The organism is Methylobacterium sp. JK268 (assembly GCF_054052225.1).
This window is the reverse complement of the sequence record NZ_JBSVZN010000006.1, coordinates 1-55,145: the sequence shown is the minus strand read 5'-3', so window position 1 is coordinate 55,145 and position 55,145 is coordinate 1. Positions and strand designations below refer to the sequence as shown.

54 protein-coding genes (1 of these 54 running past the window's edge) are annotated in these 55,145 nt (G+C 72.3%); 20 read left to right on the top strand and 34 right to left on the bottom strand.

The annotated features are described in order from the left end of the window. The 5 genes from ACW9J6_RS07970 to ACW9J6_RS07950 form a co-directional block, all read right to left on the bottom strand. Positions 1-1,568 carry the 5' portion of an ABC transporter ATP-binding protein gene (locus tag ACW9J6_RS07970; protein ID WP_457115919.1) on the bottom strand. It extends 19 nt beyond the left edge of the window, so only the first 1,568 of its 1,587 coding nucleotides appear in the window; the start codon lies at positions 1,566-1,568; the stop codon falls past the left edge of the window. Positions 1,569-1,585: 17 nt separating this feature from the next. Further along, positions 1,586-2,575, bottom strand: a complete 990-nt coding sequence (locus ACW9J6_RS07965; protein ID WP_457115918.1) for a hypothetical protein — start codon at positions 2,573-2,575, stop codon at positions 1,586-1,588. A 118-nt stretch (positions 2,576-2,693) separates the two neighbouring features. Then, complete coding sequence (gene hpxZ / locus ACW9J6_RS07960; RefSeq protein WP_457115917.1) at positions 2,694-3,116, bottom strand: oxalurate catabolism protein HpxZ; 423 nt, start codon at positions 3,114-3,116, stop codon at positions 2,694-2,696. 15 nt (positions 3,117-3,131) lie between these two features. Further along, positions 3,132-4,517, bottom strand: coding sequence for an AtzE family amidohydrolase (locus ACW9J6_RS07955; protein WP_457115916.1), 1,386 nt, complete (start codon positions 4,515-4,517; stop codon positions 3,132-3,134). Then, positions 4,514-4,756 (bottom strand): DUF4089 domain-containing protein, encoded by a 243-nt coding sequence (locus ACW9J6_RS07950; RefSeq protein ID WP_457115915.1) that lies wholly within the window; start codon positions 4,754-4,756, stop codon positions 4,514-4,516. The genes ACW9J6_RS07955 and ACW9J6_RS07950 overlap by 4 nt, the downstream gene beginning before the upstream one ends. Positions 4,757-4,925: 169 nt before the next feature. Between ACW9J6_RS07950 and ACW9J6_RS07945 the strand changes: the two genes are divergently transcribed. The 3 genes from ACW9J6_RS07945 (at position 4,926) to ACW9J6_RS07935 (ending at position 7,932) form a co-directional block, all read left to right on the top strand. Then, a complete protein-coding gene (locus ACW9J6_RS07945; protein WP_457115914.1) occupies positions 4,926-5,603 on the top strand; it encodes a LuxR C-terminal-related transcriptional regulator in 678 nt (225 codons plus the stop codon). Positions 5,604-5,757: 154 nt separating this feature from the next. Further along, on the top strand, positions 5,758-6,882 hold the full coding sequence (locus tag ACW9J6_RS07940) for a PAS domain-containing protein (protein ID WP_457115913.1): 1,125 nt from the start codon (positions 5,758-5,760) through the stop codon (positions 6,880-6,882). A gap of 111 nt (positions 6,883-6,993) precedes the next feature. Next, the gene (locus ACW9J6_RS07935; protein WP_457115912.1) at positions 6,994-7,932 is read left to right on the top strand and encodes an alginate O-acetyltransferase AlgX-related protein; all 939 of its coding nucleotides are present in this window, start codon (positions 6,994-6,996) and stop codon (positions 7,930-7,932) included. A 194-nt stretch (positions 7,933-8,126) separates the two neighbouring features. Here ACW9J6_RS07935 and ACW9J6_RS07930 read toward each other — a convergent pair whose 3' ends face one another. After that, on the bottom strand, positions 8,127-8,663 hold the full coding sequence (locus ACW9J6_RS07930; protein ID WP_457115911.1) for a DoxX family protein: 537 nt from the start codon (positions 8,661-8,663) through the stop codon (positions 8,127-8,129). 186 nt (positions 8,664-8,849) lie between these two features. Between ACW9J6_RS07930 and ACW9J6_RS07925 the strand changes: the two genes are divergently transcribed. Continuing rightward, positions 8,850-9,083: a PilZ domain-containing protein gene (locus tag ACW9J6_RS07925; RefSeq protein ID WP_457115910.1), complete on the top strand. Its 234-nt coding sequence runs from the start codon at positions 8,850-8,852 to the stop codon at positions 9,081-9,083. Positions 9,084-9,138: 55 nt separating this feature from the next. On the opposite strand, the gene ACW9J6_RS07920 is transcribed toward ACW9J6_RS07925, so the two are convergent. The 13 genes from ACW9J6_RS07920 to ACW9J6_RS07860 all read right to left on the bottom strand — a co-directional run bounded on the left by ACW9J6_RS07920 (position 9,139) and on the right by ACW9J6_RS07860 (position 21,154). Then, positions 9,139-10,434, bottom strand: a complete 1,296-nt coding sequence (locus tag ACW9J6_RS07920) for a multidrug effflux MFS transporter (RefSeq protein ID WP_457115909.1) — start codon at positions 10,432-10,434, stop codon at positions 9,139-9,141. Positions 10,435-10,527: 93 nt separating this feature from the next. Continuing rightward, positions 10,528-11,550 (bottom strand): 5-oxoprolinase subunit C family protein, encoded by a 1,023-nt coding sequence (locus ACW9J6_RS07915; protein WP_457115908.1) that lies wholly within the window; start codon positions 11,548-11,550, stop codon positions 10,528-10,530. Then, a complete protein-coding gene (locus ACW9J6_RS07910; protein WP_457115907.1) occupies positions 11,547-12,266 on the bottom strand; it encodes a 5-oxoprolinase subunit B family protein in 720 nt (239 codons plus the stop codon). Before ACW9J6_RS07910 ends, ACW9J6_RS07915 begins: the two co-directional genes overlap by 4 nt. Beyond that, entirely contained in the window at positions 12,266-13,030 is a 765-nt protein-coding gene (locus ACW9J6_RS07905; protein ID WP_457115906.1) for a LamB/YcsF family protein, read from the bottom strand. Before ACW9J6_RS07905 ends, ACW9J6_RS07910 begins: the two co-directional genes overlap by 1 nt. Before the next feature lie 214 nt (positions 13,031-13,244). Next, positions 13,245-13,589, bottom strand: a complete 345-nt coding sequence (locus ACW9J6_RS07900) for an endonuclease domain-containing protein (protein WP_457115905.1) — start codon at positions 13,587-13,589, stop codon at positions 13,245-13,247. 13 nt (positions 13,590-13,602) lie between these two features. Next, a complete protein-coding gene (locus ACW9J6_RS07895) occupies positions 13,603-14,307 on the bottom strand; it encodes an ABC transporter ATP-binding protein (RefSeq protein ID WP_457116053.1) in 705 nt (234 codons plus the stop codon). Then, positions 14,300-15,034 carry an ABC transporter ATP-binding protein gene (locus tag ACW9J6_RS07890; protein WP_457115904.1) on the bottom strand — a complete coding sequence of 245 codons (735 nt, stop codon included), beginning with the start codon at positions 15,032-15,034 and terminating at the stop codon, positions 14,300-14,302. Before ACW9J6_RS07890 ends, ACW9J6_RS07895 begins: the two co-directional genes overlap by 8 nt. Continuing rightward, complete coding sequence (locus tag ACW9J6_RS07885; RefSeq protein WP_457115903.1) at positions 15,031-16,065, bottom strand: branched-chain amino acid ABC transporter permease; 1,035 nt, start codon at positions 16,063-16,065, stop codon at positions 15,031-15,033. Before ACW9J6_RS07885 ends, ACW9J6_RS07890 begins: the two co-directional genes overlap by 4 nt. Beyond that, the gene (locus ACW9J6_RS07880) at positions 16,065-16,943 is read right to left on the bottom strand and encodes a branched-chain amino acid ABC transporter permease (protein WP_457115902.1); all 879 of its coding nucleotides are present in this window, start codon (positions 16,941-16,943) and stop codon (positions 16,065-16,067) included. Before ACW9J6_RS07880 ends, ACW9J6_RS07885 begins: the two co-directional genes overlap by 1 nt. 322 nt (positions 16,944-17,265) lie before the next feature. Beyond that, on the bottom strand, positions 17,266-18,516 hold the full coding sequence (locus ACW9J6_RS07875) for an ABC transporter substrate-binding protein (RefSeq protein WP_457115901.1): 1,251 nt from the start codon (positions 18,514-18,516) through the stop codon (positions 17,266-17,268). Positions 18,517-18,551: 35 nt separating this feature from the next. Further along, a complete protein-coding gene (locus ACW9J6_RS07870; RefSeq protein ID WP_457115900.1) occupies positions 18,552-19,358 on the bottom strand; it encodes a putative hydro-lyase in 807 nt (268 codons plus the stop codon). A 94-nt stretch (positions 19,359-19,452) separates the two neighbouring features. Further along, a complete protein-coding gene (locus tag ACW9J6_RS07865) occupies positions 19,453-20,349 on the bottom strand; it encodes a LysR family transcriptional regulator (protein WP_457115899.1) in 897 nt (298 codons plus the stop codon). A gap of 355 nt (positions 20,350-20,704) precedes the next feature. Further along, positions 20,705-21,154 carry an Lrp/AsnC family transcriptional regulator gene (locus ACW9J6_RS07860; protein ID WP_457115898.1) on the bottom strand — a complete coding sequence of 150 codons (450 nt, stop codon included), beginning with the start codon at positions 21,152-21,154 and terminating at the stop codon, positions 20,705-20,707. 142 nt (positions 21,155-21,296) lie between these two features. Here ACW9J6_RS07860 and ACW9J6_RS07855 point away from each other — a divergent pair, with 142 nt between their 5' ends. From ACW9J6_RS07855 to ureG, 6 genes are all read left to right on the top strand, one after another. Further along, positions 21,297-22,562 carry a D-amino acid dehydrogenase gene (locus tag ACW9J6_RS07855; protein WP_457115897.1) on the top strand — a complete coding sequence of 422 codons (1,266 nt, stop codon included), beginning with the start codon at positions 21,297-21,299 and terminating at the stop codon, positions 22,560-22,562. 353 nt (positions 22,563-22,915) lie between these two features. Continuing rightward, entirely contained in the window at positions 22,916-23,410 is a 495-nt protein-coding gene (locus ACW9J6_RS07850; protein WP_457115896.1) for an urease accessory protein UreE, read from the top strand. Continuing rightward, a complete protein-coding gene (locus ACW9J6_RS07845) occupies positions 23,358-24,089 on the top strand; it encodes an urease accessory protein UreF (RefSeq protein WP_457115895.1) in 732 nt (243 codons plus the stop codon). The genes ACW9J6_RS07850 and ACW9J6_RS07845 overlap by 53 nt, the downstream gene beginning before the upstream one ends. Positions 24,090-24,165: 76 nt before the next feature. Continuing rightward, positions 24,166-25,377, top strand: coding sequence for a zinc metallochaperone GTPase ZigA (zigA, locus tag ACW9J6_RS07840; RefSeq protein WP_457116052.1), 1,212 nt, complete (start codon positions 24,166-24,168; stop codon positions 25,375-25,377). A gap of 1 nt (position 25,378) precedes the next feature. Further along, positions 25,379-25,681 carry a hypothetical protein gene (locus ACW9J6_RS07835; RefSeq protein WP_457115894.1) on the top strand — a complete coding sequence of 101 codons (303 nt, stop codon included), beginning with the start codon at positions 25,379-25,381 and terminating at the stop codon, positions 25,679-25,681. Positions 25,682-25,799: 118 nt separating this feature from the next. Next, the gene (ureG, locus tag ACW9J6_RS07830) at positions 25,800-26,414 is read left to right on the top strand and encodes an urease accessory protein UreG (protein WP_457115893.1); all 615 of its coding nucleotides are present in this window, start codon (positions 25,800-25,802) and stop codon (positions 26,412-26,414) included. 398 nt (positions 26,415-26,812) lie between these two features. On the opposite strand, the gene ACW9J6_RS07825 is transcribed toward ureG, so the two are convergent. The 3 genes from ACW9J6_RS07825 to meaB all read right to left on the bottom strand — a co-directional run bounded on the left by ACW9J6_RS07825 (position 26,813) and on the right by meaB (position 29,247). Next, the gene (locus tag ACW9J6_RS07825; protein ID WP_457115892.1) at positions 26,813-27,568 is read right to left on the bottom strand and encodes a TIGR04290 family methyltransferase; all 756 of its coding nucleotides are present in this window, start codon (positions 27,566-27,568) and stop codon (positions 26,813-26,815) included. Further along, entirely contained in the window at positions 27,565-28,164 is a 600-nt protein-coding gene (locus ACW9J6_RS07820; RefSeq protein ID WP_457115891.1) for a histidine phosphatase family protein, read from the bottom strand. Before ACW9J6_RS07820 ends, ACW9J6_RS07825 begins: the two co-directional genes overlap by 4 nt. A gap of 102 nt (positions 28,165-28,266) precedes the next feature. After that, the gene (gene meaB / locus ACW9J6_RS07815) at positions 28,267-29,247 is read right to left on the bottom strand and encodes a methylmalonyl Co-A mutase-associated GTPase MeaB (RefSeq protein WP_457115890.1); all 981 of its coding nucleotides are present in this window, start codon (positions 29,245-29,247) and stop codon (positions 28,267-28,269) included. A 166-nt stretch (positions 29,248-29,413) separates the two neighbouring features. Between meaB and ACW9J6_RS07810 the strand changes: the two genes are divergently transcribed. After that, on the top strand, positions 29,414-30,442 hold the full coding sequence (locus ACW9J6_RS07810; protein ID WP_457116051.1) for an alpha/beta hydrolase: 1,029 nt from the start codon (positions 29,414-29,416) through the stop codon (positions 30,440-30,442). A 41-nt stretch (positions 30,443-30,483) separates the two neighbouring features. Here the strand turns inward: ACW9J6_RS07810 and ACW9J6_RS07805 are convergent, their stop codons facing one another. The 3 genes from ACW9J6_RS07805 to ACW9J6_RS07795 form a co-directional block, all read right to left on the bottom strand. Beyond that, entirely contained in the window at positions 30,484-34,512 is a 4,029-nt protein-coding gene (locus ACW9J6_RS07805) for a S8 family serine peptidase (protein ID WP_457115889.1), read from the bottom strand. Positions 34,513-35,202: 690 nt separating this feature from the next. Further along, positions 35,203-35,601, bottom strand: a complete 399-nt coding sequence (locus ACW9J6_RS07800; RefSeq protein WP_457115888.1) for an MAPEG family protein — start codon at positions 35,599-35,601, stop codon at positions 35,203-35,205. Further along, positions 35,598-36,734, bottom strand: a complete 1,137-nt coding sequence (locus ACW9J6_RS07795; RefSeq protein ID WP_457115887.1) for a catalase family protein — start codon at positions 36,732-36,734, stop codon at positions 35,598-35,600. The genes ACW9J6_RS07800 and ACW9J6_RS07795 overlap by 4 nt, the downstream gene beginning before the upstream one ends. A 380-nt stretch (positions 36,735-37,114) precedes the next feature. Between ACW9J6_RS07795 and ACW9J6_RS07790 the strand changes: the two genes are divergently transcribed. Then, positions 37,115-37,585 carry a serine O-acetyltransferase gene (locus ACW9J6_RS07790; RefSeq protein ID WP_457115886.1) on the top strand — a complete coding sequence of 157 codons (471 nt, stop codon included), beginning with the start codon at positions 37,115-37,117 and terminating at the stop codon, positions 37,583-37,585. Positions 37,586-37,724: 139 nt separating this feature from the next. On the opposite strand, the gene ACW9J6_RS07785 is transcribed toward ACW9J6_RS07790, so the two are convergent. Beyond that, positions 37,725-38,282, bottom strand: coding sequence for a 3'-5' exonuclease (locus ACW9J6_RS07785; protein WP_457115885.1), 558 nt, complete (start codon positions 38,280-38,282; stop codon positions 37,725-37,727). Positions 38,283-38,314: 32 nt separating this feature from the next. Then, complete coding sequence (gene ligA, locus ACW9J6_RS07780) at positions 38,315-40,801, bottom strand: NAD-dependent DNA ligase LigA (RefSeq protein ID WP_457115884.1); 2,487 nt, start codon at positions 40,799-40,801, stop codon at positions 38,315-38,317. Between the two features lie 173 nt (positions 40,802-40,974). Between ligA and ACW9J6_RS07775 the strand changes: the two genes are divergently transcribed. The 3 genes from ACW9J6_RS07775 (at position 40,975) to nudC (ending at position 43,057) form a co-directional block, all read left to right on the top strand. Then, complete coding sequence (locus ACW9J6_RS07775) at positions 40,975-41,601, top strand: cyclic nucleotide-binding domain-containing protein (protein ID WP_457115883.1); 627 nt, start codon at positions 40,975-40,977, stop codon at positions 41,599-41,601. 40 nt (positions 41,602-41,641) lie between these two features. Continuing rightward, positions 41,642-42,055 carry an HIT domain-containing protein gene (locus ACW9J6_RS07770; protein WP_457115882.1) on the top strand — a complete coding sequence of 138 codons (414 nt, stop codon included), beginning with the start codon at positions 41,642-41,644 and terminating at the stop codon, positions 42,053-42,055. A 90-nt stretch (positions 42,056-42,145) separates the two neighbouring features. Continuing rightward, positions 42,146-43,057 (top strand): NAD(+) diphosphatase, encoded by a 912-nt coding sequence (gene nudC / locus ACW9J6_RS07765; RefSeq protein WP_457115881.1) that lies wholly within the window; start codon positions 42,146-42,148, stop codon positions 43,055-43,057. Between the two features lie 13 nt (positions 43,058-43,070). On the opposite strand, the gene ACW9J6_RS07760 is transcribed toward nudC, so the two are convergent. The 5 genes from ACW9J6_RS07760 to ACW9J6_RS07740 form a co-directional block, all read right to left on the bottom strand. Further along, positions 43,071-43,910: a universal stress protein gene (locus tag ACW9J6_RS07760; RefSeq protein WP_457115880.1), complete on the bottom strand. Its 840-nt coding sequence runs from the start codon at positions 43,908-43,910 to the stop codon at positions 43,071-43,073. Between the two features lie 491 nt (positions 43,911-44,401). Continuing rightward, positions 44,402-45,247, bottom strand: coding sequence for a 2,3,4,5-tetrahydropyridine-2,6-dicarboxylate N-succinyltransferase (dapD, locus tag ACW9J6_RS07755; RefSeq protein WP_457115879.1), 846 nt, complete (start codon positions 45,245-45,247; stop codon positions 44,402-44,404). Between the two features lie 57 nt (positions 45,248-45,304). Next, positions 45,305-45,763 (bottom strand): cyclic nucleotide-binding domain-containing protein, encoded by a 459-nt coding sequence (locus tag ACW9J6_RS07750; RefSeq protein WP_457115878.1) that lies wholly within the window; start codon positions 45,761-45,763, stop codon positions 45,305-45,307. A 79-nt stretch (positions 45,764-45,842) separates the two neighbouring features. Continuing rightward, positions 45,843-46,529, bottom strand: a complete 687-nt coding sequence (locus ACW9J6_RS07745) for a response regulator transcription factor (RefSeq protein WP_457115877.1) — start codon at positions 46,527-46,529, stop codon at positions 45,843-45,845. A gap of 188 nt (positions 46,530-46,717) precedes the next feature. Continuing rightward, positions 46,718-47,389, bottom strand: coding sequence for a 3'-5' exonuclease (locus tag ACW9J6_RS07740; protein WP_457115876.1), 672 nt, complete (start codon positions 47,387-47,389; stop codon positions 46,718-46,720). A gap of 55 nt (positions 47,390-47,444) precedes the next feature. On the opposite strand from ACW9J6_RS07740, the gene ACW9J6_RS07735 reads away from it, so the two are divergent. Then, entirely contained in the window at positions 47,445-47,978 is a 534-nt protein-coding gene (locus ACW9J6_RS07735; protein ID WP_457115875.1) for a L,D-transpeptidase family protein, read from the top strand. On the opposite strand, the gene ACW9J6_RS07730 is transcribed toward ACW9J6_RS07735, so the two are convergent. Both ACW9J6_RS07730 and ACW9J6_RS07725 read right to left on the bottom strand, forming a co-directional pair. Further along, positions 47,968-49,269 carry an MFS transporter gene (locus tag ACW9J6_RS07730; protein WP_457115874.1) on the bottom strand — a complete coding sequence of 434 codons (1,302 nt, stop codon included), beginning with the start codon at positions 49,267-49,269 and terminating at the stop codon, positions 47,968-47,970. The two genes, ACW9J6_RS07735 and ACW9J6_RS07730, sit on opposite strands and share 11 nt — an antisense overlap. A 74-nt stretch (positions 49,270-49,343) precedes the next feature. After that, positions 49,344-50,171, bottom strand: a complete 828-nt coding sequence (locus tag ACW9J6_RS07725; RefSeq protein WP_457115873.1) for an FkbM family methyltransferase — start codon at positions 50,169-50,171, stop codon at positions 49,344-49,346. 461 nt (positions 50,172-50,632) lie between these two features. On the opposite strand from ACW9J6_RS07725, the gene ACW9J6_RS07720 reads away from it, so the two are divergent. From ACW9J6_RS07720 to ACW9J6_RS07705, 4 genes are all read left to right on the top strand, one after another. Next, positions 50,633-52,015 (top strand): MFS transporter, encoded by a 1,383-nt coding sequence (locus ACW9J6_RS07720; RefSeq protein ID WP_457115872.1) that lies wholly within the window; start codon positions 50,633-50,635, stop codon positions 52,013-52,015. A 101-nt stretch (positions 52,016-52,116) separates the two neighbouring features. Then, positions 52,117-52,647, top strand: coding sequence for a MarR family winged helix-turn-helix transcriptional regulator (locus ACW9J6_RS07715; RefSeq protein ID WP_457115871.1), 531 nt, complete (start codon positions 52,117-52,119; stop codon positions 52,645-52,647). A 116-nt stretch (positions 52,648-52,763) separates the two neighbouring features. Next, positions 52,764-54,479, top strand: coding sequence for a thiamine pyrophosphate-requiring protein (locus ACW9J6_RS07710; RefSeq protein WP_457115870.1), 1,716 nt, complete (start codon positions 52,764-52,766; stop codon positions 54,477-54,479). A gap of 355 nt (positions 54,480-54,834) precedes the next feature. Continuing rightward, positions 54,835-55,062 carry a hypothetical protein gene (locus tag ACW9J6_RS07705; protein WP_457115869.1) on the top strand — a complete coding sequence of 76 codons (228 nt, stop codon included), beginning with the start codon at positions 54,835-54,837 and terminating at the stop codon, positions 55,060-55,062. The last annotated feature ends 83 nt before the right edge of the window (positions 55,063-55,145 follow it).

The following is a 55,145-nucleotide window of genomic DNA, read 5'->3' as shown; positions in this document are numbered from 1 at the left end:
TCCTGCAGAGCCGGTGCCTCCTCCTGCGGGGCCGGGGATGCCTCCTGCGGAGCCGGTGCCGCCTCACTCGCGCCGCCCATCATCAGGCCGACCGCCTCGCGGGTGAGATCGCGGGCCGGCCGGGCGGGCGAGAGGCGGCCCGCATGCAGCACGGCGATGCGGCCGGCGACCTCGAACAGCTCGTCGAGGTCCTGGCTGATCACGACGACGGCCGCCCCCCGCCCGGCGAGGTCGAGGAGGGCCTGCCGGATGCGGGCGGCCGCGGCCGCGTCGACGCCCCAGGTCGGCTGGTTGATCACCAGCACCCCCGGCTCGGCCAGGATCTCGCGCCCGACCAGGAATTTCTGCAGGTTGCCGCCCGACAGGGTGCGGGCGGCGGGATCGGGTCCGGCCTTGCGCACGTCGAAGGCCGCCACGATGGCCCGCATCAGCGCGCGGACGGCGCGCCGGTCGATGATCCCGTGCCGGACGAGCCCCGTCCCCGCGTGACGCGACAGGAGGGCGTTGTCGGTGAGGCTGAGATCCGGGGCGGCGCCGTGCCCGTTGCGCTCCTCGGGCACGAAGGCCGCGCCCCGGCGGCGGCGCGCGGTGATGCCGAGGCGACCCACCGGCGTCCCATCGATGCGCACGGCCTCGGCGGAGGTCTGCACCTCGCCCGAGAGAGCGGCGAAGAATTCCGCCTGGCCGTTCCCGGCGATTCCCGCGATGCCGACCACCTCGCCCTCGTGCACGCTGAGCGCCACGTCCCGCAGGGGCGTGCCGTGGAGGCCCGGCGCCGGCAGCGACAGGTGTTCGACCCGCAACCGCTCCCGGCGCCCGGCCTCGCGGGCCGGCGGACGGACCTCGGCGACCTGCTCGCCGACCATCAGGGCGGCGAGCGAGCGGGCGCTCTCCCGGCGGGGATCGCAGGCGCCCACGACCTTGCCCGCCCGCAGGATCGTGGCGCGGGTGCAGAGCCGGCGCACCTCCTCGAGCTTGTGCGAGATGTAGAGGATGGCCCGGCCCTCGTCGCGCAGGCGCTCCAGCACGCCGAACAGCCCCTCGGCCTCCCCGGGCGTGAGCACCGAAGTGGGCTCGTCGAGGATCACCAGCGCCGGATCCTGCAGCAGGCAGCGGACGATCTCGATGCGCTGGCGCTCCCCCGCCGAGAGCGACCAGACCGGCCGGTCGGGATCGAGCGGCAGGCCGTAGGCCTGCGTCACGGCCGCGAGCCGCGCACGCAGGGCCGCCATCCCGGTGGTGCGGGGCATCACCAGGGCGACGTTCTCGATCACGGTCAGGTTCTCGCAGAGCGAGAAGTGCTGGAACACCATGCCGATGCCGAGCGCCCGCGCGGCCTCCGGGCTCGGGATGCGCACCCGGTCACCCCGGTGCGTCAGCGCCCCGGAGGTCGGCTCCAGCAGGCCGTAGAGCATCTTCATCAGGGTCGACTTGCCGGCCCCATTCTCGCCCAGCAGCGCGTGGATCTCGCCCGCGCGGATCTCCAGGTCGACGCCGTCATTGGCCGCGAAATCGCCGAAGCGCTTGACGATGCCGTAGGCGCCGAAGAGGGGAGTGGGGTCGGCCATGGCGGTGGGCGGCCTCCTCAGAACAGGTGCACGGCGATGCCGGCCAGGAACGCCTTCTCCTCGGTTCCCTTGAAGGTCGGCGTCTCCACGTTCCCGAACTTGTTCAGCCAGTACTGGAACCCGATGAACGCGTCGAGGCGGTTCGGGTTGTCCCAGACCAGCTTGCCCACATCCAGAACGAGGTTCGTCCGCGACAGGAACTCGAGGCCCGTCTTCGGGTTCGTCGCCGCCAGCGCGGCCGGAACGCCGCGCCCCTTCGGCAGCACGATGTTGTTGAAGCCCGCGAGGCTCAGCGGAAGGTTCGTGAAGGCCAGCGGGAAAGCGTAGACGATCTCGAATTCCGGCACCACGTCGAAGCTCACGTCCCGCCCCGGCTGCGGGTTGAAGCCGTTGCGGTTCCACTCCTTGTAGGCGTGGACCGTCGCGTTCAGGAACCCGGCCGGCACGTCCACCGAGAAGCTCAAGCCCCCCACCACGTCGCGCTTCTTGGGCCCAAAGGGGGTGTCCTTGCTGTTGGCGTCGAAGCCGAAGGCGAGCGAGACGTCCTTGATCAGGCCGGGAATCGCGAAGGCCTTGGTGCCGGTGAGCGCGTTCAGGCTCAGCGTGCCGCGGTAGAGGCCATAGGCCTCCGTGGCGCCGTAGCCGTATAGGGCGAAGCCGCCCGGCGCGTTGGTGGTGCCGGCGGGATCCTGGGACCCGGACTTGAGAATATCCAGCGAGAAGAAGTTGGTGCCGTACTCCCAGGCATCGGCGTGGGAGAAGTTGAGGATGTGCTTGGGAATGTCCTGGTTGCGCACGGAGCCGTCGGGGCGCACCACCTGCACGCCGGGCTCGGCCGCGGGGAACTGGTAGCGGTAGCTGACCTGCGTATCCGCGAACAGGAAGAACGACACCGGCGCGGCGGGCGCCGCGGGGACCGGTTGATCCTTGGCGGGCACGTCCGCCGCCTCGGCCTGCCCCAGTAAGGCAAGACCGAATACCATTCCAACAAGCCCCCGCTTGAGCATTTTTCTCTCCTCGACCCCCGAGATGACTTGGGCACTGCTTGGCAACGGCTGTGCCACGCGGGCCAGATGCGGCGGGCACCGGCTCACGCCGGGCCGAGGTGTGACGTTGGCGTCACAATCACGAGGGCGAGACGGGCTCGGAAATCACGCTGACATGGGCCGCGACGACCCTCCAGCCGTCCGGGAAGCGCCGCCAGGTCTGGCTCTGCCGACCGACCATGCCCGGATTCCCGGCACGCTGGAACAAAGTCATAGCAGTCGCGAGGTCGCGCCCGTGGGTAGTGATCACGGTGCGCGACAGGGTGCGGGCGAGGCCGGCCGGCGAGCGGGCGCGCCGGAAGGCGCGGATCTCCTCCATGCCGTAGAGGTTCTCGCCCGCGCCGTACCGGATCGTGCGGGGATCGTCCCAGAACAGCGCCTCGAGCGTGGCGACGTCGTTGGAGACGAGGGCGGCCTCGTAGGCCGCGAAGGCCGCCTCGACCTCGGCCCTGACCTCGGGGTCGTCGACCGCGAGGGCGCTCGGGTCGTCCTGGCCGGTCATGATGGAGTCTCCGCGTCAGAGGGGGGCGACGGGCGCGCGCGCCGCGCCCGCCGCTTCGAGGGCGTGGGCGACGCGGAGCGCGTGGTCCTCGCGCCAGGGCGCCGCGATCACCTGAACGCCGAGGGGCAGCCCGCCATCGAGCCAGACCGGGACCGCGGCGACCGGCAGCCCGACGAAGGAGATCGGCTGCGTGAAGACGCCGATATTCGGCCGCAGTGGCATCGCCACGCCGTCCAGGACCAGGGTGGTCTCGCCGCCGCGGGGCGCCCGGCACGGCGTGGCGGGGGCGAGAATCACGTCGACGGAGTCGAACAAGGCCGCGACGGCGCCCGCGTACCAGCGCCGGAAGCGCTGCGCCCGCTCGATCAGGGGGGCCGGGATCAGGGCGCCGGCGATCAGGCGGTCGCGCACGGCCGGGTCGAACTCCGCGGCGCGGCTGCGCAGGCGGTCGAGGTGGAGGGCGGCGCCCTCCGCGGCGGTGATCACGTAGGCCGCCGCCCGCGCCCGCGCGGCCTCCGGGATCTCTACGCTGGCGGTCGCGCCGAGTGTGTCCGCGACCCGCGCCACCGCCGCGAAGCAGTCGGGATCGCCGCCGCGCGCGAAGTAGCCGCCCGCCACCGCGACGCGCAGGCCCGCGGTCCCGCGGTCGAGGATGGGCCCCACGGGCTCGGGCGCGCGCGTCGTCGCGACCGGGTCCTCGGGGTCGGGACCCTGCATCGCGTCGTAGGCGAGGGCGAGGTCGGCGGCGCTGCGCGCCATCGGCCCGAGATGGTCGAGGCTGCCCACGAAGGGGAAGCTTCCGGCCCGGCTCAGCCGGCCGTAGGTGGGCTTGAGGCCGAACACGCCGCAGAAGGCGCTCGGCACCCGGATCGACCCGTTGGTGTCCGAGCCGAGGGCGAGGGGCACCAGCCCGGCCGCCACCGCCGCGCCCGACCCGCCCGAGGAGCCGCCGCTCATATGGGCGAGATCGTGCGGGTTGCGGCTCGGCCCGTCGTGGACGTTCTCGCCCGTGAAGTCGTAGGCGTACTCGCCCATGTTGAGGGCACCGACCAGGATGGCGCCGGCCGCCTCCAGCCGCCGCACCAGCGCGCCGTCGCGGGTCGCGGGCGGCCGCTCGCGGTTGATCCGCGAGCCGGCCCGGGTCGGCAGGCCCGCAACGTCGATGAGGTTCTTCACCGCGAAGGGAACGCCTGCGAGAGGTCCGGCAGGCTCGCCCCGGGCCAGGCGGGCGTCGAGGGCCTCGGCGGCGGCGAGGGCCCGTTCGCCGGTCACGTCCGTGAAGGCGCCGACGCGGGGGTCCCGCGCGGCGATTCCGTCGAGGGTGGCGGCGATCACCGCGCGGGCGCCGACCTCCCGCCGCGCCACCCGGGCCGCGAGGGCGGCGGCGGTCCCGGCGATCACCGGCCGGCCCCGGCGGCCGGCACGGGAACGAAGACCGGGGCGGCCTCCAGTTCGTCCGGGAGCGGGTGCCCCGCCACGCGCTCGGCGGCGGCCAGCAGCGTCGCGAGGTGGAAGGCGACGCCCTCCCGCCATTCGGGGCGGACCGGGAGTCCGAGGAGCGGGGCCGCGGCCTCAAGGTAGGGCGCCAGGTCGGGCGCCAAGTCGGGCGCGAGAGCATCGTGGGGCGGACGCGCGGTCAAGGCCATCTCCCTGCAGCAGATCCGCCGCGCCGAGCAAGGTCCGGACCATGCCGACCGCGACGGCGCGCGCGATCCCGCACCGCCCAAGCGCCGGTGGACGGCCGGTCCCGACTATGGACGATCTCCCCGTCCTGCCCATACAAGGGCGGGGGAGATGGAATATTCGAGCATGGTTCAACAGACGGCGCCTGTCGCCCTGATCGCGGACGACGACGAATTCTTCCGCCTTGCGATGGTGGCGATCCTGAACCGCAGCCTCGGGTTCGGCGACGTCGTCGAGACGGGTTCGCTGGACGCGGCCCTCGATCAGCTGGCCCAGCGGGCGAACGGCATCACGCTCGCCCTGTTCGATCTCGCCATGCCGGGGATGGAGGGTCCGGGAAGCCTCAGCGCCGTCCGCGAGTGCTTTCCCTGGGTGAAGGTCGCGGTGGTCTCCGGGTCGAGCGAGCGCAGCAAGATCCTGGCGGCGCTGGAGGTCGGGGTGCACGGCTACGTGCCCAAGGGCCTCGGCTCCTCGGAACTCACCCGCGCGGTCGGGATGATCCTGGAGGGGCAGATCTACGTGCCCCCGTCCCTGGCGGTGCTCGACGCCCCCGCGCGGCCGCCCGCGGCGCGGCCCGCCCCCGATGCCGAGGGGCTGCGGGCCGGGCGCTCGGTGGAGCTCACGCCCCGCCAGCGCGATGTGCTGGCGCTCCTCGTCGAGGGCAAGTCGAACAAGGAGATCGCCCGCCAGCTCCAGCTCGGCGAGGGCACCGTCAAGGTGCACATGGCGGCGCTCCTGCGCAGCCTCGGCGTCCAGAACCGCGCCGCCGCCGCGGTGGTCGGGGCGCGCCTCCTGTCGAGCTGAACGCGTCGCAAGGTTGCGCTTTTTCCTGGCGCAACTCTGACATGCATCATTCCGGTTGTGGCCCCGCGCCCGGCGTGGAACAAGGTGGCGCGGGCGAGGCCGGGCGCGACGGCGCGCCGGGTCGCCCTGGGCATGTCGATATCAGACCGCCGCGATGGAACGGGACGCGATCGGATCCGACGCCATCCGGGAGGCCCTGGGGGCGCTGCTGCAGCAACCCCAGCTCCGCAAGTCGCCGCAACTCTCGACGTTCCTGTCCTACGTGGTGAGCGAGAGCCTGGCGGGCCGCGGCCACCTCCTGAAATCCTACACGATCGCCACCGACCCCCTGGGCCGGCCGGCGCATTTCGATCCGGCGACCGACGCGATCGTGCGGGTCGAGGCGCGCCGCCTGCGGCAGGTGCTCCAGCAGATCTACGAGGATCCCGGCTGCCCTCTGGGCGTGCGGATCGACCTGCCGCTCGGGCGCTACGACCCGACCTTCGAGCGGATCGCCCCGTCCCCGGAGCGGCCCGAGCGCGATCCCGGGGCCCGGCGCCTGCGCGAGGCGGAGGAGCGCTACCGGGCACTGGTGACGGCGAGCGCCGCCGTCGCGTGGCGGGCAGCGGCCGAGGGCCCGCCCGTGCGCGGCATCGGCTGGATCGCGCCCACGGGGGATCCCGAGGACGTCCTGCAGGAGGAGGACTGGCTCGTCCGGGTGCATCCGGACGATCGCGGACCGGCCGAGGCGGCGTGGCGCAGCGCCCGCCGGACCGGGAGGACGTTCGAGGTGGTCTATCGCCTCCGCCAGCCGGACGGGCGCTACCGCTGGACGCTGTCGCGCGGCGTCCCGCTGCGGAACCGCGACGGCACCTTGCGCGAGTGGGTGGGGCTCCTCTCGGACATCGACGCGCGGGTCGCGGCCGAGTCGGTCCTGGACGCGCCCGACGCGGATCTCCGGCTCGCGGTCGCGGCGGCCGGCCTGTCGACCTGGGAGGTCGACGGGGCGGCCCGGACCGTGCGCTGGTCGGAGACGGCGCCGATCCGGATCGGGTCGGGGACCGAGGCGGTGGAGGCCTGGCTCGCCCGGATCGAGGCGGCGGACGCGCCGCGCCTGCGCGAGGCGCTGGCGGCAGCGCTGCGCGGGGACGGACGGGTCGACCTCGTCTACCGCGCGCGGGGCGCGGCCGGGGACGAAGGCCCGATCGCCTGCCGGGGCGGCCCGGTGCGCGCGGCGGGCGGTGCGATCCGCCTGCTCGGCGTCGCCGCTTCCGTGACCGCCTGCCCGGTGCCGCCTTGACCGCGCCGCGGGGCCGGGCGACAGCACCGGTCGGCGAAGGAAAGCCGGCTCGACGCAGACGTCGCGGCACGCGCGAACCTCCCGCGGCAGGGGACGGACGTGGACGGGGGCATGGTGCATGAGGGCCGAGACGGCTGGCTGTTCCTGGTCGGCGGGAACAACGACGTCCTCGCCCAGTACCGGCGATCCTGGCGGACCTGGCTCCACGACTGGCGCTGGCGGCGCGTGGTCGTCGGCCGTGCCGATCGCTGCCGCCGCCTGGGGATCCGCTACCTCCACCTCGTCGTCCCCGAGAAGCTGACGGTCTACGACACGCTCACGGACGGGCTCGCGGTCGACCTCGCCGCCGCGCCGGCCCTGCGCCTGGGGCGCTGGCTGCGGGGCTCGGGCGCGGCGGGCGCCCATGTCGACCTCGTTGCCCCGCTGCGGGCGCGGCGCGACGAGGCCGAATTGTACTTCCGCACCGACACGCATTGGACCCATGCGGGTTGCTTCGTCGCCTACGAGGCGCTCTGCCGCCGGCTCGGCGCCGTTCCGCGGGAGGATCTGCGGGCCGACCGGCTCCTCCCGGAGAGGCCCCTCTGCGGCGACCTCGGCGACAAGCTGACGCCGTTGCGGTTCGAGACGTTCACGCCCCACGCGCTCCAGCGGGACGCCGAGCGCGTCTTCGCCAGCGACCTCGTGCGCGACTTCGAGGCGGCCGGCCGCGTCGGCGAACTCCATCTCGGCACCCACGTGGTGTTCCGCAACGAGTCGCCGCGGGCCGACCCGCGCCGCATCGTGCTGTTCGGCGATTCCTGCTCGCATTTCCGCTGGGAGGTCTACAGCGGCTTCCTCACGGGGCTCCTCGCCGAGACCTTCCGGGAGGTGCACTTTCTGTGGACCCCGGGCATCGATTACCAGTACTTGGCCAAGGTCCGGCCCGACGTCGCGATCGGCGAGTTCGCGGAGCGCTTCCTGGCGCGCCTGCCGCCGAAGCGGTTCCACCGCGCGATGCTGGCGCGGCTGGTGCGCGAGCGCAAAGGGATGCTGCAGCCGGCCTCGCCCTGAGTGCACCTCACAAACCTCCCGCTGCGCTGGAGGTGCCACAGCGAGCGACGACGGTGATCGGGAGTTATGTGAGAGACACCAGAGCAGCACCCGATCGCGCTGCAATCGGGTGCTGCTCCAGGTCATTGTTTTTGCCGCATTTTCTACGACGAACCGGGGGCCACTTCGTCGGAAAATGCTCTAAGCCCCCGCGGTCAGGCGGCCGCGCGGGCCGGCTTGGGGCGCGGCGCGCCGCGCTTGGCGGCCGAGGGCGTCGCGCCCGGCTTGGGGCCTGCCTTGACGGGTCCCTTGGCGGCCGGCGCGGCCGCGCCGCGCGATCCGTGCCACCAGCCGTCCCAGCTCCACCGCCCCGGCCCGGTGAAGGCGGCGAGGACGAAGCCCCCCGCCAGCCCGGCCTGCGCGAGGAACAATTCGCGTTCGATAAGCGCGTTCGCCCCGGCAAAGTCCCAGAAGCGGTGCAGCAGGAGCCCCATCACCAGCGTGTGGGCGGCGAGCAGCCACCCCGTCGCGCGCGGCAGGATGCCGACGGCCAGCGCCAGAGGGCCGAAGATCGTGACGATCACCGAGACCGTCGCCACGACGTGCGGAGAGGGCATGCCGGTCGCGGCCAGCGTCAGCGCGAAGCCCGACGGGTTCAGCGCCCGGGCGATCCCGGCCGGGAGCAGGGCCGCGGCGAGCAGCACGCGACCGGCCAGCAGGATCCTGTCGGGGTTGCGCCCGTCGCTCGCCATGACAGTCCCTCTCCTCGATGGTCCGGCCACCATCCTTCGGCCCCCAACCTCAAGGCGGAGTTAACGGCGAAAGGCCGCCGCCATGGGCACTTGCCTCAAGTTTGTATCACCTTCCTTTACGTTTCATTTAGACGATCAGCATATCTTACTTTTGGTCGTTTTACGAAAATCATAAGCAAGTCGAACATGCTGTACTCATCCCTGGTCAGCAAGAAAGCAGCCATCGTCCTCGATCACGGCCGGTCGATCGATGTCCAGCTCGACGCTCTGACCGATTCGGGCGCCGTGATCGCGATCACCGATCCCTTCGCCGTGCCGGACACGTTCTCGCTGCTGTTCCGCCGCCGCACATCCGCGTGCCGCGTGATGTGGCGCCAGCCCGCGAAGATCGGCGTGCACTTCGAGGAGGACGAGGCGTAGCGCGCCGCCCGGGCCGGCACCGTCATCCGCGATCCGCTCGATCAGGGAGGGCGGATCAGCCCCGCGGCTTCGTCCCTGCCATCGCGCCCGATCCGAACAGGTGCCCGCGCTCGGTCCACAGGACCACGACGAGCGCGGTGCCGCTGAGCGCGCAGTAGCCGAGCCCGAGCGGGATCACCGTCCCGTCGAAGGATTGGCCGACGATCAGGCCGCAGAAGGCCGCGAGCAGCGTCGTGTAGAAGCCGATGAAGGACGAGGCGGTGCCCGCGATCGCCGCGAGCGGCTCCATGGCGATGGCGTTGAAGTTCGGCATCGCGAAGCTGAGCAGGAACTGGCAGCCCGCGAGGGTGAGGATCAGCAGCGGCAGCGGCGGGCGCCCCGCGAAAGCCAGCATCAGGGCGATCTGGACCAGGGACATCAGGCAGAGCCCGACGAGGCCGCCATGCGAGAGCCGCCGCATCCCGAAGCGGCGCACGAGGCGGGCGTTGATCAGGGTGGCGACGCCCATCGCGCCCGCGATCAGCCCGAAGGCGACGGGGAAGAGCCGCCCGAGCCCGTAGATGCCGGTGTCGAAGATCGCCTGCGCGGAGCCGACATAGGCCATGATGCAACCGGTCAGGAGGCCGAGCGCCGTGGCGTAGCCCAGAGAGGCCCGCGTCGCGGCCACCGTGGCGATGCCGGACCCGACCGCCCGCAGGTCGAGGCTGCGGCGGTAGGCCGGGTGCAGCGTCTCGGGCATGCGCAACCCGAACCACAGCAGCGCCACCACGGCGAGCAGCAGCATCGCCCCGAAGATGACCCGCCAGTGGGCGGCGGCCAGGATCAGGCCGCCCATCGCTGGGGCGAGGATCGGCACGATCAGGAACACCATCATGCAGAACGACATGACGCGGGCCATGTCGCGTCCCTCGAAGCGGTCGCGCACGATGGCGACGGCGAGGATGCGCCCGGCCGCTCCGCCGACCCCCTGCACGGCGCGGGCGACGAGGAGCCACTCGAAGCTCGGCGCCAGGGCGGCGAGCACGCTGCCCGCGAGGTAGATCGCGGTGCCGCCGATCAGGGCCGGCCGCCGTCCGACCGAATCCGAGAGCGGGCCGTAGGCGATCTGCGCGAGGCCGAAGCCCAGCATGTAGACGTAGACGAGGAGCTGGGGCCGGTTCGGATCGCGGAGCGCGAAGTCCTGGGCGATGGCCGGGAAGGCCGGCAGGAAGCTGTCGATGGTGACCGCGGTGAGCCCCATCACGAAGGCGGTGAGCGCCACGAACTCGACGAAGCCGGGGCCGGTCCAGGCCTGCGGCGCGACCACGCGCGCGGCCGGGTGGATCGTCTCCTTGCGTGGCTCAGCCGTCATGTCGCGCTCCGCCCCCGGGCATGTCCCGGCGGGCGGAGCACTGACGGAGGCGGGCGGCCTCCGCAAGGCGCGAGCCCACATGCCAGCCCTGCCTCACGTCCCTCCGCCGTCGACGACGCCGTCGATGAGGTTGCGCGCGAGCAGGAATTCCGGGCTGAAGGCCGTGCGCACGAGCGGCTCGGCGGGCACCGGCGGCCCTAGGGCCTCGGCCTCCGCCCGCCGCGCGGCCACCGCCTCGGCGATGGACACGGCGCGGAAGCGCAGCCGCGTGCCCGCCTGCGCCTGCGCCAGCCGCCCGAGGTCCGGACCGATCACCGTGGCGATCTTCGGGTAGCCCCCCGTCGATTGCCGGTCGGCCATCAGCACGATCGGGCGTCCCTCGCCGGGCACCTGCACCGCCCCCATGGCGATCCCGTCCGAGACGATGTCGGCGCCCTTGGCGTGGGTGAGCGGCGTCCCGTCGAGGAAGCAGGCCATGCGGTCGCCCCGCGGCGTCACCGTCCAGGGGCCGGCCAGGAAGGCCGCGACCTGGTCCTGCGCGAAGTAATCGTCCTGCGGGCCGAGCACGACCCGGATCACGTCCGGCTTGCGGTCGAGCCAGGGCGCGACGAGGCAGTGCACCTCCGCCGGACCGGGCCGGGCCTCGGTGACCGGCAGGAGGTCGCCCGCCCGCAGCGCCCTCCCGTCGAGGCCCCCGATGCCCGAGCGGGTATGGGTCGCGGTCGAGCCGAGCACGGCGGGCACGGCGATGCGGCCGGCCACGGCGAGGGTGCACCACGCCCCCTCCCGTCCAGCCCGGACGGCGAGCGTGCTGCCGGGATGCAGGGTGAGCGCCGCGGCGGGCGGCACCGGCTCGCCGTCGAGGGTGATCCGGAAGGCGCCCCCCGCCAGCGCCACGCCGATCGGCGCACCCTCGGCGGTGACCTCGATCCCGGCGAGCGAGACCTCGATCGCGGTGGCGCCGAGGGGCGCCCCGACCGCGCGGTTGGCCGTGGCGTGGGCGAGCGGGTCCATCGGCCCGGCCGCCGTGAAGCCGTAGCGCAGGTAGCCGTGGCGGCCGGCATCCTGCAGGGTCGCGCCGGGTCCCGCGGCGCGGATGCGAAGGCCGATCGTCATGGGTCGATCCTGCGTCCCACCGCCTCGCCGGCGGCGGCCCGGGCGTCGAGCGCCGCGAAGGTGGCGGCGTCGATCGCCTCGAAGCGCAGGGTGTCGCCGACCGCGACCGGGAAGGGGTTTTCGCGGTGGGGGGCGTAGAGCCGCTCGGGGGTGCGGCCGATCACGTACCAACCGGTCGGCATCGGCATGTTCGCCACCGCCGCGAGCCCGCCGCCGATCATCAGGGCGTTGGGCGGGTGGGGCGGGCGCGGGGTCTTGCGCCGCGGCACGGCGAGCGCCTCGGGCAGGCCGCCCAGATACGCGAAGCCCGGCACGAAGCCGAACATGTAGATGCGATAGGCGGCCCCGGCATGGAGCGCGGCGACCTCCTCGACGCTCCGCCCGATCGCCTCCGCCACCGCGGCGATGTCCTCGGCGAGGGGCGGGTCGTAGCAGCAGGGCAGGAGCCAGGTCGCGCCCGCGTGCCGGACCGTCCCGGGTCTCTCCGCCAGCGCCCGCACCCGCGCCGCCAGGGCCTCGCGGTCGAGGACGAGGGGGTCGTAGTGGATCATGAGCGAGCGGTAGGTCGGGACCGTCTCGCGCAGGCCCTCGGGGGGGTCGGCCCGCAGGGCATCGTCGAGGGCGAGCACCCGGTCGTTGATCGCCGGGTCGACCCGGTCGCCGAACTCGGCGACGAGCGCGGCCTCGCCGGCATCGAGGAGGCGGGGGGCCTGCATCAGGCCGGCCGGAACGGCGCGAGGGTGACGCCCTGCCCTTCCAGCCGCTCGCGGACCGCGCGGGCGGTCGCGACGGCGTTCGGCGAATCGCCGTGCACGCAGATCGAGCGGATCGGCGTCGGCAGGCGCTTGCCGGAAGCGGCGATGATCGCGCCCTCCGCCACCATGGCGGCGACCCGCTCGGCGGCCTCCTGCGGATCCTCGATCAGGGCGCCGGGCCGGCCGCGGGGGACGAGTTGCCCCTCCTCGGTGTAGCCGCGATCGGCGAAGATCTCCTGGTGGGTCTCGAGGCCGAGCGCCTCGCCCGCCCGCACCTGCGCGGTGAGCGCGATGGCGAGGAGCGCGAGGGTCGGATCGACGGCCTTGACGGCCCGCGCGATGGCGAGCGCGACCTCCTCGTGGGCGGCGGCGTGGTTGGCGAGCGCCCCGTGGGTCTTCACGTAGGTGATGCGGTGGCCCGCATAGGTGGCCAGCGCCTGGGCGGCGCCGATCTGGTAGGCGAGGATGCGCTCGATCTCGGCCGGCGTGTAGGGCAGCACGCGGCGCCCGAATCCCCACAGGTCCGGAAAGCCCGGATGGGCGCCGACCGCGACGCCGCGCTCGCGCGCGAGGGCGAAGGTGCGGGCCATGATCTGCGGGTCGCCCGCATGCATGCCGCAGGCGACGTTGGCCGAGGTGACGATGCCGAGCACGGCCGCGTCGTCCCCGCAGCGGTAATCGCCGAAGCCTTCGCCGAGGTCGGAGTTCAGGTCGATGGTGGGCATGGGATCTCCAAGCTTTTCCCACTGCTTCAACGATGACGCGTCGAGCGCGGGATCCCCTCTCCCGTGCGGGAGAGGGGTAGGGGTGAGGGCCCAGGTGGTTCAGCAAGAAGACTGAAGCGTCCCGCTGCCAGCACCACCGTTCAGCTCGTTTGCGGCACGGTCCGGGACCCTCACCCCTGCCCCTCTCCCGCACGGGAGAGGGGTTCCCCGCGCTTTATGAATTCAGGCCGGCGGCTTCGGCGATGCGGTTTAGGACCATGTCGAGGTCCGTCAGAACCTCCTCGTTGCGGAACCGCAGCACCGCGTAGCCGCATCGCTCGATCTCTTCCGTCCGTTTCGCGTCGTAGGTGTCCTGCCAACCGTGCTGCCGGCCGTCGAGTTCGACGACCAGCCGATGCTCGGTGCAGAGAAAATCCACCGTGTACGGCGGCACCGGCACCTGTCGCTTGACCTTCAGCCCTCGGACCCGCCGACCGCGTAGAGCTTGCCACAGCAGCTCCTCCGCGGAGGTTGAACGCTGCCGAAGCTCACGCGCGAAGCGGCGAGGCTCGCTCGGCATATCCGCCCTCCCCTCACATCCCCAGATACGCCCGCCGCACCTCCGGGTCATCGCGCAGGGTGGCGGCCGGGCCCGAGAGGAGCAGCCGTCCCGTCTGCAGCACGTAGGCGCGATCCGCGATGGCGAGGGACTCGGCGAGGCGCTGCTCCACCAGCAGGATCGTCATCCCGTCCGCGCGGATCGTCTCGATGGCGGAAAAAATCTCGTCCACGAGCTTGGGCATGATCCCCTGCGAGGGCTCGTCGAGCATCAGGAGCCGCGGCCGGGTCATCAGGGCGCGCCCGATCGCCAGCATCTGCTGCTCGCCCCCCGACAGGGTGCCGGCCCGCTGCGGCAGCCGCTCCTTGAGGCGGGGAAACAGCGCGAAGACCCGCTCCAGCGGTCCGTCCGCGTCCGGCTGGCCCCGGTAGAGGTAGCGGCCGAGGCGCAGGTTGTCGGCCACCGACAGGCGCGGGAACAGGCGCTTGTTCTCCGGCACGTAGGCGATGCCCCGGGCCGTGATCAGGTGGCCGGCCAGACCGTCGATGCGGGCGCCGTCGAACACGACCTCGCCGGAGCGGGGACGCTCCATCCCGGCGATGGATTTCAGCAGCGTCGACTTGCCGGCGCCGTTCGCGCCCGCCACGACGACGATCTCGCCCGGGGCGACCTCCAGCGACACGTCCTGGATGGCGAGCAGGCCCTGATAGGCGGTCGAGAGGGAGCGGACCTCAAGCAGCACGGTGGCGGTCCCCCAGATAGGCGCCGATCACGGCCTCGTCGCGGACCACCGCCTGCGGCGGTCCCTCCGCCAGCACCCGGCCGAGGTGGAGAACCACCGCCCGGTCGACGAGGGGCATCACCACCTCCATCACGTGCTCGACCATGATCACGGTGACGCCGCGCTCGGCGACGCGGCGGATGAGCTCCACCCCGGCCTTGGCCTCGCTCGGGGTGAGGCCCGTCAGCACCTCGTCGAGGAGGAGGAGCCGGGGCTCGGTGGCGAGCGCCCGCGCGACTTCGAGCCGGCGCTTCTCGGGGGGCGTGAGTTCGCCGGCCACCGCCTCGGCCCGGTGGGCGAGGCCGACCGCGTCGAGGGTGGCGAGCGCCGCCTGCCGGGCCTCCCCCGCGCGGGCATGGCGCACGAGGCTGCCGACGATCACGTTCTCGACCACGTTCATCGAGTCGAAGGAGCGGGGCACCTGGAAGGTGCGGGCGATCCCCGCCCGGCAGCGCTCGGGCGCCGCGAGGCCGGTGATGTCGCGGCCCTCCAGCAGGATGCGCCCGCTCGTCGGCCGATAGGCCCCCGAGATCAGGTTGAACAACGTCGACTTGCCGGCCCCGTTCGGGCCGATCAGGCCGAGGATCTCGCCGCGCCGGACATCCAGCGAGACGTCGTCGTTGGCGACGAGCCCGCCGAAGCGCAGGGTGACGTGGTCGACGGTGAGGATCGGATCCGCGATCACGGCGTCGCCTCCTGGTTGCGGGTGCTCCTCGTGCGGCGGAACAGGCTGAGCACGCCCTCCGGCCGGGCGAGCGCCACCGCCATGATGAGGGCCCCGTACAGGATGAGGTCGAGGCCGTTGCCGGAGCCGCCGAGATAGGAGCGGCTGATCTCGGTGAGCGGAATCAGGATCGCCGCCCCGACGAGGGGTCCCCAGAGGGTGCCGATGCCGCCGAGCACCGCGGGCAGCGCGAAGAGCAGCGAGAAGCGGAAGCTCATCACGCTCTCGGGATCGATGTAGGACACGTAGGCCGCGTAGAAGCCGCCGCCGATCGCCGTGAAGAAGGCCGAGAGCGCGGCCGCCGCCATCTTGGAGCGAAAGACCTCGACCCCGAGGCTGCGGGCGGCCTCGGCATCGTCCTTCACCGCCCGCCACCAGTAGCCCCAGCGGGATTCGGCGATCAGGTAGGTGGCGAGCCAGACCGCCGCGAGGAGCCCGACCGCGAAATGGACGTACGGGATCTTATCCCGGGCGAATTGCAGGGTCCACCAGGAATCCGGGTTGAAGGGCCACTGGATGCCCATGGCGCCGCCGACGAAGTCCCAGTTGTGGACCAGCAGCAGGCCGATCTCCGCGATCACGATGGTGGCGATCGAGAAGTAGTGGCCGGCGAGGCGGAAGCACGGATAGCCGAGGAGGAGCGCCACCGCGGCCGAGGCGACGCCGCCCGCCAGCATCCCGGCCCAGGGCAGGACGCCGTAGGTCACGAACAGCACGCTGGTGACATAGGCGCCGATGCCGAAATACAGCGCATGACCCAGCGAGATCTGCCCGCAATAGCCCCCGAGGATGTTCCAGCTCTGGGCGAGCGCAGCGTACATCAGGGTGAGGATCAGGACGTTCTGCAGGTAGACGTCGCCGATCCCGTAGGGCAAAGCGGCGAGCCCGGCGAAGACCAGGAGGCCGACGAGGAGGGTGCGGCGGCGCTTGGCGGCGTGGCCGGTCAGGGCCGGGGCGGGCGCGGCGCGGGCGGGCAGCGTGGTCGAGGTCATCACAGCCTCCCGAACAGGCCCTGCGGGCGCACGAAGACGACGGCGAGGTAGAGGGCGTAGACGCCGACCGATTTGAGGGCCGGCGGCAGGATCACGGCCGTGAAGGCCTCGACGAGGCCGACCACGATGCCGGCGACGAGGGCGCCCAGGACGCTGCCGAAGCCGCCGAGCGCCACCGTGACGTAGGCGATGAGCGCGAAGCTCGCCCCGACCTGCGGGTGGATGTAGTAGAACACCGCCAGCACCGCCCCGGCGAGCCCAACGAGCGCGCCGCCGAGGCCCCAGCCCAGCGCAAAGACCCGGTTGCGGTCGATGCCCACGAGCGCGACGGCGCCCTGGTCCTCGCGGGTGGCCTCGAGCGCGCGGCCGAAATCGGTGCGGCTCATCAACAGGTGCAGGCCGCCGAAGGCCGCGAGCGACACGGCGGCTCCGAAGATCTGCGGCCAGGGCAGGAAGACGCCGCCGAGGTCGAGGGTGCGCCCGCCGAGCCACGTGTTCTGCACGTTGCGGTAGTCGGGCGTGAACAGGTACTGGGCGGCGCCCTGGAGCAGGATCGCGAGGCCGAAGGTCGCGAAGATCTGCACCATGCCCTGGTTGGTCTTGGCCCGCATGGCGAAGCGCACGACCCCGAGATAGGCGGCGGCGCCGAGCACGAAGAGGAGCGCGGCGACGAGCGGCATCAGGACGATCGGATCGAGATGCGTGGCGAGCACGAGCCCGAAGGTCGCGTACATGGCGAGCATCAGGAACTCGCCATGGGCGAAGTTCACCACGTCCATCAGGCCGAAGATCAGCGACAGGCCGACCGCGATCAGGGCGTAGATCAGCCCCATCAGCAGGCCGCTCGCCAGCACCTGGGCCAGCGCTTGGGTGGTCATGGGGGACTCCGGGGGCTGGAGGGGCGGGTGGAGGCCGCGGGGATTTCCACTCCCGTGCGGGCGATCGCCGTCACACGCCGCCGCACTCATCACGATCGACGAAGGCACGCGCTTCCCCTCTCCCGAGTGGGAGAGGGGCCAGGGGATCGAAGATCCCGCGTGAGGGTGGCTCGGCTTCAGCAAGTATCCTGAAGCGCGCCGCTGGCAGCTCGACGGTTCGGTCTGCTTGCTGACGCGTCCGTCCCTCACGTGGGATCTTCGATCCCCATACCCCTCTCCCACCCGGGAGAGGGGATCCCGCGCCACCTCTCTTAAGGTTACATCACGCGTTCATCGGCCACACGGCCGGCGCCACCGCCGCCTGCTCCGGGAACACCGTCACGAACGTCGAGCCCACCCATTGCAGCAGCACCGGATCGGCGTCCGGGTTCTGTCCGTCCGGCCCGAAGGCGACGCGCTTCCAGGGCATGATCGTCTGCGCGCCCGGAATGTCGGTGGCCGCGAGCGCCGCCCGGATCTTCTGGCCGTCGACCGCGCCGGCGCGGTTGAGCGCGTCCGCCAGCACCATCAGCGCCATGAATTGCCGGGAGGAATTGTCGTTGAGGTCGCGGTTCGCCCGCGCCTTGTAAAGATCGTTCACCGCCCCGACCGAGGGCCGCTTGGCCGCGAGGTCGAGGGAGAAGCTGCCCCGCGAGATCAGGCCCTGGAGCTTGTCGCCCACCGTGTCGAAGGTGACCTTCTCGGCGAAGCCCGCCGCCTGCGCGATCATGCTCTTCGGCTTGTAGCCGAGTTCCGCCATGGTCTTGGTCAGCAGGATCGCGTCCGTCGTGTAGCAGGTCGGCAGCAGCACGTCGGCGTTGGCGGTCTTGAGCTGCTGCACCTCGGCGGTCAGCGAGGGCGAGTTGGTCTTGTACTTCACGTCCGCGACCACCTTGTAGCCGCGCTCGGCCGCCAGCTTGCGCTGCACCGTCGAGGAATCGATGCCGTAGATCGTGTCCTCGAAGAACAGCGCGACCGATCCGATCGTCTGGCCCTTCTTGCGCATCGCGTCGAGGAAATCGAACATCGCGGCCGAGAACATCTCGTCGTGGGCGGCCGGGCGGAAAAAGTACTTGAGGTTGCGCCGGTGCAGGCTCGGCGAGGAGGAATCCGCGCAGACGAAGGGCACGCCGTAGCGCTCGGCCGTGGCGCTCACCGTGGCCGAAACCGCCGATTGGTAGCAGCCGATCAGCGCCGCGACCTTGTCCTGGGTGATCAGGCGCTCGGCCTCGGCGCGGCCCTTCTGCGGGTCGGCCTGGTGGTCGGCGAAGACGAGGCGGATCTTGGCCCCGCCGAGGCCCGGCAACCCGGTGCCCTTGGCCAGCGGCAGGTCGAGGTCGTGGCTCTGGTTGACGATGTCGAGGGCGGTCTCGATGGCGTGGCGGGCATCGACCCCGACCTGCGCGCTCGCCCCCGACATGGCGTAGAGCACGCCGACGACGACCTCGTCCGCGGCGCGGGCGGGCGCCGCGCCGAGCCCCGAGAGCGCGAGGGCGCCGGCGCCCCCGATCAGCAAGTCCCGACGACGAATCATGCGCGTGCCTCCAGGGTGAAGCGTGAGGGGGGGTGTCAGAGCACCGCGAATTCGCTGTTGCGGCGGTCGGTGATCAGCATGGCACCCGGCGCGTGGGTGATCGCGAAGGCGGGCTTCGAGGCGGCGATCACCGATTGCGGGGTGACGCCGCAGGCCCAGAAGACCGGGATCTCGTCCGCCTCGATCCGGACCGCGTCGCCGTAATCGGGCGCGCCGAGGTCGCGGATGCCGATCGCGTCGGGCAGGCCGAGATGGACCGGCGCCCCATGGACGGCGGGGAAGCGCGAGGTGATCTGCACCGCCCGGATCGCCTGCGCGGGCTTGAGCGGGCGCATCGAGACGACCATCGGCCCGGCGAAGGGGCCGGCCGGCAGGCACGGGATGCTGGTGCGGTACATCGGTACCCGCACGCCCATCTCGACGTGGCGCAGCGGCAGGCCGTCCTCGACCATCGCGGCCTCGAACGAGAAGGAGCAGCCGATCACGAAGGCCACGAGGTCGTCGCGCCAGAGATCCGCCACGTCGTGGCGCTCCTCGACCAGCTCGCCGTGCCGCCAGACCCGGTAGCCGGGGATGTCGGTGGCGATATCGAGATCCGCCCCCAGTTCCGGGATGCTGCGCTCGCCGGGAGCCGAGACGCCGATGATCGGGCAGGGCTTCGGGTTGCGCTGCGCGAAGAGCAGGAAGTCGGCGGCGAGGTCCTTGGGCAGCACCGCGAGGTTGCCCTGAACGTAGCCGTGGGCGATCCCGGCCGTGCTGCCGGCGATCACCCCGCTGCGGCAGGCAAGCCGCGCCGCGTGGCCCGTCATGCGGGCCCGGTCGGACGAGGTTTCGTGGACCATGCTCGGCGCTCCCTTTGCCCAGGAATGCGGCATGGTCACATCCTGTGCGCTTAAGCGCCAATCGTGATTTCGCATCGGGAACGATAAGCTGTCCTTATTGAAGAGAGGGTCCGGCCGCGACCGCGCAGGCGAGGCGCGCGGCGGGGGCGGCGAGCCCGCAATCGGGCGTGTTGGCGTAGGTGGCCGTGAAGCCGATATCGGGCAGTTGGATGGGCGTGTTGAGGATGCGCAATTGCCCGGTCTCGATCTCGCGGCCGACGATCTCGGGCGGGATCACGCAGACGCCGATCCCTTCGAGCGTCATGCGGACGATCGTGGAGAGCGAAGCGTTCCCGTAGATGCGCGGCGGCGGCAGGTTCGAACGCGCCAGGAGGTCGTGGACCTGCGCGTAGGGATTGGTGTTCTTCGGGTAGGTGATGATCGGGTGGCGCAGAAGGTCGGTGAGCGCGACCTCGTCGCCCTCGCCGAGGTCGAGCCGGGGCGCCGCGATCCACGCCACCGGGTAGTGGCAGAGCGGCAGGTTCACGAGGCTCGGCATCGTGATCGGCCCGACCAGGAAGGCGAGGTCGAGGTCGCGGCTGAGCAGCGCGTCGCGCATGTTCGGGGAGATGTCGACCGAGAGGTCGACGGTGACGCCCGGATAGGTCTGCCGCATCGCCTCGATGAAGCGCATCAGCCACGTATGCACGATGGTCTCGGAGACGCCGAGCCGCAGCACCCCCTTCATGCTGCCGGGCCCGGCGATGTCGCTCATCATCTCGGTGCGCAGGCGCAGGAAGCGCTCCGCGTAGACGAGGAGGTCGCGGCCCTTGGCGGTGAGGCAGACCGCCCGCGCCCGCCGCTCGAACAGCTTGACGCCGAACTCCTCCTCCAGGGCCGCGATGCGTTGCGAGACCGCGGGCTGCGTCGTGTGCATGCGCTCGGCCGCCTGCCGGAAGCTGCATAGCGTGGCCGTCCAATAGAAGACTTCGAGGCTCCTGAGGTCGACCATGATCCCGTTCCGCACGCCACGCCGCGGGATCTTGCAGCAAGGAGCGTACCGCGCGCCAGTATGGGTGCGTCGTTCATTGCGCCGGGCTCCGCGGGAGCAGCCGCGAGCAGGTCGCTTCGATCGCATCCCCCTTTTCCGGACGCCTGCAGCGCCAGCGGAAGGAGATCCGGAAACCAGCAAGAGACTCGCCGCGAAGCGGCTCCGAACGCCAGCACCGACGGTGAAAAGCAGCCGCTTCGCGTCTTCTTGTGTTGGTTTCCGAGTCGCATTCCGCTGACGCTGCACGCGCCCGGAAAAAGGGGGGAGATGGGTTGAAACAGGTACCAAGCTGATGGGCTGAACAGCCGGCATCCACCTACCCGTGCCCACGCACGACGGTCCGGATCGCGAAGCTCGACTGGATGCGCGCGACCCCGGGCAGGCGCGACAGCACCTCCTTGTGCAGGCGCTCGTAGTCGCCCGGGTCGCGGACCTCGATGCGCATCTGGTAGTCGGCGGTGCCGGTCATCAGGTAGCACTCGCGCACCTCCGGGCAGCGGCGCACCGCCGACTCGAAGCGGTTGAGGAACTCCTCCGTCTGCCGGTCGAGAGTGATCTGGGTCAGCACCACGAGGGGCGCGGCGCCGTCCGCCTCGTCGATCAGCGCCGTGTAGCCGCGGATCACGCCGCTGCGCTCGAGGAGCCGCAGCCGCCGCAGGGTCGCGGAGGGCGACAATCCCACCTGGGCGGCGAGGTCGTGGTTGCTGATCCGCCCATCGCCCCGCAGCACCCGCAGAATGCGCGCGTCGGTCTCGTCCCGCACCATCGGCAGATCCTTGCATCGGGCGCACGAAAATTCCGTCTGCTCCGATCTTATCGCAGATCCTGCGCCTGTCAGGAGGGACATTCGACGATCCTTGCGCGAGACTGAACCCCATCAGCTTCTTCTGACCGTTGGGGGCCATGCGATGCGCGTTCTCGTGCTGGGTGGTGGCGTTGTGGGCGTGACCTCGGCCTATTACCTCGCCAAGGCGGGGCACGAGGTCACGGTGGTCGACCGGCAGCCGGGGGCCGGGCTGGAGACGAGCTTCGCCAATGCGGGGCAGGTCTCGCCGGGCTATTCCTCCCCCTGGGCCGCTCCCGGCATCCCGCTCAAGGCCATGAAGTGGCTGATGATGCGCCACCGGCCGCTGGTGCTGTGGCCGCGCCCGGAGCCGCGCCTCTACGGCTGGCTCGCCCGGATGCTGGCGAACTGCACCGAGGACGCCTATCGCCGCAACAAGGGCCGCATGGTCCGCCTCGCGGAGTTCAGCCGCGACGCCCTGCGGGACCTGCGCGCCGAGACCGGCCTCACCTACGACCACCGGGAGAAGGGGACGCTCCAGCTCTTCCGCACGCAGAAGCAGCTCGACCATGTCGGCGAGGATACGGGCGTGCTCGACGAATACGGCGTCGCCTACGAGCTGCTCGACCCGGCGGGCTGCATCGCGGCCGAGCCGGCGCTCGACCGCGTGAAGGGCCTGTTCGTCGGCGGCCTGCGGCTGCCGGGCGACGAGACCGGCGACGCGCATCTCTTCACCCAGCGCCTCGCCGCCCTCTGCGCCCGGCGCGGCGTGAGCTTCCGCTTCGGCGTGAGCATCGCGGGCCTGCGCCACGAAGGCGGACGGATCACCGGCGTCGAGACCGGCACCGGCGAGGTGCTCACGGCCGATGCCTACGTGGCGGCCATGGGCAGCTACACGCCGGCCCTGCTGCGCCCCCTCGGCCTCTCGCTCCCGGTCTACCCGGTCAAGGGCTACTCCCTGACCCTGCCAGTCACGGACGCGCGCTTCGCCCCGGTCTCGACCGTGATGGACGAGACCTACAAGGTGGCGATCACCCGGCTCGGCGATCGCATCCGGGTCGGCGGCACGGCGGAGCTCGCGGGCTTCAGCCACGCCCTGCGGGCGCCGCGGCGCGCGACGCTCGAGCGCTCGCTGGGCGACCTGTTCCCGGCGGGGGGCGACGCCTCGCAGGCCACGTTCTGGACCGGCCTGCGCCCGATGACCCCGGACGGCACGCCGATCGTCGGCGCGACCGCCTACGGCAACCTCTTCACCAATACCGGCCACGGCACGCTCGGCTGGACCATGGCCTGCGGCTCCGGGCGCGTGCTCGCCGACCTCATGACAGGCCGCGCCCCCGAGATCGCGCACGAGGATCTGGCGGAATCGCGCTACCGCCTGGCGGCCTGACGCGCCGGGCACGAAACTTGGTATAGGGATCCCGCCCGGCTCGCGCCGACGGAACGGCGCGGGAATCCTGTTCCCGGTGGCGTCGACGCCGCGAGGTGGGGCGCGATTCCCCTCTCCCGGGTGGGAGAGGGGTCAGGGGTGAGGGTGGCTCGGCCTCCGGATCGAACGCCGGAGGTCGAGCTGCCAGCGGCACGGTTCAGCCTCCTTGCTGAACCCGAGCCACCCTCACCCCTACCCCTCTCCCACACGGAAGTGGGGATCCCGCGCTCCGCGTCGCGACGTCGGCCGCGTCGGAGAGGGCTTCCCGCATCCTCCGGAGGACGGGCCGGGCGTTCGACGCCACAGGATCCGCCTTGCCCGCCCCCGCTCCCCTTCCCCGCGCCACCCGCGTCGTGCGCCGCGACGCCCTGACCTCCGGCGAGATCATCGACCGCATCGTCCTCGATCACGGCGACCGGCACCGGCGCCGCGTCGCCCTGCGCGGCCTCGGCGGCCTCGCCTTCCTGCTCGACCTGCCCGAGCCGGTGGTGCTGGAGGACGGCGACGCGCTGCGGCTGGAGGACGGGCGCCTCGTCTGGGTCGAGGCGGCCCCGGAGCGGCTGCTGGAGATCCGCGCGCCCGACGACCGCGCCCTCAAGCGGCTGATCTGGCACATCGGCAACCGCCATATCCCGGCCGAGATCGGCGTTGAGGCGGTCTGGATCGCCGAGGACCACGTCCTCGCCGCGATGGTCGAGGGGCTCGGCGGTACGGCGGTCCCGGTCCTTCGCCCCTTCCGGCCCGAGGGCGGCGCCTATGCGGGCGGCCATTCCCACGCGCACGACCATCACGGCCATTCCCATGGCTGAGGCGGCGCGGGACGCGCTGCTGCTGCTGGCCTGGCTCTCGCCCGGCTACCCGGTCGGCGCCTACGCCTACTCGCACGGACTCGAATGGGCGGCGGAATCCGGCGACGTGCGCGATGAGGCGACCCTTCGGGAATGGCTCGCGGACGTTCTGGCGCACGGGGCCGCCCGCAACGACGCGATCCTCGCCGCCCACGCCCACGCGGCGGGCGAAGCGGCCGATTCGGACGCGGCCGTCTCCCTCAACGACTTCGCCCTGGCGCTCGCGCCCTCGCGGGAACTGCACCTGGAGACCAGCCAGCAGGGCCGCTCCTTCCTGGACGCGACTGGCGCGGCCTGGCCTGCGCCGGCCCTCGCGGCGGTGGCGGATCGCCTCGACGGTCCGGTCGCCTACCCGGTGGCGGTGGGACTCGCGGCCGGCGCGCACGGGATCGCCCGTCCCACCCTCGTCACCGCCTATCTGAGCGCCGTCCTGCAGAACCTCGTCTCGGCGGCGCTGCGGCTGGCGCCCGTGGGCCAGAGCGCCGGCACCCGGGTGGTCGCGGCGCTCAGTCCGCTGGTGGCGCAGGTCGCCCGCGAGGCCGTGGTCGCGCCCCTCGATGCGATCGGGGCGGCGAGCGTCCGTCTCGACCTGGGCAGCTTCCGGCACGAGACCCAGTACAGCCGCATCTTCCGGTCGTGACCCCGGCGCGATCTTGACAGCGGGGCGCGGCTGTCGCCTGATGGGGTAGATGCAACATTATAACGTTATGTCCGTGATCGCACAGACCTCCCGCCGCCTCCCCGTCACCGTCCTGTCCGGCTTCCTCGGCGCCGGAAAGACCACCCTCCTGAACCACGTGCTCAACAACCGCGACGGTCGCCGCGTCGCCGTCATCGTCAACGACATGAGCGAGGTGAACATCGACGCCGCGCTCGTGCGGGGCGGCGCCGACCTGTCGCGCACGCAGGAAACGCTGGTGGAAATGACCAACGGCTGCATCTGCTGCACGCTGCGCGACGACCTCCTGCACGAGGTGCGGCGCCTCGCCGAGGAGGGGCGCTTCGACAAGCTCCTGATCGAGAGCACCGGCATTTCGGAGCCGCTGCCGGTGGCCAGCACCTTCGCGTTCCGCGACGAGTCCGGCGCGAGCCTCTCGGACGTCGCGCGCCTCGACACGATGGTCACGGTCGTGGACGCGGTGAACCTGCTCGCCGATTACGACTCGGACGCGTTCCTGCACGAGCGGGGCGAGACCGCCGGCCCCGAGGACGCCCGCACCCTCGTCGATCTCCTCGTCGAGCAGATCGAGTTCGCGGACGTGGTGGTGGTCAACAAGGCGGAGGACGTCGACGACCAGCGCCTCGCCGAGGTGCTGGCGGTGGTGCGCGGGCTCAACGGGGACGCCCGCATCCTCACGGCCCAGCACGGGCGCGTGCCCCTCGACGCGGTCCTCGACACGGGGCTGTTCAGCGAGGAGCGGGCCGAGCGGCATCCGCTCTGGTTCAAGGAACTCTACGCCCCCGAGGAGCACCGGCCCGAGACCGAGGAATACGGCATCGGCTGCTTCGTCTACCGGGCGCGCCGCCCGTTCCACCCGGAGCGGTTCAACGATGTCCTGGGCCGGACCTGGCCCGGGCTGATCCGCGCCAAGGGCCATTTCTGGCTCGCGACGCGGCCCGATTTCGTGGGGGACTTCTCCCTCGCCGGGGCGATCTCCCGCACGGGGCTGATGGGGCGCTGGTGGGCGGCGATCCCGCGCGACCACTGGCCCGACCATCCGGACTGGCGCCGCCTCCTGGAGCGGCACTGGAGCCCGGTCTGGGGGGACCGGCGCCAGGAACTCGTGTTCATCGGCATGGACCTCGACGAGGCGGCGATCCGGGCGGCCCTCGATGCCTGCCTGGTCGGCCCGGCCGCGGCGACCCGGTTCCAGCCGCAGGCCTACCGGCACCTGCCCGACCCGTTCCCGGCCTGGACGGCGGCCTGAGATGGGCGCCGTTTCCCTGCGGGCGTGGCGGGAGCGGGCTGCCGCCAATGCCGGACGGATCGCCGCTCTCAAGGCCCGGCTCGCGCCGAGCCTCGCCCTCGGCCCCGACGACGCCTTGAGCGTGAGCGAACTCGCCTGCGCGGATCCCGGCTGCCCCGAGGTGGAGACCGTGGTGCTGGTGATGCGGGAGGGCGAGCGCAGCCGGGCGGTCCGCGTCCCGCGGCCCCTGGCGGAGATCGACGAGGCGGACATCGCCGCCCTCTGCGCCGAGGAGGCCCTGCGCCGGGCCGCGTCCCTTCCCTAACGCCTCGGCGCTGCGGCGTTGCCGTTCCGCCGGGGCGGTGTCAGGCTCGCAGGGATCCCCGGACCCGCGACGGGCGCCGGGGCCCATCCTCACGCTCCCATGGGGCAGGCGCGGCAGCATGACGACACCTCACCACGGCCCGCTGCGGGTCGGCATCGGCGGCCCGGTCGGGTCGGGCAAGACCGCCCTGATGGAGGGGCTCTGCAAGGCCCTGCGAGACCGCTACGACCTCTGTGCCATCACCAACGACATCTACACCAAGGAGGATGCGCGGCTCCTCACCGTGGCGGGCGCGCTGCCGGAGGAGCGGATCATGGGCGTCGAGACCGGCGGCTGCCCGCACACGGCGATCCGCGAGGACGCCTCGATCAACCTCGCGGCCGTGGCCGAGATGCGCCGCCGCTTCCCCACGCTCGACCTGATCCTGATCGAGTCGGGCGGCGACAACCTCGCGGCGACGTTCTCGCCCGAACTCGCCGACCTCACGCTCTACGTCATCGACGTGGCGGGCGGCGAGAAGATCCCGCGCAAGGGCGGCCCGGGCATCACCCGCTCCGACCTCCTCGTCATCAACAAGACCGACCTCGCCCCGCTCGTCGGCGCCGATCTCGGCGTGATGGAGGCCGACACGCAGCGGATGCGCCCCAGCCGTCCCTACGTCTTCACCAGCCTGCGCGAGGGCCACGGCGTGGCGGAGGTCGCGCGGTTCGTGGTCGAGGCGGGTGGTTTATAGCCGGCAAAGGAATATGTGGATGCTTTCGACTGGTGCTGTCTTGGCAGGTGTTGTCTGCTGATGTCGCCAGTTCTCAGCACACGGTGTCCAGTCATACGATGCCGAGCGACAAGATCAGAATCGGTTGATGGCCATATGTCCGCCTCCCCATGCTGAGGAGCGACCAAAGGGAGCCTCGAAGCGACCCGAACCAGTCTGTCCAAGCAGCCGTTGTCTTAGAGCACCCGTCAGGGGTGCTTCGAGGCTGCGCGCGATCTTCGATCGCCGCAGCACCTCAGCATGAGGCGCGTTCTGGTTGCCAGAAGCGCTCAGCCGATCTCGCATCAAACACAGAGGGGTGCGCGCATCATCGCCCCCGACGCGGTGGCAAGTCGGATCTGCGCCGCGTCCTGAGCCGGCTATTTAGCCGGCTTTGCAGGATAGACCGGAGCCGCGAAGGGGGGCGCCTCGACCCGGCGGCAGACATAGACCTCCTCCTCCGGGTGGCTCTCGATCGCGAAGCCCGCGGCGCGCAGCATCGCCTCGGTGCAGGCGCGGTTGGGCGCCCACCAGTTGGTCGGATCGCCCGCGTAGGATTGCTCGATGAAGTGGAGCTTCGGGTAGTCCGGCCGGTCGAAATGGTCCATCTCGAAGAAGTCATAGTCGGGCGCGACCGCAGCGACGGTCTTCGCCCCGCGCTGCATCGACTGGAAGACCAACCGATCCGCCGCCACGTGGGCGTGGATCAGGTCGAGGGCGAGGAGCGGGTGGCGCAGGTGGTAGAGCACGCCCATGAACAGGACGAGGTCGAAGCGCTCCCCGAGCGCCGCCACGTCGTAGACGGAGCCCTGCCGGAACTCGATCGCGGCGCCCAGCGCCTCGGCGGCGAAGCGCGCCTGCGCGAGGTAGTCCGGATCCTCGTCGAGGCCGACCACGCGGGCGGCGCCGCGGCGCTTCATCTCGATGGCGTAGAAGCCGCCGTTGCAGCCGATGTCGAGGACGCTCGCCCCGGTGAGGTCGGCGGGAATCGCGTGCGCGAAGCCGCGCCACTTCACGGTCGGGTAATCCCCGAGGAAGTGGTCGGGGGCGGTGAACAGGCCCGGCGCGATCTCGATGTTGTGGAACCAGGGGCCGAGGGAAGCGGCGCGGGCGCGCAGGTCGTCGAGCCGGCTCATGCGGACACCCTCTCGTTGATGCTCTCGACCTTGGCTCCCCAGTCGCCGAGCACCACGGTGCTCACGGAGGCGGGGCTGACCTCGAAGCGGCCCATGGCGTCCGGCGGCAGGCCGAGCGCGAAGGTGAGAACGAGCTTGATGATGTCCGCGTGGCTGACGAGTGCGAGGCGCGCCTCGCCGTGGCGGGCGCGCAGTTCCTCCAGGGCGGCCACGACGCGGCTCTGCGCCTCCAGGATCGTCTCACCGCCGGGCGGCCGGGTGACGTGCCGGGCGGAGTTCCAATAGCGCCAGCGCGGGTCCCCGCGCAGGTCCTCGAAGCTGCGCCCCGACCACGCGCCGAAGTCGATCTCGTTGAGGGCCGGCAGGGTGCGCAGGTCGAGGCCGGCCGCCGCGGCGATCGGCGCGGCGGTCTCCTGCGCGCGCTCCAGCGGGCTCGCGTAGACCGCGCCGAGTCCCTCGCGCGCCAGCCGCGCGGCGACGGCGCGGGCCTGGGCCTGCCCCTCCTCGCCGAGGCTGACGCCCGGCATCCGCCCGCACAGGGTGCGGTCGAGGTGGCCGTGCGCCCCGTGCCGCACGAGGAAGAACGTGGTCGTCATGCTGGGATCCGCCTCCCGGTTCGGCGGAATACCCCCCGCCAGTGGGGGAGGCAGATAGGCGCCCGCCCGGCCGCGGCCATGCCCGCCGGCGGGCAACCGCCCTCAGAGGCCGATCAGGTCGGCGATCAGGTCCGCCCCGGCGGCGGCGGAGCGCTCGCCCGCCGCGACCGCCCGCTCAGCCTCGGCGGTCCGGGCGCGCACCTCGGCGGAGCCGACGAGGCGCTGGTGCAGGCGCTCGTGGACCATGGCCCACATCCACTTCACGTCCTGCGCCCGCCGCCGCGCGGCGAGTTCGCCCGTCGCCGAGAGCTTGGCGCGGTGGTCGAGCACCGCGGCCCAGAGCGCGTCGAGTCCCTGATTGGCGAGGCCCGAGATCGTCACCACCGGCGGCGTCCAGGCGGCGCTCGCCGGGGTGAGAATGTGGAGGGCCGCCCGGTACTCCGCGGCGGCCGCCTTGGCGCGGCGCATCCCCTCCTCCCCGTCGGCCTTGTTGACCGCGATCAGGTCGGCGAGTTCGAGGATACCCTTCTTGATGCCCTGCAATTCGTCGCCCGCCCCTGGCAGCATCAGAACCAGGAAGAAGTCGGTGAGGTCGGCGACCGCGGTCTCCGATTGGCCGACGCCCACGGTCTCGACCAGGATCACGTCGAAGCCCGCCGCCTCGCAGAGCAGCATCGTCTCGCGGGTCTTGGCCGCGACGCCGCCGAGCGTGCCCGAGGAGGGCGAGGGCCGGATATAGGCGTTGGGATCCTGGGCGAGCCGCCCCATGCGGGTCTTGTCGCCGAGAATCGAGCCGCCCGTGCGGGTGGAGCTCGGGTCGACGGCGAGCACCGCCACCCGGTGGCCCTGCGCGGTGAGGTTCGCGCCGAGCGCGTCGATGGTCGTCGACTTGCCGACGCCCGGCACGCCCGTGATCCCGACCCGCACCGCCCGGCCGGTATGCGGGAGCGCCGCGTCGAGGAGGTCGCGGGCGGCGGCCCTGTGGTCGGGGCGCTTGGATTCCGCCAGGGTGATGGCCCGCGCGAGCGCGGCCCGGTTGCCCTTCAGGAGCTGGTCGAGGTCGGGAGCCGGCACGCGCGTCATCCGGGCTTTCTGCCGGCTCGCCGGCCCGGCGTCGAGGCCGGCCTTTGGCCGATCCCGCCCGCGCGCGATTTCTGCCTCAGCGGCAGGATCTGCCCCGCCCCGGTCACGATCGCCCGTCATGACCCGGCCCCGAGAGCGTGGCCGCGGAGACCCGAACGTGCGACCGATCCCGACAGCGTCCCCCCGCCCGACCCGCCGCGCCCTCCTGCAGCTCGGCGGGATCGCCCTGGCGGCGCCCGCCCTCGGCGGATGCGTCACCGACGGGCTCGTGAGCGAGACGGTCCCGGAGCGGCAATCGGCGCTCGGGGTGAGCCCGGTCCTGCTCGTGGCGACGACGCGCCGGCCCGCGGGCGACCCCAAGCGCGCGCCCTACTTCACCGACGAGCGCGGCCGGGGCCTGAGCTTCGCGGAACTGCGCCTCTCGGGCCCCGACACCTCGCTCATCGGCAAGGTCTCGGCCGCCGTGACCGGCGACTGGGGCATCGCGGCGGCCCCACGGGTCGAGACCGGCCCCAACGCCGCGACCGCCTTCGCGGAGGCGACGCTCGGCCGCGACGTGCTCCTCTACGTTCACGGCTACCGGGAGACCTTCGAATCGGCCGCGATCAGCGCGGCGCGCCTGTCGGACGGCATCCGCTTCCGCGGCGCCTCGGGCCTGTTCACCTGGCCCTCGGCCGGCTCGACCTTCGATTACGGCTACGACCGCGAGAGCGCCCTGTGGTCGCGCGACGCCCTGGAGGACCTGCTGCGGGCGCTGGCCGGCCCGGTCGCGGGCGGGCGGGTCCACGTCGTCGCCCACTCGATGGGCACGCTCCTGACCCTCGAGACCTTGCGCATGCTGCGGTCCGATACGGGCGAGGCGGCGATGGCGCGGATCGGCGCCGTGGTGCTGGCGGCGCCGGACATCGACATCGACCTCTTCACCAAGGGCGTCGAGCGGCTGGGGCCGGACGCGGGCAAGATCACGGTGATCTCCTCGACCCACGACCGGGCGCTCGAATTGTCGAGCACCATCGCGGGCGGGGTGCCGCGGGCAGGCGCCGTCGACCGGGACCGGCTCGAAGCGCTCGGCGTGCGGGTGGCCGACGCCTCGGGCTACGGCGGCGGCCTCATCAACCACGACCTGTTCCTGTCGAACCCGGAGGTGCAGCAGGTGGTCAAGCGCGCGATCGCCCGGTCGACGACCGGCGCCTGATCCCCACCGGCCCGGCCCGTCGGCGTGCCGGGCCGTTGCCGTTACAGGCCGCTCCAGGGCAGGCCGGCCACCGGCCCGGAGAACCCGCGCCCGTGATGCGCGGGCGCCGCCCAGTCCGCGAGCAGGCCGGCCCCTTCCTCGTCCCAGCCCGGCACGGCCCCGTCATGGACCCCGGGGAGGCCGTCCCACGTTTCGCCGCCGAGGAGCAGGTCCGCGGCGTGGGGATCGATGCCGTGGCCGGCCGGGCACCAGGCCGGCCGGCCCCATGACCGTGCCATCGGGTCGATGAGGCTGACCGTCGTGCCGCCCGACCCGTCCGAGCCGGTGATGAAGGCCGTGCCGGTATAGTCGCCGGTGAAATGCAGGGTGGCGCCGCAGGTCGCGCTGGTGGGATCGATGAGGCGGAGCGTGTCGGTGTGGTAGTCGAAGAGCGCGACGGCGTTCGACCCGATGCCGCAGACGTCGATCACGTCGCCGTCACCGCCAAAGCCCGCCAGCGTGTTGGCGAGGGCATGGCCGCCCGAGGCACCCAGCGCCTCCCGGTCGATCCGCAGCGTCTGCGCCCCGCGCCCGAAGCTGATCGCCCCCGTCCCCGCCGCGCCCCGCGCCGCCAGTTCCAGCGTGCCCCCGTTGAGGAGCGTGCCCCCGCTGTAGGTGCTGTCCGCCCCCGCCAGCGTCAGGCTGCCCTCCCCGCCCTTGACGAGGCTGCCCTGGTACACCCGAGATGCCGCCGCCTCGGCCCGCGCCGTGCCCACCGCGTAGGCGACGCGGTCGTCCAGGCTCGCCGTCGCGCCGGGCGGGGCCTTGTCCCAGCCCTTCTGCGCCAGGGTCGCCCGCCAGGCGGCCTGCTCGGCGGCGTCCTCGCGCTTGCGCTGGATGAGGGCGTCCTCGGTGACGGTGTTGTACCAGGTGTCCGAGCCGCCCTTGCCGAGCGTGGCCGTGAAGGCGCCGAGGAACTGGCCGGGTCCGTTCATGGCGGCCCTGAGGTCGATGGCGCCCCAGCCCCAGACGGCGTTGGGGGCATCGTCGCGGGCGAGCCCGGTGGTGTCGTCGGGGGTGCCCCGGACGGCGTCGAGGTGGCGGGCGGTGGTGAGCAGGACGTCGCGGGCGCCCTGATTGTCGAGGTAGGCGTAGCGCTGCATGACGACGCCGAGGGCGCCGGTCGCGTGCGGCGTCGACATCGAGGTGCCGCCGACGGTGGTGTAGGCCTGGTCGGGCGCGGTGACGTGCCACGCCGAACGCTCATCCTCCCACGCATCCCCGTCGCGGGCGGGCGGGACCGTGCTGATGATCGCGTTGCCCGGCGCGAAGACCGTCCAGTACTTCGCGACGCCGGCGAGGTTCGAGAACCAGGCCGGCTGGTCGGGGTCCGGTGGGGAATCCTGGCTGCCCTGCGCCCCGACCGCGACCCAGTTCCGCTCGATCTCGGGCCGGAAATAGGGGAGCGAGGCCGGGACGATCGGGGAGGTGCCGCTGTCGTTCCCCGCCCACCAGGTGTGGATCTCGCCGTATTGCTGGACGACCTCCTCCATGGCGTCGAGCCAGGACGGCTTGGCCGCGTAGGCCGTGTAGGCGGCCATCAGGCCCGAGAGCGTCGAGAAGTCGGTGCCGGGACCCTCCTGCCCCCAGGACGAGTTGATCACCCGGGCGCCCGCCGCGGCGAGGTTCCCGTAGGCGGCCTTGAAGTAGGCGTAGTCCCGGTTCGGTCCGCAGACGGTTCCGTCGGTGCTGCCCGTGTTGGCGACGTAAAGGTCGGCGTCGAAGGCGACGCCGTGCATGCCCGTGCCGTCGCGGCTGGCCGCGATGCTGCCTCCGACATGCGTTCCGTGTGGATCGTTGATCTTGCCGTCGTAGGTGCCGGGCGTGTCGAAGGGCTGCCCGGCCTTGTAGACGCTGCTCTCGACCGGCCCGCCGGAGACCTGCCGCCACCCGCCGTTCCAGATCCAGTACGCGTTCTCGTAGAAGTAGCCGTCGTCGCGGTAGGTCCCCTTCACCTCGACCGGGTGGATGCGTCCGCCCTTGAATTCCGGATGATCCGCGTAGATCCCCGAATCCACCTCGCCGAGCTTCACCCCGCGTCCCGTGTAGCCGAGCGCGTAGGCCGCGTCCGCGTGCATCGCCGCCAGGCCCCAATCGGCCTGGTACTCCGCCGAATCCCAGGTCCGCGCGAGTTCGTCCCAGGCCGCGCCCTCGCCCGGCGCGCGCGTCCGCACCGTCGCCACAGGAACGCTCAGCGCCACCTTGGTGCCCCCCGCCCCGTCCGAGGACGCGGTGAACCGCTTGCCCCCGAAATCGCCGGTCAGGTGCAGCGTCGCGTAGCAGGTGCCGCCCGCCGCGTCGGTCAGCCGAAGCGTGTCGCTCGGGTAGTCGAAGCGCGCCACCGCGTTCGAGCCGATGCCGCAGACGTCGATCACGTCGCCGTCCGCCGCGAAGCCCGCCAGCAGGTTGCCGAGGTCGTGACCCGCGCCCGCGCCGAGCGCCGCCTGGTCGACCTTCAGCGTCTGCGCCCCGCGCCCGAAGCTGATCGCCCCCGTCCCCGCCGCGCCCCGCGCCGCCAGTTCCAGCGTGCCCCCGTTCAGGAGCGTGCCCCCGCTGTAGGTGCTGTCCGCCCCCGCCAGCGTCAGGCTGCCCTCCCCGCCCTTGACCAGGCTGCCCTGGTAGATCCGGGACGCCGCCGCCTCGGCCCGCGCCGTGCCCACCGCGTAGGCGACGCGGTCGTCCAGGCTCGCCGCCGCGCCGGGCGGGGCCTTGTCCCAGCCCTTCTGAACCAGGGTTTGCCGCCAGGCGGCCTGCTCGGCGGCGTCCTCGCGCTTGCGCTGGATGAGGGCATCCTCGGTGATGGTGTTGTACCAGGTGTCCGAGACGCCCTTGCCGAGCGTGGCCGTGAAGGCGCCGAGGAACTGGCCGGGTCCGTTCATGGCGGCCCTGAGGTCGATGGCGCCCCATCCCCAGACGGCGTTGGGGGCATCGTCGCGGGCGAGCTCGGTCGTGTCGTCGGGGGTGCCCTGGACGGCGTCGCGGTGCTGGGCGGTGGTGAGCAGGACGGTGCGGGCGCCCTGGTTGTCGAGGTAGGCGTAGCGCTGCATGACGACGCCGAGGGCGCCGGTCGCGTGCGGCGCCGCCATCGAGGTGCCGCTCACGGTGGTGTAGGCCTGATCGGGCGCGGTGATGCCCCACCCCGAACGCTCATCCTCCCACGCATCTCCGTCCCGGGCCGGCGGGACGGTGCTGATGATCGCCTCGCCCGGCGCGAACACCGTCCAGTACTTGGCGATGCCGGCCCGATCGGAGAAGCTCGCGATCTCCACGTCGGTCGGGCGGCCATTGCCGGCCCGGCGGCTGGCGCCGACCGTGATCCAGAAGGGCTCGACCTCGGGCCGGAAATACGGGAGCGCGTTGCGGAGGTCGGGGTTCGGCGTGCCGTCGTTCCCGGCGGCGATGACCTGGAGGGTGCCGGTGCGCTGCGACACCTCCGCCATGGCGTCGAGGTGGGTCTTGTGGCCGAAGAAGCCTTGATAGGCCTTCGTCAGGCCCGCCAGCGTCGCGTAATCGTCGGCGGCGGGAGCCGATCCCCAGGAGGTGTTGATGGCGCGCGCGCCCGCAGCCGCGACCCTGCCATAGGCCTCCAGGAAGTAGGCGTAGTCCGCCATGGAGCCGTACAGGCTCGCATCGGTGCCGCCCGAATTGGCGACGAACAGATCCGCGTCGAAGGCGACGCCGTGCATGCCCGTCCCGTCGCGATTGGCCGCGATCGTCCCGGAGACGTGGGTCCCGTGCGGATCGTTGATGCGGCCGTCGTAGCGGCCCGGCGTGCTGAAGCGCGTGCCCGCCGTGAAGCGGCTCTCGGGGACCGGATCGGCAGTGACCTGCCAGCCCCGGTCGGTACTGTCCGAGTCCAAGGATCGCTGCTCATACCGGTAGCCGTCGCTGGAATACGTGCCGGCGATGTCGACCGGGTGAATACGGCCGCCCTTGAACTCCGGATGGTCGGCGTAGACGCCCGAATCCACGGCACCGAGCTTGACGCCTCGTCCTGTATAGCCGAGGGCGTAGGCGTAGGAGGCATTCATGCCCGCCAGCCCCCAATCGGCCTCGTATTCGGGCGTTTCCCAGGTCGAGGCGAGTTTATCCCAGCTTGAACTTTGGAATGGCGACCGGGTCAGGTCCGATTGCTTGGAAAAATCTCCGGCAACGGACAGGGATGTGCTGGCGAAGACAGATCGCGACATGGCGCTTTGTGCTTCTGTGTGGCGGCGACGACCGGCGCAAAGTGGCTCAGAACGAATTTATGACGCAAGGGAAATAGTTCATTACGCACGCAGAAAAGTGCATCACTCTGCGTAAGAAAGAGGCGAGGCCGGACCGGGGGTGTGGGCAGCCGGAGGCCGGGCGCGATGCTGCCGCTCGGCCTCGACGGGATGGCGGAGCCGGCTGGACGGCCTTCGCGGGCGTATGGACACCGCTCTGGTCTCGCGACCGGCCCCGTCACGCTGGCGGATCGGGGCGAGGAGGCGGGGGCAGGCGCCGTGCGGTCCTTCAGACGGGTCAGGACGCCGCGGCGGCGGGGCGTCGGCCGTCTCGAGGTTTCGACGGACCATCAATGACGTGACAAAACTCGAGAACCGCGCCGGCGCGCAATGTCAACGACGGCTGCAATCTTGCCGAATCCGCTCGACCCCCTTCGGGGTGGCGGATTTCGGTTTCGCTCGACCAGCCGGAGCGGGGCGGCGCAGCGCGCGGGTCGTGCCCCAGGATTCGCCCTACGCCGCGCGCACCAGCAGCGCGATCGCGGCGATGCCGGTCACCGCCAGCGTCGCGACGATGCCGCCGCCCCGGCAGGCGAATTGCCGGGGGGAGTTCCGGGGCGCCAGCATGCCCACCGGGTGAAGCACCCGGGCGATCAGCAGCACGATCAGCAGACCCTCGACGAGGCGCGGGCTGCCGCCCCCGGCCTCCAGCCATCCGATCAGCAGGAGCGCGAAGGGAACGTACTCGGCGAAATTGCCGTGCGAGCGGATGCGCTTGTGGAGCGCGGCATCGCCCGCGTCGCCGTGCAGGACGTCCCCGGAGACGCGCCGGCCGATCACCCATCCGGACAGGCCGACATACAGGAGAGCCAGGAGGGCGGCGAACACCGCCGTCTGAGCCGGGTAGATCATGGACCGGAGTTCCCTTCGGGGGTCGTGACGGGTCGGAGACCGGTGCGCGCCAGCGAGTCCGGCTCGTGGATGGGGCAGCCGTTGCGCTGCGCGCGGAACGCGGACGAGGCCGGGTAGACGGCCCGGCGGGCCCGCATGATCGACCCGAGCGGCCGATGCGCCGCGATCCCGTGCCAGGGACTGAAGGCCAGGCCGTCCTCGATGACCCGTACCTTCTCGGGGCTCCACGTCTCCTGGGGCGGCACCGTGATCCGGGCGACGGTTCGGTAGGGGCTCTCCTCCTCCGGCCAGGGCACCGAGGCGTCCTCGATCGGCATGGTCTCGCGGTTCGTCCAGAGCTGCGCCCGCAACTCCCAGACCGCCTCGTTCTCCTCGAAGAAGGCCGAGACCGCCTCGCGCAGGCCGTCCGGCTTGCCGTTGACGTTCAGCGCCGCGCCGGTCAGCGCCCGCAACGCGTCGGAGACCGGGACGAGCGCCACCTTGGCGACGTGGTCGCCCCAGCGCAGGGGCACTTGGCTGTAGAAGGTCTCACCGAGGATGTGCGTCTCGGGGTGGCCGCCGAGGGCGATGATCGTCGGGCTCTTGCTGCCGAGGGCCTCCAGCACGGTCTCGACCCCGCGCAGGGTGGCCGAGAAGGCCTTCTTGAAGATCTGTGGCGTGTCGGTCGTCGCCGCGAGGAGCTTGAGGCTCTTGAGGAAGGCGGCGGCGTCGGGCGCCACGAAGGCCGGCGCGTTGGCGAGCACGAAATCCTGCGTGGCGCCCTCGGCGACGCCGTCCGCCCCGGGCAGGCGCTCCCCCGGGACGCTCAGGATCTTGAGGGCGAGGCCGCGCGGGGTGGAGACGCTGTCGTCCAGGATGTCGCCCGGATTGGTCGAGAGGCGCAGCACCGCCTCGTGGGTGCCGGGTCGCGCGAAGGCGCCCTGCGCCAGTTCCGGCGCCAGCCCGGGCAGCACCTCCACCCGTCCGACCAGGAGGCCGTGACTCTTGGCGTGCACGCCGCGCACCGCGCGGCCGTAATCCTGGAACGTGGTCTCCTGGATCTTGGCGAAGGTGGCGCGCATGCCCTCGTGGATCTCGCCCTCGTCGGGCCGGGCTTCCTCGACCGACGGCGCGTAGGGGAGGGCTGCGGACATCGGGGCCTCTCGCGAGACGAGGGAAGGGACCGGCAAGACCTGCCGAGCCTCAACACCATCCTGGCGGGGATGTTCCGCAGGGGAGGCCCGGGGTCGTCCGCGCATACGGCCGGGCGGTCGAGGCGCCAGAGCCGCTCGACGAGCTCATCGCCGCTCCCGCCGGCCGAGAGTGGGCCGCTTCGCCCCCCATGTCGAGGCCGGGCAAGAAGAAGGTTGGTTTCGACTTGGTGCTCATGGACGGATCCGCACCTGCGCGGGATCGATGCCCCGTGGTCCACCGCGCGACCCGGATGCCTGCGGCCGAACCGCGTCACTGGCGTTCCTATCGAAGGACAACTCTCCTATAACGGGCGCGGCGGCGTTTGGAGAGGGTCATCGGCATGCAGGCCATCCTGGCGCTTCACGGGCTGTCGCGGCGCCTCCACCTGTCCGGCCTGCGCCCTCTGTCGCGGCTCGTGGACGGCGTGGTCCGGGTCTGCTTCGCGGCGTCGGTCCCGGGGCGGGCCGCCATCGGGCGCAACGTGATCCTCCACCACAGCGGCATCGGCGTCGTGATCAACGGGGCCGCCATCATCGAGGACGATTGCGAGATCGGCGTCCACGTGGTGCTGGGCGGCCGCAGCCCTCTGCCCGGAGCGCCGCGCCTGGAACGGGGCGTGATCGTGCACGCGGGGGCCAAGGTCATCGGTCCGATCACCGTCGGCGCGGGGTCCGTGATCGCGGCGAATGCCGTGGTGATCCGGGACATGCCGCCCGGCTCCCTCATCGCGGGCGTCCCCGCCACGGTCAAACGGCCGATCGGCGATCTCGACGAATACCGGCACAACGCCGCGGCGGTCGAGGCGCCGTAGAGCCTTTTCCGACGAAGTGGATGCCGGTTCAGCGTCGGAGATGCGGCACACGCGAAGACCGAGAGCAGGCGTCACGGTTCAATCTGACCGAAGCCTGATCGAGGGCATCGGCCAGGGACGGTGCTCGCCGGGCGGCCGGTCACGCGGCGCCGCGCAGCCGCGCGAGACCTGTCCGGTGCGCCAGGGTCGCGAGGTCGGGCGCACCGCTCTCTCGCAGGGCGACGAGGGCGATCTGCGCGCAGGCGAAGGCGTCCTCGCCCGCATCGTGGTGCCGCAGCGGGATGCCGAACCGCTCCGCCAGCACCGAGAGGCGGTAGCGCTCCTCCCCCGGCCATTGCCGCCGCGCGAGCGCCAGGGTGCAGAGCGAGGTGAAGCGCGGCGGGCTGAGGCCGCAGGCGGTGAGCGCCGCGCAGAGCACCGAGACGTCGAAGCTCGCGTTGTGGGCGAGGACCAGCGCGTCCGCGATCTCGGGCAGGTAGGGTGCCATCGCGTCGGCGAAGAGCGGCGCGCCGACCACGTCCTCCGGCCGAATGCCGTGGACGCGGATGTTGAAGGGCGAGAAGCGCAGGTCCGGCGGCCGGATCAGGCAGGCCTCCCGGCGCACGACCCGGCCGTCCTCGATCCAGGCGAGGCCCACCGCGCAGGCGCTGTCCCGGCGCTCGTTCGCCGTCTCGAAGTCGATCGCAAGCGTTCGCATCGCGGGCGCCTGCCGGAGGATTCCGCCGGTTTTCAGGCGGCCGCCACCAGGGCCAGCCACTCCTCCTCCGAGATCACCCGCACGCCGTGCTTCTCGGCATCCTTGAGCTTCGAACCGGCGCCGGGTCCCGCCACGACGAGGTCCGTCTTGGCGGAGACCGAGCCCGAGACCTTGGCGCCGAGCCGCTCGGCGGTGGCCTTGGCCTCGCTGCGGGTCATCTTCTCCAGCGAGCCGGTGAAGACCACGGTCTGGCCGCCGAGCACGGAGGCCGCGGCGGGCGTGGCGGCGCGCTCCGTCTCGACCTCGTCGAGCAGCGCCTCCACGGCCGCGACGTTGTGCTCTTCGGAGAAGAACTGGATCAGCGAGGCGGTCGTCACCGCGCCGATCTCACTGTCGTCGGCGAGGTGGCGGTAGGCGTCGCCGGGCCCTTGGCCCCGCGCCCGCTCGACCGCCGCACGCACCCCGTCGGGGCTGCCATAGGCGTCGAGGAGCGCCTCCTTCTGCGCCGCGCTGAGGCGCGCCACGGCGCCCTCGGCCAGAAGGTCGCCCTCCCCGGCCGCCGCCGCGGCGAGCAGCCGCTCGCGGGTCGTCGCGCCGATCCGGTTGAGGGTGGCGAGCGCCAGCCAGTCGGGCCCCGGCTGGTGCTCGGCGGCCGCCCGCACCCCCGCCATCAGGGCGGGCATGTCGGGGAAGTGCTTGGCCAGCGCCTTTGCGGTCGCTTCGCCGACCTGCTCGATCCCGAGGGCGAAGATGAAGCGGTTGAGCGGGATCACCCGCCGCGCCTCGACCGCGGCCAGCAGGTTGCGGATCGCCTTGTCCTCGTCGTCCTTCTTGGCCTTCTTCTTCGTCTCGGGCGTCTTGCCCGCGGCGAGGGCCCGCTCGGCGGAGAGCGCCTGGCGCCGGGCCACGATGGCGGCCTTGAGCGGCTCGAAGTCCAGCCGGAACAGGTCGGCGGGCTGGCGCACCAGCCCGGCCTCGAACAACGTCGTGATGTAGGTCTCGCCGAAGCCTTCGATGTCGAAGGCGTTGCGGGAGACGAAGTGCTTGAGCCGCTCCTGGCCCTGCGCCGGGCAGATCAGCCCGCCGGTGCAGCGGCGCACCGCATCGAGCTTGCCCGTGCGGGGGTTGGTCGAGCGCACGGCGCGGCTGCCGCAGGCCGGGCAGGTCTCGGGGAAGCGGTAGGGCACGGCGTCGGCCGGGCGGCGCTCCAGCACCACGTCGGCGACCTTCGGGATCACGTCGCCGGCCCGCAGCACCACCACGGTGTCGCCGACCCGCACGTCCGACCCCTGGCGCAGATCGACGTCCTGGCGCAGGTCGAACCCATCCCAGATGTTGACGCCGCTGCGGATCGGGTGGCCGTCCGGGTCGATGCCGCGGACGTAATCCTCGTTGTGGAGGGTGGCGTTCGACACCACGACGCCGCCGACCGTGACGGGTTTCAGCTTCGCCAGCGGGTTGAGGGAGCCGGTGCGCCCGACATTGATCTCGATCGCCTCGATCGTGGTGACCGCGCGCTGGGCCGGGAACTTGTGGGCGAGCGCCCAGCGGGGCGCCCGGGCGACGAAGCCGAGCCGGCGCTGCAGCGCGAAGGAATCGACCTTGTAGACGACGCCGTCGATGTCGTAACCGAGATCGGCCCGCTTGGCCTCGATGGCGCGGTACTGGGCGAGCAGCTCCTCCACCGAGGAACACAGCACCGTCAGCGGGTTGACCGGAAGGCCGAAGCGCCGGAAGGCCGCGATCAGCCCGCTCTGCGTCTCGGCCGGCAGCGCCGACATCTCGCCCGCCGCGTAGGCGAAGAAGCGCAAGGGGCGCGATGCGGTGATCGACGGGTCGAGCTGACGCAGCGAACCCGCCGCCGCATTGCGCGGGTTGGCGAAGAGCGGCTTGCCGGCCTCCTCCTGGCGGGCGTTGATGGCGGCGAAATCCGCGTGCGAGAGATAGACCTCGCCGCGCACCTCGCAGATCTCCGGCACGTCGGCGCCGCTCAGCACCTCCGGGATCTCCCGGATGGTGCGGACATTGGCGGTGACGTCCTCGCCGACCTCGCCGTCGCCGCGGGTCGCCGCGGTGACGAGGCGGCCCTGCTCGTAGCGCAGCGAGAGCGAGAGTCCGTCGATCTTCGGCTCGGCCGTGAACGCCACCGGCTCGGAGGCCGGCAGGCCGAGGAAGCGGCGCACCCGCTCGACGAACTCCGCGATCTCGTCGTCCGCGAAGGCGTTGCCGAGCGACAGCATCGGCACCGCGTGGCGCACCTTGGCGAACTTGTCCGAGGCCTTGGCGCCCACGCTCGCCGAGGCCTCGCCCGTGCCGGCGAGATCGGGGAAGCGCGCCTCGATCGCCTCCAGGCGGCGGCGCAGGGCATCGTACGCGGCGTCCGAGATGATCGGCGCGTCCTCGCCGTGGTAGCGCCGGTCGTGCTCGGCGATCTCGGCCGAGAGCGCGTCGTGCACGGCCGCCGCCTCCGCGGCGGACATGGCGTCGACGGGGCGGGGCTCGGTGGTCGTGGCGGGCATGGGATCCGGAATCGGGTTGCGGCCGGCCGGACTCTAGCGCCGGCCGGGTTAATGCCCAGAGCCCGAGCCGATCGTCACGTTCGCGCGCGGGCGCGCGGCCCGTCGGTGCCGCCCTTGCCAGGGCCCTCCGGGAATGCCATCGGCCGCGCAGGCCGCGGGCGCGCGAGGGCACCATGGATTGGGTGGAAGCGATCGGTTACTTGGGGACGGCGCTGACGGTCGCCTCCTCGGCCATGACGACGATGATCCCGCTGCGGATCGTCTCGATCCTCAGCAGCGTCGCGGTGATCATCTACGGCTGCCTCGTCGGCAGCGTCCCGACCGTGCTCACCGAGGTGATCCAGATCCCGTTCAACGCCTGGCGCCTCTACGAGATGATCAAGCTCGTGAAGGACGTCGAGACGGCGGCGGACGGCGACCTCTCCCTCGACTGGCTGAAGCCCTTCGGCACGGCGCGCCGCTTCAAGGCGGGCGAGGTGCTGTTCCGCAAGGGCGACGCGGCGAGCGAGATGTTCTACGTCGAGAGCGGCCGCTTCCGCATCGAGGAGCACGGCATCGAGATCGCCCCGGGCGCGATCGTGGGCGAGCTCGGGATGCTCTCGCCGGGCAACCTGCGCACCGCCACGGTGGTCTGCGCGGAGGCGGGGGTCGCGCTCTGCGTGCCCTATGCGGAGGTCAAGCAGCTCTACTACCAGAACCCGGAATTCGGCTTCTACTTCCTGAAGCTGACGAGCGAGCGCCTGTTCCAGAGCGCCGGGCACGCCCCCGGCGGCGCGGCGCCCGAGGCCGAAATCGCCTGAGGCCCTTCCCGAACGCCTCCCGGAGACGAGATTCCCGGCGATGTCCGACTTTCCCCTCGACCCCCGCCTGAAGGCCGACACGCTCCCGCTCGGCGACCTTCCCCTGTCCTCGGTGCTGCTCCTCGATGACGCGCGCTTCCCCTGGTTCGTCCTGGTGCCGCGCCGGCCGGACCTCGCCGAACTCACCGACCTCGCCGCCGCCGACGCAGTGGCGCTGATGGAGGAGATCCGCATCGCGACCCGGGTGATGCTGGACCTCGCCAAGCCCGACAAGGTCAATGTCGGGGCGCTCGGCAATGTGGTGGCGCAGCTCCACGTCCACGTGGTCGGCCGCTTCCGCTCCGACCCGGCCTGGCCCGGACCGGTCTGGGGCCACGGCGCCCGTACGCCCTACCCACCGCACGCCGCCGCCCAGCTCATCGAGCGGGCGAGGGCGCTGTTCGCGGCGGCCTGACGTGCCGCGCCCCGTGCGGCATCACCGATTCCGCCGCAATCCTGCCCGACGAACGGATCCCAGCTTCGCCGGACGCTTTCAGGAGATCCCGTGACGACGCCCCTCGACCGCCTCGGCTTCGCCCGGAGCCTGCTCGTCCGCCACTCCGCCGAGCGCACCGGCCCGACGCCGACGCTCGCCGATCACCCCGATGCAGGGCTGCTCCTCTTCGCGGGCGACTCGCCCGTTCTGGCCCTCGCCGGGGGCGAGGCGAGCGCGATCCTGCCGGCCGCCGAGGGCGAGGGCGCGCCCGCGCCGCTCCTCTTCCTCGGGCGGGTCGGCGAGCGGCCCGTCTTCGCGGGCGCCCTGCCGGCGGAGGCCGCCGCGCGCTACGAGGGGGACCCGTCCCGGCGCGTGCTCGACCTGCGCGGGATCGCCGTCGAGGGCGCGGTGCCCCCCGCCGAGCTCGGGCTCCTCGCCACCGCCAAGTCCCTGCTGAACTGGCACGCCCGGCACGGCTTCTGCGCGAATTGCGGCGCCCCGACCGCGCTCAGCTGCGGCGGCTTCCGGCGCGACTGCGCGGCCTGCGGCACGCAGCACTTCCCGCGCACCGACCCGGTGGTGATCATGCTGGTGACGCGCGGCGACCGCTGCCTGCTCGGCCGGCAGGCGCGGTTCCTGCCCGGCGTCTATTCCTGCCTCGCGGGCTTCCTGGAGCCCGGCGAGACGATCGAGGACGCGGTGCGCCGCGAGACCTTCGAGGAGGCGGGGCTGACCCTCGGCGCCGTGCATTACCGGGCCTCGCAGCCCTGGCCCTTCCCGTCCTCGCTGATGATCGGCTGCGAGGGCGAGGCCCTCGACGAGGCCCTGACCCTCGACCGCGACGAATTGGAGGATGCCCGCTGGTTCTCCCGCGAGGAGGTGCGGCTGATGCTGGAGCGCCGCCACCCGGACGGTCTCCTCACCCCGCCGCCCATGGCGATCGCCAACCTGCTGGTGCGGGGCTTCGTCGACGGGTTCTGAGGCGCGCGCGCCGTCAATGCGCCATCAGCACCGGCACGGCGGCGTGGGCGAGGATGTGGCTGGTGGCGCCGCCGAAGATCATCTGGCGCAGCCGGCTCTGGGTGTAGGCGCCCTTGACGAGGAGGTCGCAGCCGAGCGCCTCCGCCTCCGTGAGGAACACCTCGCCGGGGTTGCGCCGGCCCGCCGCGACGGTGCGGCCCCGGGCCGAGAGCCCCTCCCGGGTGAGGGCGGCCGCGAGCTGCTCGGCGCTCGGCCCCGGCACCATGCCGGTATCGACCCCCAGCACCTCGATGCGGGTGGCCTTGCGCAGGAAGGGACCCGCATAGGCGACCGTGCGGGCGGTCTCGGTCGAGCCGTTCCAGGCGATCAGCACCGTCTCGCCGAGGCTCCGCGGCGGGGTCGGCGGCGCGATGAGCAGCGGGCGCCCGCTCTCGAACAGGGCGGCCTCGAGCGTGGTCATGCGCGGCCCCCCCTCCCCTCCCGGGCGGCCCACGACGGTGGCGTTGAACAGCCGCGCGTACTGGGCCAGGAACCCGTCGCCGGGCGGGGCGTCCGGGAGCCAGCGGTAGCGCGGGCCCGCGATGTCCGCTCCGGCGGCGTCGCGCGGGATGCCGTTGCGCTCCATGAAGGCGGTGAACTGCGCGCCGCAGCCGCGGGCCTCCTCCAGGTCGGCCTCCTCGTCGCGCACCCAGGTCATGCCCCCGACCATGTCGACCGGGACGTATTCGGCGAGGGCCGGGCGCAGCCCGAAGGCCTCGACGCAGGATCCGAAGTGGCGGGCGGCGAGGAGCGCGGTCTCCAGCACGGAATCGAGCAGCGTGTGGCGCGCGACCGGAACGAGCAGGGTCTTCATGCGGCGGCCTCCGACCGGATAGCAGCATGGCCCCGGCCCGCCGTCCAGGCCCGCTCGGGGCAGACCCGGATCTGCCGGTGGACGATGACCACCCGTGCCACCGGGATGCGCCACGCAGAACCCTCCCCCCTCTGCGGGCTGCCGTGTGCACACATCTTCTGTTGAACCAGAAAAGCGCTCACCCGTGATAAATTACGGGTGATTTCAAGGTGAATCGCGGGATCCCCTCTCCCGTGCGGGAGAGGGGTAGGGGTGAGGGCCCAGGTGGTTCAGCAAGAAGACTGAAGTGTCACGCTACCAGCACGGCAGTCTACGCTTGATGGCGGGACGGTCCGGGACCCTCACCCCTGCCCCTCTCCCGCACGGGAGAGGGGTTCCCCCCGCCGGACTCACCGAGTCATGCGCTTGAACAAGCGATTGTCCTGCAACAGTTTTTCGATTGCTGTGTGTAACCGGCAGCCTCTGCGGGGGAGGATTCCCGCTCCGCCCGCTCAGTCCCTGAGCAGCTCGTTGATGCCGGTCTTCGCCCGGGTGCCGGCGTCGACGCGCTTGACGATCACCGCGCAGTACAGCGCCGGGCCAGGCGTGCCGTCCGGCAGCGCCTTGCCGGGCAGCGAGCCCGACACCACCACCGAGTAGGGCGGCACCCGGCCGTACATCACCTCGCCGGTGGCGCGGTCGACGATCTTGGTCGAGGCGCCCAGATAGACGCCCATCGAGAGCACGCTGCCCTCGCCCACGATCACGCCCTCGGCCACCTCGGCGCGGGCGCCGATGAAGCAATTGTCCTCGATCACCACCGGGTTCGCCTGCAGGGGCTCCAGCACGCCGCCGATGCCGGCGCCGCCCGAGATGTGGCAGTTCTTCCCGATCTGCGCGCAGGAGCCGACGGTGGCCCAGGTGTCCACCATGGTGCCCTCGCCCACATGCGCCCCGAGATTGACGAAGGAGGGCATCAGCACCGCACCCGGCGCGATGTAGGCGCTGCGGCGCACGATCGCCCCCGGGACGGCGCGGAACCCCGCCTGCCGGAAACGCTCCGCGTCCCAGCCTTCGAACTTCGAGGGCACCTTGTCCCACCACGCGGCGCTGCCGGGGCCGCCGGCGATCAGCTCCATGTCGCTGAGCCGGAAGGACAGCAGCACCGCCTTCTTCAGCCACTGGTTGACCTGCCAGTCGTGGTTCCCGGCCTTCTCGGCGACCCGCGCCTGCCCGGAATCGAGCAGGGCCAGGGCGGCCTCCACGGCCTCGCGCACGGGTCCCTGCGTCGAGGCCCCGACGCTCGCGCGGTCCTCCCAGGCGGCTTCGATGGTCCGGGCGAGATCGGCGTGCGACATGGCGGTATCCTGAGGGCCTGCGGTGGCGCCCCCCTTAGCAAAGCCGCGCCGCGGCTGTCATCCCGCTCCGTCCGGCCGTGCCGCGCGCGCTCCCGAGAGCGCGCGGGCGAAGGCCGCGAGGTCCTCCGCCATCGCGTCGTGGACGACGGCGGCCGTGTCCGGGAAGACCTCCAGCACCCGCCGCATCACCGTGCGGGTGATGACCATCACGGTGGCCTCCGTCACGGCGCGGGCGGTGGTCGGGCGTTCCTGGGGCAGGAACAGGGCCGTCTGGCCGATCAGCGTCGAGGGGCCGGCCTCGATCGGGGGCGTGCCGGCCGGGCGCGGGTCGAGGCGGATCGTGCCGCGCAGCACCACGAAGCCGCCATCGGCCGGGTCGCCGCGGCTGAACAGCAGCGCGTCGGGCGCGAGCTGGCGGTGCTCGGCGGCGAAGGAGATCAACCGCAGAGCGTCGCGGTTCATCAATCCGAAGAGCGGGCTTCCGGCCAGGATCGCGATGTCGTCGTCGAGCGGCACCGGCCCCCGTCTCCCCCTCGCCGCCCGGGGGCGGCCGACCGTCTGCTTAGCCGATCGGGCCCCGCCCGGCCACGGTCGATCACGGCAGGAGCTTGTAGCCGCCGCCCTCGGTCACCAGGATCGAGGCCGCGGCCGGGTTCGGCTCGATCTTCTGCCGCAGGCGGTAGATGTGGGTCTCGAGCGTGTGGGTGGTGACCTGGGCGTTGTAGCCCCAGACCTCGGCCAGCAGCGTGTCGCGCCCCACCACCTGCCGCCCCGCCCGGTAGAGAAAGCGCAGAATCGCGGTCTCCTTCTCGGTGAGCTTCAGCTTCGAGCCGCGCTCGCCGACGAGGAGCTTCGCGCCCGGCCGGAACGTGTAGGGGCCGATCTGGAAGATCGCGTCCTCGCTCGCCTCGTATTGCCGCAGCTGGGCGCGGATGCGGGCGAGCAGCACCGCGAACTTGAACGGCTTGGTGACGTAGTCGTTGGCGCCCGCGTCGAGCCCCATCACGGTGTCGGCGTCCGAGGTCTGGGCGGTCAGCATGATCACCGGGCTGCGGAAGCCGTTCTGGCGCATCTGCTTGACCGCCTCGCGGCCGTCCATGTCGGGCAGCCCGACATCCATGACCACGAGGTCGATGCGCTCGGCCCCGACCCGGCCCACCGCCCCCTGCGCGGTCTCCTCCGTGACCACGGCGAATTCGGCGTCGAGCGCGAGCTGCTCGGTCAGGGTCTCGCGGAGCGAGGGGTCGTCGTCGACGACGAGCAGGCGATGGGCGTTCGACATCCAAACGGCACTCTCGAGAACGCGGTCCGGCGGTGAGGCCGGCTGCCGCCGACCGGCGCGCCCCGGCCGGACGGCGGGGGGCCGCCTGCTTAACAGCGTGCGACGCGGAGAGTAGCGGAGCGCGATGTCGCGGCAAGGGCCGGATCCCACATGTCCACGTCCGTGCGGGACGAAGTGTTTCCGGCGCGTTACGCAAGAATTCGGGGCGGCAGCTTGCCGTCCGGCGGCGGCGGGACGGCTCGCAGGTTGGTCGGCGCGACGAGTTTCGGGCGCGCGAGGCGCACGGGACAGCCCTGCAGCCAGAGATAGACGCGGCAGGCGAGCCACGCATCCTCCAGCGCCCCGTGCCGCTCGCCCGCGCGGGCGAGTTTCACCTTTCGGCAGACCGCGTCGAGAGAGGCCGAGCCGGGCTCGCCCCGGCGCCGGTAGGCCTCCATGGTGCAGAAGGTCCGTCCCACCGGAAGGGCCCGGCCCGCCGCCGCGAATTCCCGCGCCAGGAAGCCGAGGTCGAAGGCGGCGTTGTGGGCGACGATGAGGTCGGCTCCGGCCAGCAGGTCCGCGATCGCGTCGAGGTGGCGCTCCGCCGGCTCCTGGTGGCGCAGGAGCCAATCGTCGTAGCCGTGCACGGCCTGCGCCTTCGGGTGGCTCGGCCGCCCAGGGTCGAAGATCAGGTGGTGGCAGGCGATGCGCGGGCGCGGCGCGAGCAGGGAGGCGGTGTCGAGGAGGACGGCGCCGAAGCTGACGATCCGGTCCTTCGCGTCGAGCCCCGTCGTCTCGACGTCCACCGCGCAGAGCCGCGGCGGCAGCCAGCCGAGCCAGTCGGGCGCCGCCGCGCCGGATTCCGTCTCCCCGTCCGTCATACGCCCCTCCGCGGTCCGTCTGGAGCCGGCTGCGCGAACGTCCTAAAGGGGAGCGATGAAGCGCACCACCCTCCCGCGGCTGCGCCTGCGCGCGAGCGTGCGGGATCCCTCCCGCGGCACGCTGCTGGCCGGCCCCCTGCAGATCCCCTGCGCGTTGGGCAAGACGGGCCGCACTCGGGACAAGCGCGAGGGCGACGGCGCCTCGCCGCGCGGCAGCTTCCGGCTGCGCGGCGGCTACTTCCGGGCCGACCGGCTGAGGGGGCGGCCCGCCTCCGGCCTCCCCCTGCGCCCGATCCGCCCCGGCGACGGCTGGTGCGACGATCCCCGGGACCGGCGCTACAACCGGCCGATCCCCCTCCCCGCCCCCGGGGTCAGCGCCGAGCGGATGTGGCGGGAGGACGGGCTCTACGACCTGGTGCTCGACCTCGACTACAACCGCGGCCCGATCCGCCGCGGGCGGGGCAGCGCGATCTTCCTGCACTGCGCCCGGCCGGGCTTCCTGCCGACCGAAGGCTGCGTGGCCCTGCGGCGGGCCGACCTGCGCCGGCTCCTCGCCCGCCTCGGGCCGCGCACGCGGCTCACGATCTGACGGGCTGCGCCCGCTGCGGCCCGGTGGCCCGCCCGCGGCCGGGCACGAGGGACAGGCCCGCCGAGAGCAGCGCGAACAGCACCAGCGGCAGCAGGCTCAGCGTGAAGCTGCCGGTGGCGTCCTTGATCACGCCGATCAGGTAGGGGCCGAGGAACCCGCCGAGGTTGCCGGTGGCGTTGATGGCCGCGATGCTGGCCGCCGCGGTGGCCGGCGGCAGCTCCTCGGTCGCGAGCGCCCAGAGCGGGCCCTTGAGCATGTAGATGCCGGTCGCCGCCACCGTGAGCGCGCCGACGAGGGGCATGAGCCCCGTCAGGACCGTGCCGCCGGTGAGGCCCGCCACCGCGACCAGGAAGGCGATGGCGAGGTGCCAGCGCCGCTCGCCGGTGCGGTCGCTGCGCCGCCCCCACAGGACCATCACCACCGAGGCCACCCCGTACGGGATGCTGTTCAGGAGGCCGGTTTCGAGGTTGCCGAGGCCGTAGCTCTTGACGATCTGGGGCGTCCAGAAGGTCAGGCCGTAGCTGCTCATCGTCGAGCCGAAATAGATGGCCGCGAACAGGAGCAGGCGGGGATCGCGCAGCACCTCCCACAGGGGCGGCGAGGCGGCGCCCCGGCCGCCCACGGCCTCCGCGGCGAGACGCGCCTCCAGCCACTCCCGCTCGGCCTGGGGCAGCCAGGCGGCGTCGCGCGGCCGGTCGGGGAGCAGCCGCAGGGTCGCGGCGGCCAGCAGCACGGCCGGCAGACCTTCGAGGACGAACAGCCACTGCCAGCCGCTGAGGCCGAATCCGCTGACGCCGAGCAACGCGCCCGAGATCGGCGAGCCGAGGAAGGACGAGATCGGGATCGCCACCATGAAGGTGCCGACGATCCGCGCCCGGTACGCCCGCGGGAACCAATAGGTGAGATACAGGATCACGCCCGGGAAGAACCCCGCCTCGGCGACGCCGAGCAGGAAGCGCATCAGGACGAAGGACCACGGCCCCTGCACGAGGGCCATGGCGGCCGAGATCAGCCCCCAGGTCGCCATGATCCGGGCGATCCACAGCCGCGCCCCGAAGCGCTCCAGGGCGAGGTTGCTCGGCACTTCCAGCAGGAAGTAGCCCAGGAAGAAGATGCCCGCGCCCCAGCCGAACACGGTCGGGGTGATCCCCAACTCCTTGTTCATCTGGATGGCCGCGAAGCCGACATTCACGCGGTCGAGGAACGACACGAAGTAGGCGAGGATCAGGAACGGCACCAGCCGCCACGCGATCCGCCGCATCGCCGACCGTTCCAGTTCGGCCTGGTCCATCGCGTCCTCCCGGTTGTGTTCGTTGCGCACACGCTACCGGAGGGACGGGGAGCCGGGCAATCGCCCGGACGGCCTCAGGCGTGGATCGCCTCGTCGATGAACTGCTCGTAGGTCCGGCAGGCCTCGGTGTCGCCCGGGACGCGGCGCACCAGCAGGCAATCGAACTCGATGGCCTGCAGGTGGACCAGCGTGACCGGGACCATGGTCGAGACCGCGAATCCCATCCGGCCGAGTTCGTCCAGAACGTCGTGGTAGGGCGCCATGCCCTCGTAGAGCCCGATGAAGGACAGTTCCGTCTGGACAGCCTGGACGGTGCCGATCGCGCCCGCCGCCCCGCGGATGACTTCGAGGTCGAAGCCCTGGGTGTCGGCCTTCAGGAAGATGGAGCGGGCCGCGATGCCGTTCTCCGGCAGGTAGGCGTCGAGCCGGTGCACGGCGACCTCCTCCTGCCCGACGACTTGGTTGAGGTCGGAGAAGACGTTCGCATCGTCCGGGCGGCGGAACGAGTTGAAGACGCTCTCGCGCATGATGTTGATGGTGAGGGTGCCGGGGCTGGAGCCGGCGGCGGCGTTGACCACCTGCCAGTTCGGGTCGCCGGCAGCCGTCTCGGCAAGGCGCGCGAAGGTGGCGGAGACGGGCTCGAACGACAGGATCCGCCCCGTGTAGCCCACCTCCCGGCGCAGGAAGCGGCCGAATTGCCCCTCGTTGGCGCCGACGTCGATCACCAGGTCGACGGCGCGCTGCCGCAGCATGGCGCGCAGATGCTGCACCTGCAGGTGATTGAATTTCCGCTGATTGGCGCGGTGATTGAGGTTCCAGATCGGGTCGTAGCGCCGCCGCAAGGACCGCACGAGTGGCCGCACCGAGGGCGGAATCGCATTCTTCAAGGCGCGCATGGCCATGACCAATCCTCCGCGTCGCTGAATGGTCGAGGACGCCCGGCGCCCGGCGGCGGCAGCCGTCCTCACCCTGCCGTTCACGAATTGCGACTGTGTCCTGTCGCGTCCCTCCGCGGGCGGAAGGTCGAAGATCGCGGCGATACCGGGATGCACCGGTGTCTCGCCCACCAATACGCCTCACCCGGACGAGGATACTCCGGCGGGTGTCATCGACCGAGGAGTAACATTCCTTTTCGCAGTGCCACAACCCGCGGGCGAGCGGCTTCGTTTCGGCTCGGCCCGGCCGGAAGTGGAGCGACCGCCCCGGCTCGCCCGGCGGCGGAGCGGCCCACGTGCGAAACGGTGCCGCATCCGGCGGCGCACCGCGCGAATCGTTTGGAACCCAACCAACTTGACGGCCGCCCCGATCCTGCGAGGATGCGTCTCAACCGCGTCCCGAGCGCGGAGATCCGGGAGACGACGCCATGCCCGCCGCGCCGGCCGATATCGGGCGAATCCTCGACGATGGCCCCTGGGCGGGCCTCCAGAAGGCGGCGGCGATCCTCGCCGCCCTCGCGATCGTGGTCGACGGCTTCGACGGCCAGTTGATCGGCTTCGCGATCCCGGTGCTGATCCGGGAATGGAGCGTCGGCCGCGGCGACTTCGCCCCCGTCGTGGCGTCCGGGCTGGTCGGCATGGGCATCGGCAGCGCCGGGGCGGGCCTCCTGGCGGACCGCTTCGGCCGGCGCTGGGCGGTGATCGGCAGCGTGGTGCTGTTCGGGCTCGCCACCGCGGCGATCGGCCTGTCCCAGACCCTCTGGCAGATCGGCCTCCTGCGCTTCGTCGCCGGCCTCGGCATCGGCGGCGCCCTGCCGAGCGCCACCACGGTGACGGCGGAAGTCACGCCCGCCCGCCACCGCACGCTCGCCGTCACCGCGACGATCGTCTGCGTGCCCCTCGGGGGCATGCTGGCCGGGCTCTTCGCCGGCAGCGTCATCCCGGCGCTGGGCTGGCGGGCGCTGTTCTGGCTCGGCGGCCTGATCCCGGTCGCGCTCGGGTTGGTTCTGGCGCTGGCCCTGCCCGAGACGCCGCGCTTCCTGGCCCGCCGGCCGGCGCGATGGCCCGAACTCGCGCGGCTGCTCGGCCGCATGGCGCGCCCGCTCCCGGCCGGCACGGTCTTCGTCGACGCGACGGAGCGGGCCGCGGCGGCCCGCGAGGGCGTCTCCGCCCTGTTCGCGCCCGGCCTCGCGCGCGACACGCTCGCCCTCTGGGCGGCGTTCTTCCTCAATCTGCTCGCGATCTACAGCGCGTTCAGCTGGCTGCCGACCATGCTGGTGGCCGAAGGATTGAGCGTGGCCGTGGCCGGCTCGGGTCTCACCGCGTACAATCTCGGCGGCGTCTTCGGCGCCCTCCTGTGCGCGCTCGCCATCAACGGCCTCGGGTCGCGCTGGCCGCTGCTCCTGTGCTGCCTCGGCGGCGCGGCCACCGCCTTCGCCCTCGAAGCGGTCGACGTGCGGACGCATGCGGACCTGCTGATCCTCGGCCTCGGGCTGCAGGGCTTCTTCGCCAACGCCACGCAATCGACGATGTACGCGGTCTGCGCCCACGTCTACCCGACCTCCGTGCGGGCGACCGGCACCGCCTCCGCCCTCGCCTTCGGGCGCCTCGGCGCGATCCTGAGCGCCTTCGCGGGGGCGGCGGTGATCACCGCCGGGGGCGCGGGGGCCTACCTGACCCTGCTGGGCGGCGCCATGGCCGGGGTGGCGGCGGCGCTGGCGGTCCTGCGCGGGCACATCCCGGCGCTCGCGCACCGCACCGCCGCGGCCGCAAGCGCCGGCCTCCCCGCAGCGCGGGGAGAGCCGCGGTGACCCGAGACGCGGTGCTCCAAGACGCCGTGATCCAAGACGCCGTGATCCAAGACGCCGTCATCCAAGACGCCGCCATCCAAGACGCCGCGCCCCGACCCGCGGTGACGAAGGCCGCGCGCGGGCGGCAGGCGCGCCGGGGGGCGGCGGCCGCGCCGGAGCTGCGGCTCGGCTGGCTGGAGAACGCCCTCGGCTATCACCTGCGTCGCGCCCAGGCCGCCTCCTTCCGCAGCTTCAGCGGGCTTGCCGGAGATGCGGGCCTACGGCCGGGGGATTTCGCGCTGCTGCAGCTCGTCGGCGACAATCCGGGGATCGGCCAGACCGCGCTCAGCGCCGCGGTGGCGCGGGACAAGAGCACCCTGACCCCGCTCCTCGTCGACTTGGAGCGGCGCGGCTTCGTCCGGCGGGAGCCGGATCCCGCCGACCGCCGCGGCCGCCGCGTCAGCCTCACCCCGGCGGGTGCGGCCAAGCGCGACGCACTCGCGGCCTGCGCGGCCCGGCACGAGGCCCTGCTCGCGGCGGCGCTGGGGCCGGAGAACCGCGCGCTCCTCCTCGGTCTGCTGCGGCAGCTCGCCGGAGCCCTGGAGGCCGGGGCGCCGCCCCTCCCCGAACGCGGCCCGGACGCGAGGCCGTGATGAGGTTCCCCGTTCGCACGCGACGGGAGCAGCGCAGGCCCTCTCCCCACCTGCGGTGAGAGGAGACATCCGCGGTCGGCACCGTGCCCGATCCGCCCCCGCCTCAGGAGCGATCCATGTACACGACGAGCAGCGCCCTCCTCGATGCCCTGGTCGAGGCGGGGGTGTCCTACCTCTTCGCCAATCTCGGCAGCGACCACCCGGCCCTCGTCGAGGCGATCGCGGCGGCGCGGGCCGCCGGGCGCCCGGTCCCCGCGGTGATCACCTGTCCGAACGAGATGGTCGGGATGAGCGCCGCCCACGGCTACTGGCAGGCGAGCGGCGCGCCGCAGGCGGTCCTCGTTCACGTGGAATGCGGCACCCAGGCGCTGGCGGGGGCCGTGCACAACGCCGCCAAGGGCCGCGCGCCGATGCTCGTCGTGGCGGGCGCCTCCCCGTTCACCCAGCACGGCGAGAAGCCGGGCAGCCGCAACGAGTTCATCCAGTGGATCCAGGACGTCCACGACCAGCGCGGGCTGGTGCGCGGCTACGTCAAGTACGACAACGAGATCCGCACCGGGGCGAACGTCAAGGACCTCGTCCACCGCGCCCTCCAGTTCGCCCGTTCGGACCCCAAGGGGCCGGTCTACCTCGTGGGGGCCCGCGAGGTGATGGAGGAGGAGGTCGCGCCCACCCCCGACCGGGCGGCGGCATGGCGGCCGGTCGCGCCCGGCGCCCTGAGCGAGGACGCCGTGGCGCGGATCGGCGCCCTCCTGGCGCAGGCGCGCCGGCCGCTCCTCGTGACCTCCTTCGCGGGCCGCAACCCGGGGGCGGTGGCGCCCCTCACCGCCCTCTGCCGCCGGATCGGCATGGGGGTGCTCGAATCGGTGCCGAACGCCGTGAACGTCCCCCACACCGACCCGCTCTACCAGGGCAACCAGTGGAATCAGCCGCGGCAGAACCCGATCCTGGCCGAGGCCGACGCGATCCTGGTGGTCGACAGCGACGTGCCGTGGATCCCGACGGTCTCGAAGCCCGCCGCGGCGGCGCGCATCGTCCACATCGACGTCGACCCGCTCAAGATGCAGATGCCGCTCTGGCACATCCCGGCCGAGGGCGTGTACGCGGCCGACGCGGAGACGGCGCTCGGCCAGCTCGACGCGTGGTTCCGCGCCCATCCGGTCGATCCCGGGCGGGTGGCCGAGCGCGCGGCCCACTACGCCGCCCGGCACGCGGCGCGAGCGGAGGCGCTCGCCGCGCTGGAGGCGCCCGCGGCGGACGGCGCGGTCACGGCCGAGTACCTTGTGGCGCGGCTGCGGGCCCTGGCGGGCGAGGACGCGCTGTTCCTCAACGAGGGGATCTCGCACTACCACACGGTGTTCGACCACCTCGCGCCGGTGCGGCCGGGCGCGGTCGTCACCAGCGGCGGCGGCTCGCTCGGATGGAACGGCGGGGCGGCGATCGGCGCCAAGCTGGCGCGGCCGGACCGGACCGTGGTGGCGCTCACCGGGGACGGATCCTTCCTGTTCACCGTCCCCTCCTCGGTCCACTGGATGGCGCGGCGCTACGGCACGCCTTTCGTGCAGATCGTGTTCAACAACCGCGGCTGGAAATCGCCGAAGCTCTCGACCCTGGCGGTCCACGGGGACGGCCACGCCGCCCGGGCCGACACCCTCGACACCTCGTTCGAGCCGGCGCCCGACTACGTGGGCATCGCGGCCGCCGCGGGCGGCGCCTGGGGCCGGCAGGTCCGGAAAGCCCGGGAGGTCGACGAGGCGCTCGACCAGGCGTTCCGCGCGGTGCGCGACGAGAAGCGTTGCGCGGTCCTCGACGTCTGGCTGCCGCACCACTGAGGATCCGGCGGCCCCGCCGCTGGGCCGTGCAATGCCAAGCCGTCCCCGGGCGAGGACGGCCGGACCGCTCACGGGAGAGCGGCGTCAGATCACTTCTGCGATCGCGAGGCCCAGCACGAGCAACGCCAGTGCCGCGACCTCCGACCAGTGCAGGAGGGTGTCAGGTGCGATCCGGCTCATGCCCCGGAGGCTACGCCCCTCGACGCGCCGCGGATAGAGCGCTTCTCGACCCCGCCGGGACCGGCCCCGGACGGGGCTCCCGATCGTTCCGCGCGGCAGGCATGCGCCGCGCGATGGTGCAGCGCGGCACGAATCTCGCTACCTTTGCCGCACTGCACCATCGGAGGAGAGAGAGATGGAGTCGCTCGCCATGCCGCTCGCATCCGCGGCCTTCTTCACGGTCGGATGCGCGCTCCTGCAGACGTTCCGGGCCTATGCCGACCACGTCACGCCGGTTCTCGCCTGGATCGCCGCGCTGCTCCTGGCCACGATCCTGATCGTCAGCGGCGTCCAGTACCAGATCGGCCATGGCGGGGCGGAGGCCATGCTGCTGCCCGATCCGTGGATGTCCACGATCCCGTAAGCCCGCTGCGACCGGCCCCGGGGGGGGGGGGGGGGGACACCTCGGGGAAGACACCTTCTTCGGAGAAGCGTGTGGTCGATCTG

Bases quoted from the DNA above. Each gene is read 5' to 3' on its own strand.
- ACW9J6_RS07965 (WP_457115918.1), bottom strand. From the start codon at position 2,575: ATGCTCAAGCGGGGGCTTGTTGGAATGGTATTCGGTCTTGCCTTACTG.
- hpxZ (WP_457115917.1), bottom strand. From the start codon at position 3,116: ATGACCGGCCAGGACGACCCGAGCGCCCTCGCGGTCGACGACCCCGAG.
- ACW9J6_RS07945 (WP_457115914.1), top strand. From the start codon at position 4,926: ATGGTTCAACAGACGGCGCCTGTCGCCCTGATCGCGGACGACGACGAA.
- ACW9J6_RS07940 (WP_457115913.1), top strand. From the start codon at position 5,758: ATGGAACGGGACGCGATCGGATCCGACGCCATCCGGGAGGCCCTGGGG.
- ACW9J6_RS07935 (WP_457115912.1), top strand. From the start codon at position 6,994: ATGGTGCATGAGGGCCGAGACGGCTGGCTGTTCCTGGTCGGCGGGAAC.
- ACW9J6_RS07930 (WP_457115911.1), bottom strand. From the start codon at position 8,663: ATGGCGAGCGACGGGCGCAACCCCGACAGGATCCTGCTGGCCGGTCGC.
- ACW9J6_RS07925 (WP_457115910.1), top strand. From the start codon at position 8,850: ATGCTGTACTCATCCCTGGTCAGCAAGAAAGCAGCCATCGTCCTCGAT.
- ACW9J6_RS07920 (WP_457115909.1), bottom strand. From the start codon at position 10,434: ATGACGGCTGAGCCACGCAAGGAGACGATCCACCCGGCCGCGCGCGTG.
- ACW9J6_RS07915 (WP_457115908.1), bottom strand. From the start codon at position 11,550: ATGACGATCGGCCTTCGCATCCGCGCCGCGGGACCCGGCGCGACCCTG.
- ACW9J6_RS07910 (WP_457115907.1), bottom strand. From the start codon at position 12,266: ATGCAGGCCCCCCGCCTCCTCGATGCCGGCGAGGCCGCGCTCGTCGCC.
- ACW9J6_RS07905 (WP_457115906.1), bottom strand. From the start codon at position 13,030: ATGCCCACCATCGACCTGAACTCCGACCTCGGCGAAGGCTTCGGCGAT.
- ACW9J6_RS07900 (WP_457115905.1), bottom strand. From the start codon at position 13,589: ATGCCGAGCGAGCCTCGCCGCTTCGCGCGTGAGCTTCGGCAGCGTTCA.
- ACW9J6_RS07885 (WP_457115903.1), bottom strand. From the start codon at position 16,065: ATGACCTCGACCACGCTGCCCGCCCGCGCCGCGCCCGCCCCGGCCCTG.
- ACW9J6_RS07880 (WP_457115902.1), bottom strand. From the start codon at position 16,943: ATGACCACCCAAGCGCTGGCCCAGGTGCTGGCGAGCGGCCTGCTGATG.
- ACW9J6_RS07875 (WP_457115901.1), bottom strand. From the start codon at position 18,516: ATGATTCGTCGTCGGGACTTGCTGATCGGGGGCGCCGGCGCCCTCGCG.
- ACW9J6_RS07870 (WP_457115900.1), bottom strand. From the start codon at position 19,358: ATGGTCCACGAAACCTCGTCCGACCGGGCCCGCATGACGGGCCACGCG.
- ACW9J6_RS07865 (WP_457115899.1), bottom strand. From the start codon at position 20,349: ATGGTCGACCTCAGGAGCCTCGAAGTCTTCTATTGGACGGCCACGCTA.
- ACW9J6_RS07860 (WP_457115898.1), bottom strand. From the start codon at position 21,154: ATGGTGCGGGACGAGACCGACGCGCGCATTCTGCGGGTGCTGCGGGGC.
- ACW9J6_RS07855 (WP_457115897.1), top strand. From the start codon at position 21,297: ATGCGCGTTCTCGTGCTGGGTGGTGGCGTTGTGGGCGTGACCTCGGCC.
- ACW9J6_RS07845 (WP_457115895.1), top strand. From the start codon at position 23,358: ATGCGGGCGGCCATTCCCACGCGCACGACCATCACGGCCATTCCCATG.
- ACW9J6_RS07835 (WP_457115894.1), top strand. From the start codon at position 25,379: ATGGGCGCCGTTTCCCTGCGGGCGTGGCGGGAGCGGGCTGCCGCCAAT.
- ureG (WP_457115893.1), top strand. From the start codon at position 25,800: ATGACGACACCTCACCACGGCCCGCTGCGGGTCGGCATCGGCGGCCCG.
- ACW9J6_RS07825 (WP_457115892.1), bottom strand. From the start codon at position 27,568: ATGAGCCGGCTCGACGACCTGCGCGCCCGCGCCGCTTCCCTCGGCCCC.
- ACW9J6_RS07820 (WP_457115891.1), bottom strand. From the start codon at position 28,164: ATGACGACCACGTTCTTCCTCGTGCGGCACGGGGCGCACGGCCACCTC.
- meaB (WP_457115890.1), bottom strand. From the start codon at position 29,247: ATGACGCGCGTGCCGGCTCCCGACCTCGACCAGCTCCTGAAGGGCAAC.
- ACW9J6_RS07805 (WP_457115889.1), bottom strand. From the start codon at position 34,512: ATGAATGCCTCCTACGCCTACGCCCTCGGCTATACAGGACGAGGCGTC.
- ACW9J6_RS07800 (WP_457115888.1), bottom strand. From the start codon at position 35,601: ATGATCTACCCGGCTCAGACGGCGGTGTTCGCCGCCCTCCTGGCTCTC.
- ACW9J6_RS07795 (WP_457115887.1), bottom strand. From the start codon at position 36,734: ATGTCCGCAGCCCTCCCCTACGCGCCGTCGGTCGAGGAAGCCCGGCCC.
- ACW9J6_RS07790 (WP_457115886.1), top strand. From the start codon at position 37,115: ATGCAGGCCATCCTGGCGCTTCACGGGCTGTCGCGGCGCCTCCACCTG.
- ACW9J6_RS07785 (WP_457115885.1), bottom strand. From the start codon at position 38,282: ATGCGAACGCTTGCGATCGACTTCGAGACGGCGAACGAGCGCCGGGAC.
- ligA (WP_457115884.1), bottom strand. From the start codon at position 40,801: ATGCCCGCCACGACCACCGAGCCCCGCCCCGTCGACGCCATGTCCGCC.
- ACW9J6_RS07775 (WP_457115883.1), top strand. From the start codon at position 40,975: ATGGATTGGGTGGAAGCGATCGGTTACTTGGGGACGGCGCTGACGGTC.
- ACW9J6_RS07770 (WP_457115882.1), top strand. From the start codon at position 41,642: ATGTCCGACTTTCCCCTCGACCCCCGCCTGAAGGCCGACACGCTCCCG.
- ACW9J6_RS07760 (WP_457115880.1), bottom strand. From the start codon at position 43,910: ATGAAGACCCTGCTCGTTCCGGTCGCGCGCCACACGCTGCTCGATTCC.
- dapD (WP_457115879.1), bottom strand. From the start codon at position 45,247: ATGTCGCACGCCGATCTCGCCCGGACCATCGAAGCCGCCTGGGAGGAC.
- ACW9J6_RS07745 (WP_457115877.1), bottom strand. From the start codon at position 46,529: ATGTCGAACGCCCATCGCCTGCTCGTCGTCGACGACGACCCCTCGCTC.
- ACW9J6_RS07740 (WP_457115876.1), bottom strand. From the start codon at position 47,389: ATGACGGACGGGGAGACGGAATCCGGCGCGGCGGCGCCCGACTGGCTC.
- ACW9J6_RS07735 (WP_457115875.1), top strand. From the start codon at position 47,445: ATGAAGCGCACCACCCTCCCGCGGCTGCGCCTGCGCGCGAGCGTGCGG.
- ACW9J6_RS07730 (WP_457115874.1), bottom strand. From the start codon at position 49,269: ATGGACCAGGCCGAACTGGAACGGTCGGCGATGCGGCGGATCGCGTGG.
- ACW9J6_RS07725 (WP_457115873.1), bottom strand. From the start codon at position 50,171: ATGGCCATGCGCGCCTTGAAGAATGCGATTCCGCCCTCGGTGCGGCCA.
- ACW9J6_RS07720 (WP_457115872.1), top strand. From the start codon at position 50,633: ATGCCCGCCGCGCCGGCCGATATCGGGCGAATCCTCGACGATGGCCCC.
- ACW9J6_RS07710 (WP_457115870.1), top strand. From the start codon at position 52,764: ATGTACACGACGAGCAGCGCCCTCCTCGATGCCCTGGTCGAGGCGGGG.
- ACW9J6_RS07705 (WP_457115869.1), top strand. From the start codon at position 54,835: ATGGAGTCGCTCGCCATGCCGCTCGCATCCGCGGCCTTCTTCACGGTC.